This is a genomic window from Gilliamella sp. wkB292, assembly GCF_001690235.1.
Lineage (GTDB): Bacteria > Pseudomonadota > Gammaproteobacteria > Enterobacterales > Orbaceae > Gilliamella > Gilliamella apicola_F.
The window spans coordinates 1-56,604 of sequence record NZ_LZGO01000068.1 but is presented as its reverse complement, the minus strand read 5'-3'; the positions used below and the strand labels follow the sequence as shown (position 1 = coordinate 56,604).

Here is a 56,604-nt window from a genome sequence, read left to right as displayed (position 1 = left end):
CTGTAATATGTTTTAGTTTTACCAGCTCTTCAGCTATTAACATAGTTGTACTACCGCTATCTAAAATAATAGTATCACCTTCTTTAACATGTTTAACTGCTTCAATTGCAATACGTTTTTTTGCTTCTATAAATCGCTGATAGCGCTCTTCTAATTGTAACTCTTTAAACGATTTTATTTCTCCATTATCAACGATTTTAGTTGCTCCACCATGAAAACGAATTAGTACGCCTTGTTTTTCTAACAATCTGAGATCAGTTCGAATCGTGACTTCGGAAACCTCATATTGCTGAGATAAATCACTCACCAATAAAGTACCTTTCATATTAATAAGCTCTAATATCTGTTGACGTCTTTCACTTGCATTCATATTATTTCCTTTTTCGAAAATTTTTCAGCAGTGTATAACAAACAAAATCAAAAGATAAGCGCTCTTTTTCATGGTGGAATTAATTTAAAATTCTAACGACAATTTAATAAAATTTTGCCATTCATGGGTTGTCCATTCAAACTACTTACTTCATGAATAAAGGTGTCAAAATCACCAATCACAGCAATGAGATCATCAAGCTTAATTTTGCCGTCTACAAAAAATTGGCTCACCAGTTGCCACTCTTTACCAGGCCAAGGATCGGAATAGTTCATCCAACTACCTAAGATTGCAAGCTCCTTCCTTAAAATCAAACCAAATGTTTTTTCTGGCAAGGTAAGATCATTATGCAATGTGCCAATCAAACAGACCTTAGCTCTAGGACCGGCAATTTCGATAGCTAATTTAACCGTAATAGGCGATCCTGCGGTTTCTAAAACAATTTGCTCAAAACGGCATGATGACAGAGCTTGATGAATATCTTGCGCGGATAAATATTTAGAATTATAGACAGCATCAGCACCTAATTTTTGAGCTAGTTTTAAACGCTCGTCATTGATATCAACAACCGCAATTGATTTAGCCCCCATCGCTTTGGCACATAACAGGGAAAGTAACCCTATTGTGCCACCACCGACAATCACTAAATTTTTATCTTGGCATCCTTTCGCCAATAATAGTGCATGCATACCCACTGTCATTGGTTCAAAAAAAGCGCCTTCCAGTGCATTTACCCCTTTGGGCAACTTAAAAGCGTTTTTTTGATCTAATACTATATATTGAGCAAATCCACCCGCCATTCTTGATCCGACAAAGGTATAGTTTTTACACAGTGAATAATAATGTTTTTGGCATTCATCACATTTAAAACAAGGCAATAAAGGCACACAAGAGATCAAATCACCAATCGCAAAGCCTGTAACCGCCTCGCCTTTTTCAACCACGGTACCACTAAACTCATGACCCAGTGTAATTGGATAAAAATGTGCAGCATGATGAAAGATTCTTGGGATATCAGAACCACATAAACCACAATAAGCCACTTTTACTAAAATTTGATTTTGTGAAGTTATTTTAGGTACTTCAACATGTTGTACAGCTAAAGTTCCGTCTTCATTGACAATAACCGTTTTCATTTTAATTTCCTTACTTTAGTCATCACATTTTGTTAATGTATTGCTTTTACTTATCGCTCATAGTCAAAGCCAGTTAATTTGCTTTAAAGTACAATGTATAATCTATTGATTAATATGTTCTTTTGCTATTGCTTGCTGTTGCAATAGTTTATATTTTTGTGCGCGTTTCCAGGTTAAATACAGGCAGAACAAATAAAAGATACCAATAACTGCAAAACCAATAGGTTGTTTTAAATTAACTAACTGAACCATGATATAGGTAATAGGCGAACCACCTTGATCCATTGCGCCAACTGCAATACCATTACCTGCCACAATTGTGCCGGCGTTTATAGCTAATTGCGTTGTTAATGGCACCATCTGTGTGGCAATCCAAAGCGTAATAGCAATTATTATTGAACCTGAAATAATAATTCTGAATAAATTACCTTGATGTATTGCAACGCCCATCGCAATAAAAAAGCCAATTGTTGCTAAATCACCAAAAGGTAATACCTCATTACCGGGAAGAACGATGGCAATAAAAATACTTAATGGAATAAAAATTAAACTGGCAGATACGACTGTTGAGTGGCCGAGTAATAAGGCAGGATCTAAACCAATTAAAAAGTCTTGCCCGCCAAATTTTGACTGTAAATGTTTACGTGCTTGTTTAGAAATGGGGGTTAATCCATCCATGATGGGTTTAATCACTCTTGGCATTAATAACATGACTGCCGCAGTTTGAATCGCCAGTTGTAATGTTTGTTTGACGCCATAACCTGCAAGTAATCCTAACAATATCCCCATAAATAAACCAACTGTAACCGGTTCGCCAAATGCGCCAAACCGTTTTTGCATATCAACAGCATTAAAATTAATTTTGTTAATGAAAGGGATTTTTTCAATTACTGTATCAACAAACACAGCTATCGGACCACAATATGCTGAGGTACCATGAGGCACGGCAATTCCATCTAACTCAAAAAAATCTTTTGTATCGTTAGCAAACCAATCACCTAATTTATAAGCAATAATGGCATGCACAATAACACCTAGAATTCCTAACCAATAAGATCCAGTCGCGATATAAACAAGTGCGCCAGTAAATGTCATGTGCCAGATATTCCAAATATCAACATTCACCACACGCGTCAATTTTAAAATTAACATAACTATATTGACGACAATGGCGATAGGTATGGCTACTAAGGCAATTTGTGAGGCCCAAGTCATTGGCGCTGCACCTGGCCATCCAACATCAACAATACTAAGACTAATATCAAACCGTTCCGCCATTGCTTGCGCCGCAGGTCCGACAGAACTAGTTAATAAACCAACAACCAATCCAATACCGACAAAACCAATACCTATATGGATTCCAGCTTTTAATGAATCACCCAATTTCATTCTTAACGCTAACGAAAATAGGATAATGACAATAGGTAACATTACTGATGGACCTAGATCCAAAATGTACTGCATAATTTCAGTAAACATAGATTTATCCTTTTAAAATAGATAAGATTTTTTGTTTGAGTTGATCGATACCCACACCAGAAACAAAAGGCATGCCATGCACAATAGGAATATCACCAAACTGTTGATCCATCTTTGCTGTAGTACAAATTAAGTCGACATCATCAATAAACGTGTTTATTTCGTTTATACGACATTGAATAAGATCAAGTTGAATATTATTTTCATTGCATAGTTCTTTTATTTCTTCCGCGGCTAATGTCGAAGTTGCAACAGCACCACCACAGGCAACAATAATCTTTTTTTTCATAAAAACTCCTGTAACTCATTAATGAAATATTACATTTTCAAAATGCGTCGCAATTTGTTCTTGCGATGCATTTAGAAGAAACTGATAAAATTCTTCATTTTGCAAATTAGTAAATAAGGCTTTTAAAAGCGCTAATTGATCTGCTGGGGAGGTAACAACTAACGAAATAATTAGCGAGACATCAACTAAACTATCATCATCAGCCCGATTGAAAGCAACCGGTGAGCCTGTTCGCAAAATAAAAATAGCAGGGGTATTGGCATGTTCAGCTTCACAGTGAGGAATCGCAACAGCATAATTATCAAATGCAATGCCGGTTGGAAAGGCATTTTCTCTTGCGATAAGTGCTTGCAAATGACTTTTTTTAACAATTGCTTTTTGTTGTAATTGCTCACTGATATAGGTTAATGCTTCTAATTGATTTTTAAAAACAAGGTTGTCTTCGAAAAGAAGCCGGCATTTTTTCATAATTGATCTCCATACTTGATTTATATTATTTCGAAAACAAAAGCTATATCGAAAGATTATTTTCTTTCGAATATAAAAGCAAATAGCAATAATAAGTTTTGTGATCGAAATCTATTTTTTTCAAATAAAGAGAAATAAATCATCTCCATCTAATTGAGATAGCAAGAGATAAAATCTGATCACGATCACAAAAAAATGTTTTATCTATTGCAAAAAAAGATTAATGTGACAAAATGTTACCCGTAACAAAGGAATAATAAGGATAAACAATGACTAAAAAAAATAAACAAGTTTTTGTTTTTATGGGAGTATCTGGTTGCGGAAAATCAGCAGTCGCAAAGCAAGTGGCTTATGACCTTGATGCTGCTTTTCTTGATGGCGATTTTTTACATTCTAAAGAAAACATCATAAAAATGCGTAATGGTATCCCACTAAATGATGATGATCGTATGCCTTGGCTCCATTTAATCAGTAATGCAGCATTTGCAATGAGTAATGTTAATAATATTTCGATCATAATTTGTTCATCGTTAAAAAAACGCTATCGAGATATTATTCGGGGTGAGAATGAAAATGTTCACTTTATATACTTAAAAGGTAGCTTTGATGTTATTGCTGAACGGTTAGCAAAACGTGAAGGGCATTATCAAAAAGCCAATATGTTGCAATCACAATTTGATACCTTAGAAGAGCCGACGCCTGATGAAAAAGAGGTTTATACCATCAATATCGAACAGCCATTAGCAGGGGTTATCAACGATACTGAAAACGTCATCCGTTCAATTTGCCACTGCTTTTAACATAAAAAAATAAAAATAATATAACAATAAAAATTAAGAGGTTAATGTGAATCCAACAGTTCAAGCAGTTACACAGCGTATTATAGAGCGCTCAAAAGCTTCGCGTGAAGCTTATTTACAAAAAATAGAACATGCCATGTCCAAAAAAGTCAATCGAGCCAATCTGCCTTGCAGTAATTTAGCACATGGTTTTGCCGCTTGTTGTATTGATGATAAAAATGACTTAAAAAATATATTAAAAAGTAATATTGGCATTATTAGTGCTTATAACGATATGTTATCAGCGCACAAACCTTATGAATTTTATCCAGAACAGATACGAAAAGTGCTGCATAAACTAGGTGCTGTTGGTCAAATGGCTGGCGGCGTACCTGCTATGTGTGATGGCGTTACACAAGGTGAGCCGGGGATGGAACTTTCGTTAATGAGTCGAGATATCATTGCTATGTCAGTTGCTATTGGTTTGTCACACAATATGTTTGATGGCGCTTTATATCTTGGTATATGTGATAAAATTGTACCAGGATTATTTATCGGTGCGCTCACTTTTGGGCACTTACCGGCTATTTTTATACCAGCCGGTCCTATGCCTTCAGGTTTACCAAATAAAGAAAAAGTTCGTATACGTCAACTTTATTCAGAAGGAAAAGCCTCCCGCGAAGATTTATTAGAATCTGAATCAGCGTCATACCATACCAGCGGAACGTGTACTTTTTATGGCACAGCAAATAGTAACCAAATGGTCATTGAACTTATGGGATTACATTTACCGGGAGCCGCATTTGTCCATCCAGAAACAGCATTACGCTTCGAGTTAACTAATGCAGCCGCTCAACAAATTACTCGCCTCACAAATCAATCAGGTAATTATATGCCTGTTGGTAGAATGGTTGATGAAAAAGTAATTGTAAATGGTTTAGTGGCATTACTCGCGACAGGTGGCTCAACCAATCTAACTATGCATATTGTTGCTATGGCTAAGGCTGCTGGAATTATCGTTAATTGGGATGATATTTCGGATCTTTCAACAGTTGTTCCGCTCTTATGTCGAATTTATCCAAATGGCCCTGCGGATATTAATTATTTTCAGGCTGCTGGAGGAACATCACTACTTGTTAGAGAATTGCTTGAAGGTGGTCTATTACACGAAGATGTTGAAACTGTTGTTGGACGAGGTCTTAGCCACTATACCAAAGAGCCTATTTTAGAAAATGGTAAATTAATTTTCCGCGAAGGTCCAAAAAAATCACTCGACGAAAATGTTATCGCTTCAATTAAAAAACCATTTGATTCACATGGCGGCTTAAAAGTCATGTCTGGTAATTTAGGGCGAGCTATTATGAAAACCTCAGCTATCGCTAAAAAGCATCAAATAATTGAAGCACCAGCAGTAATATTTAATAGTCAATATGATTTAGATGCAGATTATAAAGCAGGTAAGTTAGATAAAGATTGTGTTGTTGTTGTTCGTTATCAAGGACCTAAAGCAATTGGTATGCCTGAATTACATAAACTGATTACACCACTCGGTGTTTTACAAGATCGTGGGTACAAAGTTGCGTTATTAACGGATGGTCGATTATCTGGTGCATCAGGCAAAGTACCAGCAGCAATTCATGTGACGCCAGAAGCTTACGAAGGAGGATTGTTAAGTAAAGTGCAAGAGGGAGATATTATTCGAGTTAATGGTCAAACGGGTGAAATCACTTTACTTGTAGATGAAGCTGAACTCGCTAAGCGTCAACCTTATGCATTTGATTTACATGATTCTCATTATGGCTATGGCCGTGAGCTTTTTTCGGTTATTCGGGAAAATTTAACTTCAGCAGAACAAGGGGCGGTGAGCTTTTAATTCAATTTTCTGCCGCATGTTGCGGCAGAAATCTCAATATATCATGTAATTAGCCTTTATCTTAAACTTCATGATACATCATTAGGCGACTTAGCATGAATTATTTTTTAATGAAATTATCCACTAACAAATCAACTACATCTCCCATTTTGCCGTGCAATGAGGCTTTTACACTATAAAGCGCCATGCCCATCACTTGTGACGCTTGGATTTCAGGTGGCATAACAAGCTCATTTGAGCTGGTTTTCACATCTAACAATGCAGGGCCTGGGTGTGATAAAAATGATTGCATTGCTGCTTCTAGCAGATCAGAGTCTTCTACACTTATTGCAAACAATCCCATAGATTCAGCAACTTTAGCAAAATTAGGGTTTTGTAGGTCGGTGTAATGATCAACTAATCCTTCTACTTTCTGCTCTAATTCAACAAAATTAAGTGAACCATTGTTAAGTACGATAATTTTTATTGGTAATTTTTCTTGGATGGTGGTTAATAAATCCCCCATTAACATACTAATACCGCCGTCACCAGATAAAGTTATGACTTGGCGATTAGGAAATGCCTTTTGTACACCTAACGCTTGAGGCATCGCATTTGCCATTGTGCCATGTTTTAAACTAATTACGGTGCGTCTTTTACCATTAGTATTAAAATGTCTACATGCCCAAACCATAGCAGATCCAACATCAGCACAAAGAACCGCATCATCTGTTGCATATTTATCCACTAATTCAGTTAAATATTGAGGATGAATGGTTGCTTTTGAAGGCATTGATTTTTTATTCAATTTATTCATTGATTTGGTGTATAGCTCACGACATTTGACTAAGAAAGCTGTCTCTTGCTTTTCGTTAATTAATGGCAGTAAAGCTGTAATTGTTGGTTTAGTACTACCAACAACGCCCACACTCACAGGATGACGTCGTCCAAGATGCGTAGCATCAATGTCAACTTGGATAATGATTGCTTTATTTGGGTAAAATTGTGACCAAGCAAAATCAGCACCTAACATAAGTAGTACGTCACAATCTTTGATTGCGGTCGAACCAGATTCAACCCCAAACATACCAGTCATACCCACATTATATGGGTTATCATATTCAACAAAATCTTTGGCTCTTGATGTATGCACAATTGGTGCTTTTAGTTTTTCTGCAAGACCAATTAATTCATCATGAGCCTCATGGGCGCCTTGTCCGGCAAAGATTGCTATCTTATGATTTTTATTTAATATATCGGCAATTTGATTAAGTTCTTCGTTAGAAGGATGAATAATTGGTTTAGGATGGTAAATTTTATGACCACTATTATCTTCTACTTTTTCTAAACTAATATTATAAGGAATGACTAAAACAGCTACGCCTCGTTGATTAATCGCAGCTTGAACTGCCGCTGTGGTTATTTGTCTTGCTTGTGTTGGATCATTTATTTCCTGACAAAATACCGAACAATTTTTATAAACAGAAGGAAAATCAACTTCTTGTGGAAAATCAGTTCCTCTTTGTGAAGTAACCAATTGGCTTGCTAATAAAATAACTGGTACTTTATTACGTTGCGCTTCGTAAATGCCATTAATAAAGTGTAAGCTTCCTGGTCCACATGAACCTGCACATGCGGTTATTTGATCAGTTAGATAAGCTTCAGCGCCTGCGGCAAAAGCCCCCACTTCCTCATGACGAACGTGCACCCACTCAATATCACTTTTTTTAATGGCAGATGTAATTTGGTTTAATGTATCGCCCACAATCCCATAACAATGTTTAACACCGGCTTCACCTAAAACATCGACTATAATTTGTGCTACTGATTTTTTTGATGACATAGTTTCTCCTAAAAACTTTTATTGTTTTATTCCACTTTTAGATGCATAAATTACACCTACTTTGCCATAATGCGAATAGGTTATAAAAAAAACAGCAGAAAATGTTAAAAATGTAATAATAAAGTGGTCAATTTTAAGATAACTTTACTCAGCAATATTCCCTATTACAATAAATCAATGTATTATGTTTAACATAGTATTTACTTCATAGAGTTGCTTTTGTGAAACAATTGTCATCTGAGCATGGGTTAATATCATCAATTTCTGCTCTGTTACCTGATTATTTATCCCAATATTTTCCATTATTAATTATTTGTATATTGTTATTGATCGCAATTTTACTATTTTCGTTTAGTAAATTGAGAATGGACATAATAGCGATACTGACAATTACCGCTATTACCATTACAGGTATATTAACACCATCTGAAGCATTAGCCGGATTTAGCGATCCCAATATCGTTCTTATTGCATTATTATTTATCATTGGTGAAAGCCTAGTTAGAACCGGTATATCGTTTAAAATGAGTGAATATATCCTAAAAATAGCGGGTAAGAACGATATTCGTATCATCATTTATATTATGCTGGGCTCTGCTCTACTCGGTTCAATAATGAGTTCTACTGGCGTAGTTGCAATTTTTATTCCGGTTGCTATCAGTATTGCCAATCATACGGGTATTCATGTCAAAAAATTGATGATGCCACTTTGTATTGCCGCTCTTATTAGCGGTATGATGACTTTAGTTGCAACTGCACCAAATTTAGTCGTAAATAGTGAACTTAGCCATTTTAAATTAACTGAGTTTGGTTTTTTCTCAATTACGCCAATAGGTTTAGGCGTATTGTTTGTTGGTCTTATATACTGTGTATTAACTCGTAACTGGTTACTTACCGCAGATCAGCTTGCGCCAACAACAATTCAACCGCAAAGACGACGAATTACGGATTTGATTCGTGACTATAAATTAATTGGTCGAGCACATCGTGCGCAAATTTTAGCGGGTTCACCTTTTGTTGGTCGAACCATCGATGGCCTACACTTGCGTAGTGAACATGGCGTAAATGTTATTGGTATTGAACGTTGGCGTAAATTCCAAAAGGTTCTTATTCCCGTCAATGGTTCAACTGAATTTAGAGAAAACGATATATTACTGCTTGATATGTCACACTCCGAAGCCGACTATCGTACTTTTCTAAATACCAATAATCTTGAACCTAAGGTATTGCGTGGTGAATATTTTTCAGAACAAGTTAAAGAGGTCGGTATGGCTGAAGTTGCCTTATTACCGGAATCAAGCTTATGTGGTAAAACACTTAATGAAATCGATTTTCGTAGTAAATATTTTTTGACCGTAATCGGTATTTGGCGTAATCATGCTCCTGTTGAAACTAATAACTTATTCCAAGAACGATTAGAAATGAGTGATACCCTGTTAGTCTGTGGAGATTGGGGATCAATTCAAAAACTACAAACCCGTACCAGTGATTTTGTAGTACTCGATTATCCTTCCGATATCGATGACATTGCTCCAGCAAGCTCACAAGCTTATGCTGCCTTAATTAATTTAGCTATCATGATTATATTGATGGTAACCGGTATTGTGCCAAATGTTGTTGCAGCACTTATTGCCTGTTTATTAATGGGCGCAACAAAGTGCATTGATATGACTAATGCCTACAAGTCGATACACTGGCCAACATTAATTTTAATTATAGGGATGATGCCTTTTGCATTAGCACTAAATAAAACTGGTGGTATATCACTCATTTCGGCTTGGCTTGAAGTCCATTTACGATCTTTTGGTCCATATATGGTACTTACCTTTGTTTTTTTATTATGTTCAATTGTCGGATTATTTATTTCTAATACAGCGACCGCCATATTAATCGCGCCAATTGCGATTGATTTGGCCTTAAAATTTGGTTATTCCCCTTATCCATTCGCTATGACTGTTGCCATCGCAACCTCTGCGTCGTTTATCACACCCGTTTCTTCGCCAGTTAAAACGATGGTAGTTGCGCCTGGGGGGTATAGTTTTAGTGATTTTGTTAAAGTTGGCGTACCATTAACCTTTTTAGTGATGGCGGTTGATATTGCTTTAGTGCCAATATTCTTCCCGTTTTAAAGCTTAACGGCTATAATGATTGACAAATGATAATATTAATACATACTTGACGAAATTAATGAATAGGAGAATTAAAAAATGATGAATTTTCTACAAACTATTTTAGCTCTAGCGGTTGCAGCCGCGATTATTATCGGTTTACTGACTTTTATCGGATTACTGGCTAAGTTTCAATGTTATAGAACTATAAAACAAGTTGAATCTGGCAAAATGAGTGATGCCACATTGATGCGCCGTTATAATATGACCAAAAAATATAAAGACAGTGTTTTTTGGACATTTTTTAATTATGGTATTTACTATAAATACGGTAAGAAATTAAATCAAAAAGTTTTTGAAGTTTTTAAAGAATGTATGATTAAACGAAATCTACCTTTATAAAATTTTTACTTATTCTCTTTCTTGAAGCAAAGGCGCTAATTATCAATTAAGCGCCTTTCCGTTTAAAGATTCTCAAGAAAATTTCAGTTATAATGCCACTCATTAATTTCTGATTATGGATAAAGATACATGCCACAAAATATCAAGCCATTAAACATTATTTTTGCAGGTACCCCTGATTTTGCAGCCAAACACCTACAAGCTTTAATCGAAGCGAAACATAATGTGATAGCTGTTTTTACTCAGCCCGATCGCCCAGCTGGACGTGGTAATAAATTAACTGCAAGTCCGGTTAAACAATTAGCCATCGAAAATCATCTTCCTGTTTATCAACCAGCTACACTTAAAACTGAAGAAAATCAAAAAATCATTGCTGAACTCAATGCCGACATTATGATTGTGGTGGCATATGGTCTTATTTTACCGCAAGCTGTGCTTGATATGCCTAAACTAGGTTGCTTAAATGTGCATGGTTCATTATTACCAAGATGGCGTGGCGCCGCCCCTATTCAACGCGCTTGTTGGGCGGGTGATACTTTAACTGGTATTACGATTATGCAAATGGATGCCGGGCTTGATACGGGTGATATGTTATATAAACTCACCTGCCCAATTGAACCTTCTGATACCAGTGCAACGTTATATAACAAGCTGGCACAATTAGGCCCACAAGGACTACTTGATACCTTAACACTAATTATCGAAGGAAAAATCCAACCCGAAAAACAAGATTCATCACAGGTTACTTACGCTGAAAAATTATCTAAACAAGAAGCTAAACTTGATTGGAATCTATCGGCACAACAACTTGAACGTTGCGTTCGCGCCTTTAATCCTTGGCCTGTGAGTTATTTTGACGTTAATGGCGAGCCCGTAAAGGTATGGCAAGCAGAAGTGATAAAAACATCCCACAACCAACCTGTTGGCACTATTTTACAAGCGGATAAAAAAGGAATATGTATTGCAACAAGTGATGGCGCATTAAATATGACACTTTTACAACCTGCTGGTAAAAAACCGATGTCTGCTCAAGATCTATTGAACTCTCGCAAAGCATGGTTTGAAGTAGGTAAGATACTGGGAAAATAGTTTAAAAAGATATTACAGGATAAGTTCCTGTAATATTATCGTTTTTTGGCAAACAGCGTGGCAAAGCGGAGCTTTATTCGGTTGCCATGGATATCCGTTTTATGCAGTTCGCCAACATCTTCATTGTATTTTAGAATATCCCAATTTTGATAATAATTAAGTAGCTCATTCTCTTTAAACGTAAACGAAAATCCTACAGTGCAAGGAAAATCATCAGTTGACATAGCGCAAACAATTAAATTATAACCGCCCGTTTTAGTTATAGTTTGCATATTATGAATAATATCGGGAATTCTATCTGGTTGTAAAAACATCATCACAACAGTTGATATAATTAAATCGTAATTGCCTTTTAAATTGGCTTGGTTAATATCATAAATAGATGCATTGATATGCGATAAATGATCGTTTGCAATAATTTCTTGTAAATTACTAATACTCATTTCTGACTTATCAACGGCATCAACATCAAAACCAAGTAGCTGTAGATAGAGTGAATTACGGCCTGAACCACAACCTAAATCTAACGCTTTTCCGGCCTGAATGATTTGACAAGCGTCCAAAACGTCAGAATGGGTTTTAGTCATTTGATATTTTTTTTGGGTATAATCCTCCGGTTGGCAATAAAAAGCCAACTGGCACTTCAGATCATCTGAAACTTGAGCTATTCGATGCCATTGCTGAGGCTCAATAAATGGAGGCTGATGCTCAACATCAAAAACATATTGAGATATGACATCGCCCTGCTCGGTTAACATATGAAAATTGACATTACCTTTTATAATGTTTAATTTTGCCCAAGTACCTAGTTGTGTATTATGTTTTTCACGAAACAAATCGGGTAAAGTTTTTGCATCCCAAATAGGTAACGTTTTATAGCAAACTAAATCTCTATCTTTCATCATAAAGTACCAACAATGCTGTATAATTGTTGATTATTATAGTCAAGTATTAACCTAATAAACAACTTACTTTTTAGAAATAAAATGACGTTTAAATAAGGAAAAATAAATTTATAGTAGCGAAGTTAACTATATCAACATATAATCATCAACATTCTAAAATATAGAGTAAAAAATATTAGAGGAACAATTTATGGGATTTTTAACAGGTAAACGCATACTGGTTACCGGCGTTGCAAGTAATCGTTCTATTGCTTACGGTATTGCAAAAGCGATGCACCGTGAAGGCGCAGAATTAGCTTTTACTTATCAAAACGAAAAATTAAAAGGCCGTGTTGAAGAGTTTGCTGCTGATTTTAATTCTAAAATCGTTTTACCTTGTGATGTCGCACATGATGAAAGCATCACAACATTATTTACAGAGCTAGCTAAAACTTGGGATAAATTCGATGGTTTTGTACATGCAATTGCCTTCGCTCCTGGTGATCAATTAGATGGTGATTATGTTAACGCCGTAACGCGTGAAGGTTTTGCCATTGCGCATGATATTAGCTCTTATAGCTTTGTTGCGATGGCTAAAGCATGTCGTTCTATGCTAAATCCAAATTCAGGATTAGTTACGCTTTCTTATCTTGGTGCTGAACGAGCAATCCCTAATTATAATGTTATGGGTCTTGCTAAAGCATCTTTAGAAGCAAATGTACGTTATATGGCAAATGCAATGGGACCTGAAGGTATACGCGTTAATGCCATTTCTGCTGGCCCTATTCGTACTTTAGCTGCATCAGGAATTAAAGATTTCAAAAAGATGTTATCACATTGTGAATCAGTAACCCCTATTCGTCGTACAGTAACCATTGAAGATGTAGGTAATTCTGCTGCATTCTTATGTTCAAATTTATCGTCAGGCATTACCGGTGAAGTCATCCATGTTGATGGTGGCTTTAGCATCGCAGCGATGAATGAGTTAGAACTTAAATAAGTTATCGATTCAGTTGTAAAAACGCTAAAATACTCCCACCTTATAGGTGGGAGTATCGTTTTAGGCATTAATTAACGTTTAATTATCTTAAAGCCATGATAAATTAAAATAGCTTTATTAATTTGCTAAATAACGACAAAGATAAGCTGTCGCCTCAACAACCTGAACATCAAATTTGCTTTCACCAGCAACATGAAAAACTTGTCCTGCTTGGAAAACTTGCCAATCATCGGCTGTAGGTAGTAACACCTTAAGCGAACCCGTTATAACTGTCATTTCTTCAGGATTGATAGTACTAAAAATATATTCGCCTGGTAACATTACACCAACAGAAGCAGAACCAGCTGAAGCATTTTCAAAACTAATTGATTTAACTTTACCATCAAAATATTCATTAACATTTAACATTGTGATACCTACCCGTTATTTTCTATATCATTAATTTAACTTATTGCAAACTTATGATTTAAGTCTACAAATTCTAATCATTATTCCCTAATACACTATAATTTACTGTCATATACAGTTAAGGTAAATAAAATTTTTACAAAGCCATATAAAATAACCAATTTAGCAATAACGTAAATTTTGATAAATTAATTTTTTTATAAAAACCTTATTTAGTTTCATCTTAATTAAACATGGTAATTTGTAATAAACTTAAGAAAATAGCATACAGATGGAGTTTTTTCCGTTAAAATCTATGCCAATTTGCGCAATACAAGTTTGTTGGAGAAAATATGAAAATAGCAAAAAATACGGTGGTTAGTTTAGCTTATCAAGTTAGAACAAAAGATGGGGTTTTAGTTGATGAAGCAACAGCGGCTGCACCACTTGAATATTTACAAGGTGCAGGAAACTTATTACAAGACCTTGAAAATGCTTTAGAAGGCCATCAAGTTGGTGATAAATTTGATGTTGAATTAGTTAACCCATATGGTGATTTTAACGATGCATTAGTACAAAACGTACCGCGTGACGTTTTTGTAGGCGTTGATGAATTAGAAGTTGGTATGCGTTTTTTTGCTGATACTGACCAAGGATCTTTACCTGTTGAAATTACTGCTATTGATGGCGATACCGTTACTATTGATGGTAATCATATGCTAGCAGGACAAGATCTAAAATTTAATGTTGAAGTCTTAGCTGTTCGTGAAGCAACAGAAGAAGAGATAGCTCATGGACACATTCACGGTGCACACGGGCACGACCATGGACATGGTGGTTGCGGTTGTGGTGGCCACGATGATGAAGATGAAGATACAGGTTGCTGTGGCGGTGGTCATGGTGGCTGTGGTTGTCATTAATTCACCGAACAAAATTCATTACAAAAGCGCCTATTGGCGCTTTTTTCTCGTAAAGTATTCATGTATTTTGTGATTAATTTCCCAATATTTTAAATTAGGTCTTTATGTTTCCTTATTTTTATCAATAATTTATTCTTATTTCGGAATAAATTATTAATTATGTCCTCATCCTCTGCAACATTAATGCCTCGTGAAAAACTATTACGTTTTGGGGTTGAAACATTAAGTGATGCTGAATTGCTCGCCTTATTTTTACGTACAGGTACGCGAAATATACCTGTTTTAGAATTATCACAAAAATTATTAAATGAATTTGGTTCTTTTTATAATTTAATTAATGCTAGTCACAGTGATTTTTGTAAAAAACATGGTTTAGGTACCGCTAAATACACACAACTAAAGGCAGTTGTCGAACTATCACATCGCTATCTCAAAGTTAAAATAATGAAAGAAAATTCCCTTACTTCACCTTCTTTAACCCATCATTATTTAGCAAGTCGATTAGCAAACAAAGATCGTGAAATTTTTATGGTGATTTTTTTAGATAACCAAAATCATGTAATTACAGCAGAAGAAATGTTTACTGGTACTTATAACTGTGTAGAAGTTCATCCACGCGAAATTGCTAGACAGGCATTACAGTATAATGCAGCTGCATTAATTTTAGCGCATAATCATCCTTCTGGTATTGCAGAGCCAAGTCAAGCCGATCGCATACTAACTAAAAAGATTGAACAAGTTTGTGAGTTGATTGATATTCGGATTCTTGATCATATTGTGATAGGAAAAGGAGAATATGTGTCATTTGCTGAGCGAGGATGGATTTAATAGCCATTTTTACTTACAATGTACATTTACCTACAGACTCTTATTAAAGATCTTATGAACCAACGATTAGAATTATTAGAAACCAAAGTAGCATTTCAAGATATGACCATTGAAGAACTCAATCAGATGGTCATGCATCTGCAAGCAGATATTAGCAAACTAAAAGAGCAATTAACACTTTTATCACAAAAAATACAGGCAAATCAATCATCTAATATTGCCAGTTTAGCAGAAGAAACACCACCCCCACATTATTAAACGGGCTTGAGATTAACCTATTTTTATTTAAGAACAATTAAAATTAATCAACAAAACAGACAGTAAACTTAATATATTTCAATTATGTGAAATTAATTGGAGTATCAACGGCTTTAGTATAGCTAAAAATATAACAACTATCTGTCAGACAAAATATCGAAAACAATAAACAATTCATTCCAATTATTTGTTTAAGAAAATTATCAAAGCAACCATTACGATAATGGTTGTCTAAACTCATCAAGTTTATTTATCAAAAATTAAGGTATAAGATCTAAATTCAGCTCAATAAAAAAACCGGCTTAATTGCCGGTTTTAGTTCTCAATGAGTTAAATTTTTTATTCAGCTGCTGCTTCTGCTTCTACTGCAGGGCGATCAACTAATTCAATATAAGCCATTGGTGCATTATCTCCATCGCGGAAACCACATTTTAAAATACGTACATAACCACCAGGACGGGTAGCAAAACGTGGACCTAAATCTGAAAATAATTTTTTCACTGTATCTTTATCACGGATACGAGCAAAAGCCAAACGGCGATTAGCTACGCTATCGCTTTTGGCTAGCGTAATTAACGGTTCAACAACACGACGCAACTCTTTTGCTTTAGGCAATGTAGTTTTGATGATTTCATGTTCAACAAGTGAACTAGTCATGTTACGAAACATTGCTTGACGATGGCTGCTATTTCGGTTCAGTTGACGACCACTTTTACGATGGCGCATAACTTTATCCTTCTTATATAAATTTTATCTTAGTCTTCAACAATACTTGCTGGTGGCCAATTCTCAAGACGCATGCCTAAAGATAAACCACGAGAAGCGAGCACATCCTTAATTTCAGTAAGTGATTTCTTACCAAGATTAGGGGTTTTAAGTAGCTCAACTTCGGTACGTTGTACTAAATCACCAATATAATGAACTGCTTCTGCTTTTAAGCAATTAGCAGACCGAACAGTTAATTCGAGATCATCTACTGGACGTAGAAGAATCGGATCAAATTCCGGTTTATCTTCTTTAACTTCAGGTTGACGTACATCACGTAAATCAACGAAAGCTTCAAGTTGTTCAGCCAAAATAGTTGATGCGCGACGAATAGATTCTTCTGGATCAATGGTACCATTGGTTTCCATATCGATAACTAATTTATCCAAATCAGTACGCTGTTCCACACGAGCAGCATCAACAGAATATGCAATGCGCTCAACTGGGCTATAACAAGCATCAACTAATAGACGACCAATTGGTCGCTCTTCATCTTCTGACTTAACGCGAGCAGAAGCAGGGACATAACCACGTCCTCGTTGTACACGAATACGCATACTAATTGAAGCATTGGCATCAGTAAGATGACAAATTACTAAATCAGGATTAACAATTTCAACATCACCATCATGAGTGATATCCGATGCAGTAACTGCACCAATACCTGATTTATTTAAAGTCAGCATAACATCATCTTTAGTATGTACACGTACTGCTAATTTTTTCAAATTAAGCAGAATATCAAGCACATCTTCTTGAACGCCTTCTTTAGTACTATACTCATGCAGAACACCGTCAATTTCAACTTCGGTCACTGCATATCCCGGCATAGATGATAATAAAATGCGGCGTAGTGCATTACCTAAAGTATGTCCAAAACCACGCTCAAGTGGCTCTAAAGTCACTTTTGCATGAGTTGGGCTGTATTGAACAACATCAACTAGGTGAGGTTTTAAAAACTCTGTTACAGAACCCTGCATTATGTCCTCTCTTAAGTGCTAAACTTTACTTAGAGTAAAGTTCGACGATCAAATGTTCGTTGATGTCAGCAGATAAATCTGAACGTTCTGGTAAGCGTTTGAACACACCTTCCATTTTGCTAGCATCAACTTCTAACCATGTTGGTTTTTCACGTTGTTCAGCTAACTCTAAAGCGGCTTTAATACGTGCTTGTTTTTTTGATTTTTCACGAACACTAATCACATCTTCAGGCGAAACTTGATAAGACGCAATGTTCACAACGTGACCATTAACAAGAACAGCTTTATGACTAACTAACTGACGAGCTTCAGCACGAGTTGCACCAAATCCCATACGATAAACAACGTTATCTAAACGACGTTCTAAAAGACCAAGTAGGTTTTCACCAGTATTGCCTTTAATACGCGCAGCATTTTTATAGTAATTACGGAATTGACGTTCTAAAATTCCATAAATACGTCTAACTTTTTGTTTTTCACGTAACTGAACACCATAATCGGATAAACGCGGTTTACGCGCACCATGTTGTCCAGGCGCTTGTTCTAACTTACATTTACTGTCAACCGCTCGGACACCAGATTTAAGGAATAAATCAGTACCTTCACGACGACTTAATTTGAGCTTTGGTCCCAAATATCTTGCCATTTTATTTCTCCAATAATCCTATAAACATTCGATGTTTAATAAATAATTAAACACGACGTTTCTTTGGTGGACGACAACCGTTATGAGGGATCGGAGTAACATCAGTAATGTTAGTGATACGATAACCCGCAGCATTTAATGCACGAATTGTTGACTCACGACCAGGACCAGGTCCTTTTACCATAACTTCTAGATTCTTAATTCCGTAGTCTTTTACGGCTTCTGCACAACGTTCTGCGGCCACTTGAGCTGCGAACGGAGTTGACTTACGAGAGCCACGGAAACCAGAACCACCAGCGGTTGCCCAACCCAACGCATTACCTTGACGATCGGTAATAGTTACGATTGTATTGTTAAATGATGCATGAATATGAGCTACACCATCAGAAACTTGTTTTTTAACACGTTTACGTGTACGAACAGGTGTCTTTGCCATTTATTATCACCTCAATTATTTCTTGATTGGCTTACGCGGGCCCTTACGGGTACGAGCGTTAGTCTTAGTGCGTTGACCACGAACAGGAAGTCCACGACGGTGACGCATGCCACGATAACAACCAAGGTCTAATAAACGCTTGATACTCATAGTTACTTCACGACGTAAATCACCTTCAACAGTAAATTTAGCGACTTGTTCACGTAACTTTTCAATCTGATCTTCAGATAGTTCTCTGATCTTTACATGTTCAGGAATACCGGCTTCAGCACAAATTGTCTTAGCGCGAGTATTACCGATTCCATAAATTGCTTGTAACGCAATTACGGCATGTTGTTGATCAGGAATGTTAATGCCTGCTATACGGGCCACTATGCACTCCTTTATTGTTAATGTTAGTAAACTTACTATACTGAAAAGCCCGTTTTCAGGATACTCAAACAGCAAGTTTACAAATAAATTTAGGCTGGCTATTCTAGCCAGCTTTACTATACTTTGGCAAGTAAAATATGCAAAAGTTCAACTTTACAGTTAAATAAAATTAACCTTGACGTTGTTTATGCTTACCTTCAATGCAAATAACACGAACGATGCCATTGCGTTTGATGATTTTACAATTTCTGCATAATTTCTTGACTGAAGCACGAACTTTCATTTTTTTCTCCGTAACTTCTGGCTAACTTATCGGCCATAGCCTTTAAGGTTCGCTTTCTTTAACACTGACTCATAACGATTTGGCATCATTAAAGTCTGTACTTGTGCCATAAAATCCATGATCACAACAACCACAATTAATAAAGAGGTCCCACCAAATTGGACAGGAACTTTCATTGCGCTTGTCATAAACATTGGTACCAAACATACAAAAGTAATGTAGATAGCGCCAATTAGCGTTAACCGTGTCATTACCTTGTCAATATACTTCGATGTTTGTTCACCTGGACGGATACCTGGAATAAATGCCCCAGATTTTTTTAACTGATCTGCTGTCTCTCTTGGGTTGAAAACCAACGCGGTATAGAAGAAACAGAAGAAAATAATCGCAGCTGCAAAAAAGATTATGTATAACGGTTGATCATGAGAAAAATATTGGCCTATAAGAACAATAATATATCTCCAACCTTCACCATCTCCTTGAAACCAAGAAGCCATCATAGATGGTAACATAACGATTGTTGAAGCAAATATTGCAGGAATTACACCTGCCATATTAATTTTTAATGGAAGGTGTGTACTTTGTGCGGCATACACACGACGACCTTGCTGACGCTGCGCATAGTTGACGACAATACGTCGTTGACCACGTTCAACAAACACAACAAAATAAGTCACACCAACTACTAATGCGGCGACTACTAGTAATAAAATTGGATGCAATGAACCAGAACGAGCTTGTTCAATTGTTTCATATATTGCATGGGGAAGACCTGCCACAATACCCGCAAAGATAATGATTGAAATACCATTACCTACACCGCGTTCCGTGATCTGTTCACCCAACCACATAAGAAACATAGTGCCAGTAACTAAGCTAACCGATGCAATAAAATAGAAAGAAAATCCTGGATTAATCACAACATGACCATAACCAGGAATATTCGGTAGACCAGTCGCAATACCAACTGCCTGTATAATCGCTAAAGCAAGTGTACCATAACGAGTGTATTGGCTAATTTTTTTACGACCTGATTCACCTTCTTTCTTCAATTCTGCGAGTTTAGGGCTAATAGCTGTTAATAACTGTACGATAATCGATGCAGAAATATACGGCATTATCCCTAATGCAAAAATTGAAGCACGGCTTAAAGCACCACCAGAGAACATATTGAACATACCGACAATACCATTAGATGATGCTTGTGCTAGTAAGTCCGATAACGCTTTAGTATCAATACCAGGAACCGGAATATAAGAACCAAGACGAAAAACAATAAGCGCTAAAAGCACAAATATTAAACGTCTTTTAAGCTCACCACTACCGCCTCGAGTACTTTGAAAATCTAATCCTGGTTGCTTTGCCATCTTTCTAATTATTCCTCAATTTTTCCGCCAGCAGCTTCAATTGCAGCTTTAGCACCTTTCGTTACTCGAATACCACGAACGGTAACTGGTTTAGTTACTTCACCAGATAACATGATTTTAGCATATTCGATTTGTGAATTAATCACATTTGCAACTTTTAAGCTATTTAAGTCAACAACATCACCTTCAACTTTCATTAAATCTGAAAGACGAACTTGCGCTGTTACCATAGCTTTACGTGAGGTAAAACCAAATTTTGGTAAACGACGATATAAAGGCATTTGACCACCTTCAAAGCCACGACGAACGCCGCCACCTGAACGAGATTTTTGACCTTTGATACCACGAGTACCCGTTTTACCTAATCCAGAACCGATTCCTCGACCTAGACGTTTTGGTGCATGCTTTGAACCTTCAGCAGGAGATAAAGTATTTAAACGCATTACTATTACTCCTCTACTTTAACCATGTAATAAACTTGGTTTACCATACCGCGAATCGCAGGAGTATCCTCACGCTCAACAGTATGACCAATACGACGTAATCCTAAACCTACTAACGTTGCTTTATGCTTCGGTAGACGACCAATAGAACTACGAGTTTGTGTAATTTTAATTGTCTTTGCCATGGCTAATTACCCCAAAATTTCTTCGACGGTTTTACCACGCTTAGCAGCAACCATTTCAGGTGATTTCATATTTTCTAAGCCATCAATCGTCGCACGAACCACGTTAATTGGGTTTGTAGAACCATATGCTTTAGCTAGAACGTTACGAACACCAGCAACTTCTAATACAGCACGCATTGCACCACCGGCGATAATACCAGTACCTTCTGATGCAGGTTGCATATAAACACGAGAACCTGTGTGAGCACCTTTAACCGGATGCTGTAAAGTATCGTTATTTAACGCAACATTAATCATATTACGACGTGCTTTTTCCATTGCTTTTTGGATTGCTGCTGGCACTTCACGTGCTTTACCATATCCAAAACCTACGCGGCCATTACCGTCACCAACAACAGTTAGTGCAGAAAAACTAAAAATACGACCACCTTTTACGGTTTTAGAAACTCGGTTAACTGCGATTAATTTTTCCTGCAGTTCACCAGCTTGTTTTTCGATGTTTGACATCTTTAACTCCTACCTTAGAACTGTAGGCCAGCTTCGCGAGCAGCATCTGCTAGCGCCTGAACTCGACCATGATATTGGAAACCTGAACGATCAAAAGAAACTTCTTTGATATCTTTCGCTAATGCACGCTCTGCAATTGCTTTACCAACTGCTGCTGCTGCATCTTTGTTTCCAGTGTATTTTAAACTTTCACTGATAGCTTTTTCTAATGTAGAAGCGGCTGCCAGTACTTCTGATCCGTTTGGTGCGATAATCTGCGCATAAATATGACGCGGAGTACGGTGAACCACTAAGCGAGTTGCAAGTAGTTCATGCATCTTACGACGCGCTTTAGTTGCACGACGGATACGAGCTGATTTCTTATCCATAGTGTTACCTTACTTTTTCTTAGCTTCTTTAGTACGCACAACTTCATCTGCGTAACGAACACCTTTACCTTTATAAGGTTCAGGACGACGATAAGCACGGATATCTGCTGCTACTTGTCCGATTAACTGTTTATCAGCACTTTTTAGTACGATTTCAGTTTGAGAAGGACATTCAGCCGTCACACCTGCAGGTAATTGATGTTCAATTGGATGTGAATATCCAAGAGATAGACCAATTGCATTACCTTTAACTTGTGCACGATAACCGACACCAACTAGCTGAAGTTTTTTAGTAAAACCTTCAGTAACACCAATAACCATTGAGTTAATCAATGCGCGCGCTGTACCTGCTTGAGCCCAAGCATTCGCAAAGCCGTCACGAGGGGCAAATTTAATTTGACCTTCTTCTTGATTAATAACAACAGCATTATTAATTGTACGAGATAACTCGCCATTTTTACCTTTAATCGTAATTACCTGACCATTGAGTTTTACCTCTACGCCAGCAGGAACAACGACAGGTGCTTTTGCAACACGAGACATTTTTTTCTCCCTTACGCTACGTAGCAGATAATTTCACCACCAAGACCTGCTTGGCGTGCTGCTCGATCAGTCATAACACCTTTAGAAGTAGAAACAACTGCGATACCTAGTCCTGCCATTACTTTTGGCAATTCGTCTTTACGTTTATAAATACGTAGACCTGGACGGCTAACACGTTTAATACTTTCTACAACAGCCTTACCTTGGAAATATTTTAAAGTGATTTCCAATTCTGGTTTAGTGTCACCAACTACTTTATAGTCCCCGATATAACCTTCTTCTTTTAGCACATTGGCAATTGCCACTTTTAGCTTAGAGGAAGGCATGGTGACTGCAACTTTATTCGCAGCTTGACCGTTACGAATGCGGGTCAACATATCTGCTATAGGATCTTGCATGCTCATCTATAACACTCCCCTGATTACCAACTTGCCTTTTTAAGACCTGGAATCTCACCACGCATGGCTGACTCACGGACCTTAATACGGCTTAAACCAAACTTACGAAGGACGCCATGAGGACGACCGGTTTGACGACAACGACGACGTTGACGTGATGGACTAGAATCACGAGGAAGCGTTTGCAATTTAAGCACTGCATTCCAACGATCTTCATCTGATGCATTAAGATCAGAGATAATCGCTTTTAATTCTTGACGCTTCGCAAAATATCTTTCTGCTAGCTTTACGCGTTTCTTATCGCGTTCAATCATTGATTGTTTAGCCATTATGCCCTACCTTACTTACGAAATGGGAAGTTAAAGGCAGATAATAAAGCTCGGCCTTCTTCATCTGATTGTGCACTTGTTGTGATAGTAATATCTAAACCACGAACACGATCAACTTTATCATAATCGATTTCAGGGAAAACGATTTGTTCTCGAATACCCATGCTATAATTGCCACGACCATCAAAAGATTTTGCGCTTAAACCACGAAAATCTCGAGTACGAGGAAGAGCAATATAAACTAGACGTTCAAAAAATTCCCACATACGTTCGCCACGTAAAGTGACTTTACAACCAATAGGATACCCTTGACGGATTTTAAAACCAGCAACTGATTTGCGTGCTTTAGTGACAAGTGGTTTTTGACCACTGATTGCTGCTAAGTCAGCAACCGCATTATCTAATAATTTCTTATCAGTAATTGCTTCACCCACACCCATATTCAAGGTGATCTTTTCGATCCGAGGGACTTGCATGACAGATTTGTAGCCAAACTGGTCTTGCAGTTTATTTACTACCTGTGCTTTGTAGTAATCATGCAGTTTCGCCATCGTACACTCCAAATTACTTAATTGATTAATTCATTAGTAGACTTATAAAAACGGACTTTTTTACCGTCTTCAAAACGAAAGCCTACGCGATCTGCTTTGCCTGTAGCTGGGTTAAAAATTGCTACGTTAGAAACATTAATAGCTGCTTCTTTCTCAACAATTCCACCATCTTGATTTAATGCAGGTACTGGTTTTTGGTGTTTTTTCACCAAATTGATACCTTCAACAATCACTTTGCCTGTAGACAAAACGCTTTTTACTTTACCGCGTTTACCTTTATCTTTACCGGTTAACACGATAACTTCATCTTCTCGACGGATTTTCGCTGCCATTACCCGCTCCTTACAGTACTTCTGGTGCTAATGAAATGATCTTCATAAACTTCTCAGAACGAAGTTCACGAGTGACCGGTCCAAAAATACGCGTACCAATCGGTTGCTCACTGTTATTATTTAAAATAACACACGCATTGCGATCGAAACGAATGACAGATCCATCAGGACGACGAACACCTTTTCTAGTGCGCACAACCACAGCTTTAAGTACATCACCTTTCTTTACTTTACCACGTGGAATTGCTTCTTTAATGGTAACTTTGATGATATCACCAACCGCTGCATAACGACGGTGCGATCCACCGAGAACCTTGATACACATTACACTACGTGCGCCAGAGTTATCGGCAACATCTAGCCTAGTCTGTTCTTGGATCATTTTAATGCTCCGTATAAATAAATTATTGTCTAATCTACCTTCATCCACCTCAACTACCATGGATAAGAATAGACAACCAAAAACCCACATATGTGAGGGCGCATAGTATAACACCACTCAAATAAAATGGATAGCATAAAATAAACGGCCGATGAGCCGTTTATTATATTATGTACAGTTTTTAATCGATTAGATTAACTAACTGCTTTTTCTACGATTCGAACAAGAGTCCAAGATTTGGTTTTTGATAATGGACGACACTCTTTAATTTCTACAGTATCACCAATACCACACTCATTGTTTTCATCATGTACATGCAATTTAGTCGTACGTTTAATGAACTTACCATATAACGGATGCTTCACTTTACGTTCAATAGCTACAGTAATAGATTTATCCATTTTGTCGCTAATAACACGACCTTGCTGAGTACGAATTTTTACTTCAGTAGTCATATTACGCACCCGCCTTCTCAGTTAATAATGTTTTAACTCGTGCAATATTACGACGCACTTGTTTTAACACATGAGTTTGTGTTAACTGACCCCCAGCTAATTGCATACGTAAGTTAAATTGCTCACGTAATAAATTAAGAAGTTCAGTATTTAACTCTTCAACGCTTTTTTCGCGTAGCTCTTTTGCTTTCATTTACATCACCGTCTTAATCACAAAGGTGGTTTTAATTGGCAGTTTTGCAGCTGCCAACGCAAATGCTTCACGAGCAACTTCTTCCGGTACTCCGTCCATTTCATAAAGGACTTTACCTGGTTGAATCTGTGCAACCCAGTATTCAACGTTACCCTTACCTTTACCCATACGCACTTCAAGTGGTTTTTCAGTAATTGGTTTATCAGGGAAAACTCGAATCCAGATTTTACCTTGACGCTTAACTGCACGAGTCATAGCACGACGTGCTGCTTCGATCTGGCGCGCAGTCAAACGACCACGACCCACAGCCTTAAGACCGAATGTACCGAAACTAACGTCAGTACTTACAGCAAGACCACGATTGCGGCCCTTGTGCACTTTACGGAATTTTGTACGCTTTGGTTGTAACATCAGCGACGCTCCTTATTGTTTTCGGCCTTTGCGCTGCTTTTTCGGTTGAGCAGCAGGTTGTTTTTCTGCTTGTTCAACGGCAGCCATACCACCAAGGATCTCACCTTTGAAGATCCACACTTTAACACCAATAATACCATAGGTAGTTAATGCTTCAGATGTACCATAATCGATATCAGCACGAAGAGTATGTAGAGGCACACGACCTTCACGATACCATTCACTACGTGCGATTTCAGCGCCGCCTAAACGACCACTTACTTCAACTTTGATACCCTTAGCACCCGCTTTCATTGCGTTTTGTACCGCACGTTTCATTGCACGACGGAACATAACACGGCGTTCTAACTGAGAAGTAATACTGTCAGCAACTAATTTAGCGTCAAGTTCAGGTTTACGAACTTCAGCTATATTAATTTGTACTGCAACATCACGTTTCTCTTTCTTGTCTTTATATTTATTGACAATAGAAGCTACGGCATTACGTAATTTTTCAACGTCCTCGCCTTTTTTACCAATCACAATACCCGGACGAGCAGTGTGAATAGTAATGCGAACGTTAGTTTCTGCTGAACGGTCGATTACAATCTTAGAGATTGATGCTTGTGCTAATTCTTTATTTAAGAATTCACGCACTCTAAAATCACTTTCTAAATTATCAGCGAATGTCTTTGTACCCGAATACCATGTAGATGTCCAAGGCTTGACGATGCCTAGTCGGATACCATTTGGATTTACTTTTTGACCCATTGCTATTCTCCAGCCTAGCGATCAGAGACGATCACGGTGATGTGACTCGTACGCTTCAAAATTCGATCTGCACGACCTTTTGCACGAGGCATAATACGCTTCATGGTTGGGCCTTCGTCTACGAAAATTTTCGCAACTTTCAGATCATCAATATCAGCACCATCGTTATGCTCTGCATTAGCAATAGCAGACTCTAATACTTTTTTAACCAGTACAGCCGCTTTTTTATTGGTGTACGTTAAAATATCCAGTGCCTGAGACACTTTCTTACCGCGAACAAGATCTGCAACTAAGCGAACTTTTTGTGCAGAAGAACGAGCGTGGCGGTACTTTGCAATTGTTTCCATCTCTTTCTCCTACTTATTTCTTCTTAGCTTTCTTATCAGCCGCGTGGCCGCGATAAGTACGAGTCGGCGCGAATTCACCCAATTTATGACCAACCATTTCGTCGGAAACATAAACTGGAACGTGCTGACGACCATTATGGACAGCGATGGTCAAACCGATCATGTTAGGAAAGATCGTTGAACGACGGGACCAAGTACGAATTGGTTTCTTGTCCCCGCTTTCCACCGCTTTCTCTACCTTCTTCAGCAAGTGTAGGTCAATAAAAGGACCCTTCTTGAGAGAACGTGGCATAGCTAATCCTCTATATTAATTATTTCTTATTGCGACGGCGAACAATATACTTATCAGTACGTTTGTTGCTACGCGTTTTCAATCCTTTGGCTTTTTGACCCCATGGAGACACAGGATGTTTACCAAAGTTACGACCTTCACCACCACCATGTGGATGGTCTACCGGGTTCATTGCTGTACCACGAACAGTAGGACGAACACCACGCCAACGCGAAGCACCCGCTTTACCTAGTACGCGAAGCATATGTTCTGAGTTACCCACTTCACCAATAGTGGCGCGGCAATCAGATAATACTTTACGCATTTCACCTGAACGTAGACGTAATGTTACATAAGCACCATCACGCGCAACGATTTGAACATAACTACCAGCAGAGCGAGCAAGTTGTCCGCCTTTGCCTGGTTTCATTTCAATATTATGCACGGTAGAACCGACTGGAATATTGCGCATTGGTAAACAGTTACCTGTTTTAATTGATGCATCAACACCAGATTGGATCTGATCACCTGCTTTTAAGCCTTTAGGCGCTAAAATATAACGACGTTCACCGTCTTTATATAGAACCAATGCAATATTTGCACTACGGTTCGGATCATATTCCAAACGTTCAACAACTGCTGGAATACCATCTTTATTACGCTTAAAGTCGACAATACGATAATGTTGTTTATGACCACCACCGATATGACGGGTAGTGATACGACCATTATTATTGCGACCACCAGTTTTGCTTTTTGAATCAAGCAACGGTGCATAAGGCTTACCTTTATGCAACTCTGGGTTAACCACTTTAACAACGTGGCGACGACCCGGAGATGTAGGTTTACACTTAACAACTGCCATTGTTCTTACTCCTCCGAATTACTCAGCGACGCCAGCAAGGTCTAAGTTTTGACCTTCTGCTAAAGTAACGTAAGCTTTTTTCCAGTCGCTACGGCGACCGATTTGTTGACCACGACGTTTTACTTTGCCTTTAACAACAAGCGTATTTACGTCATCTACTTTAACTTCAAATAGTTGTTCAACTGCGGCTTTAATCTCTCTCTTAGTAGCATCTTTAGCAACTTTCAATACTAATGTATTTGTTTTTTCCATTGAAATAGATGCTTTTTCAGAAACATGTGGTGCTCGCAGGACTTTAAGCAGACGCTCTTCACGAATCATGCTAACATCTCCTCTACTTGTTTAACGGCATCAACAGTGATAACCACTTTGTCAAATGCAATCAAACTAACTGGATCAATACCTGCCACATCACGCACATCAACTTTATGCAAGTTACGTGCTGCTAAGAAAAGATTTTCATCAACGTCAGAGGTAATGATTAGAACATCATTAAGATTCATATCATTTAATTTCTGAGTTAATAATTTAGTCTTAGGTGCTTCAACAGTAAATGTTTCAACCACAACTAAACGTTCTTGACGCACTAATTCAGAGAAAATACTCTTTAATGCACCACGATACATTTTACGGTTAACTTTTTGGCTATGATCTTGTGGTTTTGCTGCAAATGTTACACCACCACTACGCCAGATTGGGCTCTTAATAGAACCTGAACGAGCACGACCTGTGCCTTTTTGACGCCATGGTTTTTTGCCTGAACCAGCGATTTCTGCACGAGTTTTTTGTGCGCGAGAGCCTTGACGAGCAGCAGATGCATAAGCAACAACTACTTGATGAACTAACGCTTCATTAAACTCACGTCCGAAGGTAGTTTCGGAAACAGAAAGCGCTTGCGCGTCTTTTACTACTAATTCCATCTCTATCTCCTCGACGTTAAGCCTTGATTGCTGGTTTAACAATTACGTCACTATTGATTGCGCCAGGAACCGCACCTTTAATTAATAAAAGGTTACGCTCTGCATCAACACGTACAATATCTAAGTTTTGAACAGTTACACGTTCATTACCTAGGTGACCTGCCATTTTACGACCTTTGAACACTTTACCTGGAGTTTGGTTTTGACCAATTGAGCCATGACCACGGTGTGCCAAAGAGTTACCATGGGTTGCATCTTGAGTACGGAAATTCCAACGTTTAGTTACGCCAGCAAAACCTTTACCTTTAGATGTACCAGTAACATCAACTTTTTTAACGTCTGTGAAAATATCAACGTTAATACTTTGACCTACAGCAAATTCTCCTTCTTCAAAACGGAATTCCCATAGACCACGACCAGCTTCAACGCCAGCCTTAGCGAAATGACCTGCTTCAGGTTTGTTTACACGGCTTGCTTTTTTGCTGCCAGTAGTAACCTGAATAGCTTGATAACCATCATTTTCAAGCGTTTTTACTTGAGTAATGCGGTTACTTTGAACTTCAACTACGGTGACAGGAATAGAAACACCCTCTTCGGTGAAGATTCGTGTCATTCCTACTTTACGACCGATTAAACCAATCATTGTTTCGACCTCTCAATCATTCAGCCTAGGATTAACCTAAACTGATCTGCACATCAACACCGGCAGCAAGATCTAGACGCATTAAAGCATCAACTGTTTTTTCAGTTGGCTCAACAATATCAACTAGACGTTTGTGAGTGCGAATCTCATATTGATCACGCGCGTCTTTATTAACGTGCGGAGAAATCAATACGGTAAAACGCTCTTTGCGTGTCGGTAATGGAATAGGACCACGAACTTGTGCGCCTGTGCGCTTCGCAGTTTCTACAATTTCAGCAGTTGATTGATCTATCAAACGATGATCAAACGCTTTTAACCGGATACGGATTCTTTGGTTCGACATGAGACCAGAGCTCCACTATTTAAAAGTTATAACAAAAGACTACTCCTCTTACCCTGTTTCGATTGACAGGAGAGTGTAATCCGTTCTTTTTCGTAACCCCCAAATCGGGAGTATTGTTGATATAATTCAATATTATTAAATAAGGATTATATCTTCATACGCATTTGCTTATCAAAAATTCAACAAACAAAGTGCGTCAATTATACGTAAATAATTAACTAATGCAAGGAGTAATTAATAAAGAGTGAGGATAATGACTTTAACAAATCAAACAAATATTTTTAGCGCTACAGGTACTAAAGCGATAATACCTAAAGGAAGTGCATTAAATAAATATAGCAATCCTTCCCTTAGACTAAAAATTTAATAGTAATTATTTAATATGGCAATAATTTACTGCTATTTCTGATGCTAATTTAGCATTATTAAAGACGAGATTGATATTGGCTTCTAAACTATCACCGCCTGTTATTTCTACCACTTTGGCTAACAAGAATGGCGTAGTTTCTTTACCTTTAATCCCTTTCTCAACCGATTCTTGTAACGCTTTTTCAATCGCAACGGAAATAATTTGCTCATCCATTGCATATTGTTCAGGAATAGGATTTGCAACCACAACGCCACCCTTTAAACCTAAATCCCATTTAACTTTAATCATGTCGGCAATTTGTTTAGCGCTATCTAGTTTTACGCTAACATCAAACGGACTAGTTCGGCTAAAGAACGACGGCAGTTTTTCTGTTTGATAACCAACCACAGGTACCCCATATGTTTCAAGGTATTCCATTGTTAGACCTAAATCTAAAATTGATTTAGCACCAGCACAAACTACAGCGACACTGGTATTAGCGAGTTCTTGAAGATCGGCTGAAATATCAAAGGTATGCTCAGCACCGCGATGAACGCCACCAAGCCCGCCGGTTGCAAAAACTCGAATACCCGCTAATTCAGCAATAATCATTGTGGCCGCAACGGTTGTCGCACCATTTTGTTTATTGGCAACAACAACCGGTAAATCACGACGACTCACTTTTGTTACATTTAACCCTTCTTTACCAAGAATGGTGATCTCTTCTTTGGATAACCCAGCTTTTAAACGACCGTTAATTACCGCAATTGTTGCAGGAATTGCACCATTTTTTCTGACAATTTCTTCCACTTTTAATGCGGTTTCCACATTTTGCGGATAAGGCATACCATGTGAAATAATGGTCGATTCTAAAGCAACAACGGGTTGATTATTTTCAAGCGCTTGTTTAACTTCTGGCGAAATATCGAGATATTGATTATAGGTAGATACATTATTCATGAAACAGACTCCAATATATTTTTAACACAATTAATAGATAGATTTGGATTATTGGTAAATTCAGATGATAACGTTAAAGATGAGCACGCTTGAGCAAATCTCACACTTTGATAAAAACTCATATTATCCAAATAGCCATGAGCAAGACCAGCAATCATCGCATCACCTGCACCTGTAACGCTAATAATTGTTGTAGGAATAGAGGCAGACCAACCCTGCTCACCATTGATTTCGCTGTAATAAACACCTTCAGCACCCGTACTGATCGCTATACGCTGCACGCCTTGTTTATGGAACCAATCAATAACAGCTGGTATGTCTTTATCGCTATTAATTTTTATGCCACTTAACATTTCAGCTTCAAGGCGGTTAGGTTTTAAAGTATGAATATGTGATAACCAATCTTTTATTTTATGCGATTTAAAAGCCGAAACGGTATCAACAAAGATAGGAACTGAACCTGCGTTACTGAATAACCAAGCCAAAGCCTCTGATTGTAAATTACAGTCAATAATTAATAATTTTGCATGTTGAATCAATTGTTTTGACTCATTTAATAAACTTGGCGTTAACTTATCAATAATGTCCATGTCGTTGATAGCTAGAATCATTTCACCTGCTTCATCTAATAAGGAAAGATAAGTTGAAGTACTATCACCTTTTACAACGTGGCAATGATCCATATTAACGCCAGCTTTTCGCGTGTGCTCAATCAATTGCATACCATAAAAATCATCACCGATCATTGAGACCAGATGAGTATCTTGTCCCAATAATGCTAAATTTTCAGCAATATTACGACCGACACCACCAGGTGTACAAGCAATTTTGCCTGGATTTGAATCACCATAAACTAATTTCTTGTCTGAATATCCAGTCACATCCATATTGCTCGAACCAACCACCACAATATGATTATTTTCCGATAGAATATAACCTTTTCCTTTTATATAGCCTTTTTGAGTCAGCGTCATAATATAACCTGCAACACTCGAACGAGTGATACCTAACATGTCAGCTATTGTATGTTGTTGGATAAGCGGATTATTACGGATAATTGTTAAGATTTGCTTTTCTCTATGATTCATAAACACCTGTTTGTTTTTCAGCACATGTCTATAAATCAACTATATCAAAACGATAATCAAGTTAATAGTAAAGTATTATTATTGATAAGAAAAATGTGACAATAATCACAAAGATATCAAAATCAAAGGGAAATAGAAAAAATTAAAATCTCAAAAAATAAGTAAATAGGCGTCGCCATAAAGGCGACTGATTAATGATCTTCTTTAGCGTGGTTAAGACTATATCTTGGGATTTCAACCTCAAGATCTTCATCGGTCACTCGAGCTTGGCAACTTAAGCGACTATGCGGTTCAACACCCCAAGCTTTGTCTAACATATCGTCTTCTTGTTCATCGCTTTCTTCGAGTGAATCAAATCCTTTTCGAACAATACAGTGACAAGTCGAACAAGCACAAGACATCTCACAAGCATGCTCAATTTCTATATCATTACGTAAAGCAACTTCTAGAATAGATTCGCCTTCTTCTGCTTCGACAGTTAATCCATCAGGACAAAGATCGGCATTAGGTAAAAAAGTAATTTTTGGCATAATAATCTCGTTAGTTAAATATCATCAACTTTATGACCAGTTAAAGCATGACGAATTGATCTATCCATTCGCTTAGCAGCAAACTCCTGTGTTACTTTATCAACAACTTTTATTTGTTTTTCAATCGCATAACTGTCATCTAATTCAGTTACTGCTTGTAATTGATGCTTAGCTGCTAAAATCTGGTCCAGTTCATTTTCACTTAATAAATCGGCATCCTTATCTAATGCACTTTGCAAACTCTCAAGTACTCTTGCGGCTTCAACTTTTTGTTCAGCGAGCATCCTTGCTTGTTTATCTTGCTGTGCATAGCTAATAGAATCTTGAATCATGGACGCGATTTCTTTATCTGTTAGACCATAAGATGGCTTAACTTGAATCGCCGCTTCAACACCTGTTGATTTCTCTTTTGCAGTAACACTTAATAAACCATCTGCATCGACTTGAAAGGTAACTCGAATATGCGCTCCACCTGCTGGCATAGGAGGAATACCCCTTAACGTAAATCTTGCAAGTGATCGGCAATCAGCAACAGTTTCACGTTCACCTTGTAAAACATGAATCATCATCGCCGTTTGTCCGTCTTTAAAGGTTGTGAATTCTTGCGCCCTCGCACAAGGAATGGTGCTATTACGTGGAATAATTTTTTCAACCAATTCACCCATTGTTTCTATCCCTAAAGACAAGGGAATAACATCAAGCAATAACATGTCGGAATCTGACTTATTGCCAACGAGTATATCCGCCTGTATTGCTGCACCAATAGCAACAACTTTATCTGGGTCAATCGAAGTTAGTGGTTCAGTTTTAAAATAATCGCCGACAAGTTCACGAACTAACGGTACGCGAGTAGAACCACCGACCATCACAACGTCAACGATATCACTTACATCAGTCTGAGCATCTTTTAGTGCACGGCGACAAACCGCCAATGTGCGTTTGACTAACGGTTCAATTAACGTTTCAAATTGCTCACGCGTTATAGTTAAAGATTGACCTTCTATATTAGCTAAAACTGAATCTTGCTGGCTCAGTGCAATTTTGATTTTAACCGCTTCATCGATAATTTTTTGGTTGATATGGGGATCAGTGTTATTTTCTAGACCGACTTGTTTTTTTAAATAATCTGCAAGTAATCGGTCAAAATCATCACCACCAAGTGCGGAATCACCGCCCGTTGCTAATACTTCAAACACCCCTTTATGTAAGCGCAAGATAGAAATATCAAACGTACCACCACCTAAATCATAAACCGCAATCACACCTTCTTTACCTGAATCTAAACCATAAGCAATCGCGGCGGCGGTTGGTTCATTCAAAAGACGAAGTACATGCAATCCAGCTAACTTTGCAGCATCTTTGGTTGCTTGCCGCTGAGCATCATCAAAATAGGCCGGAACGGTAATCACAGCGCCATCAATTTCACTTTGTAATGTCTGTTTTGCTCTATTGGCTAAAGCAATTAAAATTTCGGCTGAAACTTGAATCGGATTAACTTGGCCATTGGGTAGATTTAATAAAGGTACGCCATTTTCAGTTTGTGAAAATGCGTAGGGAAAATGAGAAAATTGAATATCGGATAAACTTCTGCCCATTAATCTTTTAACAGAACTTACTGTATTTTTGGGATCACTGGCAGCATTATCTTTAGCATTCTTTCCAACGGTAATAATTGGATTATCATCATGATCGATGCCATAATGAACAACTGATGGCAATAAAGCATTACCGTCTAAATCAGGTAATACTTCGGATTGTCCACTACGAACTGTTGCGACGAGTGAATTTGTAGTACCAAGATCAATGCCTACCGCCACACGACGTTGATGGGGTTCTGGTGTTTGTCCTGGTTCGCTGATCTGTAATAATACCATTTAATCTATCTCTGTTGACGTGCGACTAATCTTAAAATTATAAAGCAAATTGCTTTTCTTGTAACTTCTCGATTTGTTCAATCAATCTAGTGAGATAACGGATTTTATAGAGTTGATTAACTGCAGTTTGCCAATCTTGTTTAGAAATGAGCGCTAATAATTGATTATAAACTGTTTTTTCACGTTCAATAATTTCTGCATGAAAATCATCTAACAAGGTAAAATTAGCTTGATTTTCAATGTCATCAAGCCTTTCACGCAAAGAAAATTGTTCCATTAAAAAATCGGCATCATGAATAATGCTCTGTTCTGCTGCAATATCAAAACCTTGTAACGATAAAAAATATTCAGCCGCTTTGATCGGATTTTTTAATATTTGATAACCATCATTAATTTTAGCCGATTTTTGTACAACAGCCGATTTTTCACTGTCATTTGCGGTCGCAAAATTATCTGGGTGATATTGTCTTTGCAACTGTTGATAATGAAGCGCTAACTGTTTTGAATCAACCGGCAACTGTACAGGTAACTGAAATAACTCAAAGTAATTATCCATAATGATAGCTCCAACTAGACATTAAAGCTTTCGCCACAACCGCATTCATTCTTAGAATTAGGATTATTGAATTTAAAGCCTTCGTTTAGACCCTCTTTGACAAAATCAAGCTCTGTCCCATCAATATAAACTAAACTTTTTTTATCTACGATCACTTTGACATTTTTATCTTCAAAAACGCTATCATCGTCATTAATCACATCAGCAAATTCCAAGACATAAGCCATACCTGAACAACCGGATGTTTTTACACCTAACCTAAGCCCAACACCTTTTCCGCGATTAGCCAAAAAGGATTGAACTCGATTTGCTGCACTTGTTGTTAATGTGATTGCCATTAACCTTGCCCTTTCTTAGTTTTATAGTCATCAATTGCGGCTTTAATTGCATCTTCGGCTAAAATTGAACAGTGAATTTTAACAGGTGGCAATGCAAGCTCTTTTGCGATATCAGTATTTTTAATCGCCTGCGCTTCATCTAACGATTTACCTTTAATCCATTCGGTGACTAAAGAGCTGGATGCTATTGCACTACCACAACCATAAGTTTTGAATTTAGCATCTTCAATAATACCAGCATCATTCACTTTGATTTGTAATCGCATTACATCGCCACACGCTGGCGCACCAACCATACCGCTACCAACATTAGGATCATTTTGATCGAAAGAGCCAACATTGCGTGGGTTTTCATAATGATCAACGACTTTTTCACTATATGCCATAATTTGCTCCTAATTTTAATGGGCTGACCACTTAATTTTTGTTAGATCAACGCCATCTTTAAACATTTCCCAAAGTGGCGATAAATCTCTCAATTTGCCAATAGAATTTTTGATTAGTTTAATTACATAATCCACTTCTTCTTCAGTGCTAAAACGGCCTAATGAAAAACGGATTGAACTATGAGCCAGTTCATCATTTAATCCTAATGCACGCAAAACATATGAAGGTTCTAAACTAGCTGAAGTACAAGCAGAGCCAGATGAAACAGCTAAATCTTTTAAAGCCATCATCAATGATTCGCCTTCAATATAAGCAAAGCTAACATTTAAGATATTGGGTGCACTGTGCTCTAACGAACCATTTAAGTAAACCTCTTCAATATCTTTTAAACCATTCCATAGGCGGTTTTTAAGTGCTAATAGTCGCGGCATTTCAGTAGCCATTTCTTCTTTGGCTATGCGATAGGCTTCGCCCATCCCAACAATTTGATGCACAGGTAACGTGCCTGAGCGCATACCACGTTCATGACCACCACCATGCATTTGTGCTTCGATACGAACACGAGGTTTACGTCTTACATAAAGCCCACCAATGCCTTTAGGACCATAAATTTTATGTCCAGAAAATGACATAAGATCCACTTTTAACTTTGTTAAATCAATCGGTAATTTACCGACACTTTGCGTTGCATCAACATGAAATACAATGCCTCTTTCACGGCACATTTCACCGATTTTTTCGATATCTTGAACCACGCCTGTTTCATTATTAACGTGCATAATTGATACAACAGTAGTATCACTACGCATTGCAGCTGCAAGCTTATCTAAATCCAATATTCCATTAGATTCAGGGGCCAAATAAGTTACTTCATAGCCTTCTCGTTCAAGTTGACGGCAGGTATCAAGTACGGCTTTATGTTCAGTTTTACAGGTAATGATATGTTTACCTTTGGCTTGATTAAAATGGGCAGCCCCTTTAATAGCTAAATTATCGGCTTCTGTAGCGCCAGAGGTAAACACAATTTCTCGTGAATCTGCACCAATTAGATCAGCAATCTGGTTTCTAGCAATATCTACCGCTTCTTCGGCCTGCCATCCAAATTTATGAGATCGAGATGCCGGATTACCAAATATACCGTCGAGTGTTAGATATTGCATCATTTTTTCAGCTACTCTAGGATCAACCGGCGTTGTCGCTGCATAATCCATATAAATAGGTAGTTTCATTTATTACTCCCAATTACAAATTCTGTATTATATATTTATTAGTTAATCCTAACTTGCTGTATGTGACTTTGACGGTCTGCTACCGCTTTAACTTCCTTATTATTCACTAATTCACTTAGTGTAATGCTTGTTAAAAAGTCATCAATGCGTTCACTTAAATCATTCCATAAACTATGAGTTAAACATCTAACACCACCTTGGCAGCCATTTTGGCCGTGGCATTTTGTGGCGTGAACTGTTTCATCTACAGCTTTAACAATCGAACTAATTGCAATTTGATCCATACTTCGACTTAGCACGTAACCACCACCTGGTCCTCTAACACTTAGTACTAAGCCATTTTTACGTAAACGCGCAAACAATTGTTCAAGATAAGATAATGAGATTTCCTGACGTTCTGAAATATCAGCAAGTGAAACCGGACCAGAGCTTGAATGTAGTGCTACATCCAACATTGCTGTTACCGCATATCGCCCCTTTGAAGTCAATTTCATTGATCATCTCCTCTTTATATTTTGGATGTATTGTATATATCCTTTTAGTTTAGTCAAGTATTTAGTTGACTATTTTACTAGGAATTAAATATACGTTGCTTATCGACGAATAACGCTAAAATATGCTAATCTAATAAGCTAATTTGCTACCGGAGTTAAAGGATGAGTTTAGTATTGCGTTCTTTTTTATTGATAACTTTACTAATAGCCAATAGCACTTTTGCAAGCAATGCTCAGACTAACTTGCGCGCTAGCTATCAAAAATGGACCAATTCTTATCAATCATTAAGTTTTGAAGAACAACAAGCTTTGCTAAACGAGTTAAAAACTTATCCCCTTTATCCTTATGCTGCTGTACAATTTTTGCAAAGTAATATTAAAGTTGTTTCACCAGAATTAGTCAGAAATTTCATCACGCAATATAATGATTTTCCGTTAACTTCTTCATTGATACAAGCTTACTTGGCAGAATTGACGAATCGTCAAGATTGGGACACGATTGTCAATTTTCCACAAGATGGGTCTCCTGCAGCAAATTGCCGAAATCTCTATGCCCAATTACAACAAAATAGTAATAATGAGTCGATTTACAATGAAGTTGAATCATTATGGATGACAGGCAAAGAACTGCCTTCAGCCTGTGACTCGCTAATTAATGCATGGTCACAAACCGGTAAACAGACCGGAAATATGATATTATTACGCATTGAACTCGCCCTTGAGTCCAACAACATAAAACTGGCACGATATTTAGCGAACACACTGGATAATAGTTATCAAACCACAAAAAGTCATTTACTTGCTCTATTTGATAATCCACAAAAATTAAGTGAATTTTCCAAAAATATCACAGCGAGTAAATTTACTAAAAAAATTGTTCTTGCTTCCTTTGCACGTTTAGCGAAAGCTGATATGAATTTGGCCGAAGCAATTTTACCAAAACTTATTGAGCAACAAGCATTAACTGAAGAAGAGCAAATTGTTCTACAAAAAAGCTTGGCTGATCGTTTCTTTAATGATTCAGCAACGCAGCAACAAATTGAGTGGCGTGATAATTTTATTGCCAAAACACATGACACGCCATTAGTTGAAAAACGTATCCGTGTCGCGATTGATAACAACGATTTTAAAGATATTGCTTATTGGTTAACACAGCTTGATCCAAAAGATCAATTGAAAGACGATTGGCAATATTGGCAAGCACGCGTGCTACTTAACAATAATCAACGTGAACAAGCCCATACCATTTTACAAACATTAAGCAATAATCGAGGCTTTTACGGTATGATTAGTGCACAAACACTTAATCAACCTTATATACTTGTCAATTTATCGCAAGACCTTTCAGCAGCTGAACGTAGCAAATTAAATACTCAATATGATAGTCAAGCATTTATTAAAAGAATTAATGAATTGCGTTTTTTAGGCATGATATCGGAATCAAATCGTGAATGGCGATATGTATTAAGGAATCAACCTAATAATGATTATTTACAGTTAGCCAGATACGCTTACCAAAAAGGATGGGGCGATCTCAGTATCCAAGCAACAATCTCAGGAAAACTATGGGATAATTGGACAGAAAGGCTCCCAATTATGTATCAAAACTTATATAACAATGCATTAAAAGACAAAGTTATACCGCTTTCTTACGCATTAGCTATCTCGCGCCAAGAAAGCGCACTTGATACCACAATACAATCTCCCGTCGGTGCAAGTGGTTTAATGCAACTTATGCCGGCAACAGCTAAAGATACAGCTAAAAAAATGGGTTATGTAACCTATAACTCCCCTGCTCAATTATTTGATCCCGAAATCAATATACAACTTGGAACTTACTATCTAAATAGCGTATATCTACAAAATAATAATAATCGTATTTTATCCTCTAGTGCTTATAATGCCGGCCCTAATCGTGTAAAAAAATGGCTTAATAAAAGTGGCGGCAAACTTGATGCTGTCTCATTTATTGATAGTATCCCTTTTACCGAAACCCGTAATTACGTGAAAAATGTATTAACTTATGATTACATTTACAAAACCATTTTAAAGCAAGAAAACGTAGGGATTTTAACTACAATTGAATTTAACCAACAATATTAATGACGAACAAGATGAAAAATAAAGAATGGCAACAAACCGTTGAAATATTACATCAAGCATTTAATGATGGCTATTCGCTTGATATATTAAAACTCCTATTAACCGCCGATGAACGAGATGCGTTAATTACCCGAGTAAAAATTGTCCATGCTTTGTTAGATGGTTCAATTAATCAGCGTCAATTAAAAGAACAGCTTGGCATTGGTATTGCCACTGTCACTCGTGGTTCAAATAGTCTAAAAGAAGCTTCACCTGAATTTAAATATTGGTTAGAACAAAACTTATTAAATGACTAGTAAAAAAGGGAATGAAACAATTTTATCCACCATTTTTTTGGCGAATTTCATTTTCTGTAATGACAGGCACACAATAATCACATTCAATACGTTGAAGATTTTTGACTGATTTAACCGAATCATCATGCAAATTATGATGAATTTCAATTAAACACCCTGAACGTAAACGAACTTTTAATGCTGGCATAGCAGCCAAGTGGACTTGCGAAATAAAATCTTTAAAATTTTCTGGCGGTCCGAAATATTTAAAACAAAGATACAATCCACCTTCACTTACAAATTGTTCAATATGTTCAAGGTTATTATTGTGTTCTAATGCAATAGTATAAAAAAGTTCTTGCTCATTGGCATTATCTTTACTTTTTAGTATTCGATTAAATGCATAAATTCTTTCTGGCAACGCTTCATTTTTATTAGCATAACGCGTTAAATAATTATGAAAAAATTGCACTCTTAATTTAATCTCTTCATCTAATAATTTACTTAAATTACAGTTATTTTTATAAGTAATTCCCCAAAAAGTCTGTTTAGGCATAGTGACAAATGTTGGTTCAGGCAGTGACAATCGCGTCTTATTGAGTTCAATAGCTGGCGTTAATCCTGTTGGATCCCAATACTCACTACGCCTATAACTTGCCGGAGTTTCATTAAATTGTTTCTTAAATGAACGGGTAAAGGTTTGTTGGGAATCAAACCGATATTGCATTGCAATATCTAATATAGGTTTACTGGTCATTCGTAAAGAAAGTGCAGCATAAGTTAACCTTCGATGACGAATATAAGTACCAAGCACTTGACCAGTTACTTCTTTAAACATTCGTTGTAAATGCCACTTAGAATAACCTGATTTTTGCGATACATTATCAATAGATAATGGCTGCTCCAGATTTTTCTCAATCCAAACGATAAGATCTGAAATAATACTAACTTGATTCATAAAACCCCATCATAAAGTGAACTGGCAAATAGCATTTGATTATGACTTAATCTTAGCAATAAGCAAGATTAAATTAGAAATTATTTTAACAATAAGAGTGGCTTCCGGCTTGATGTTCAGTAATATCTTTCACCCCCGCTAATTCTGGGAATTCGGCAAGTAGCTGCTTCTCGATTCCTTCTTTTAAGGTATAATCTACCATCGAACAACCATTACAACCTCCACCAAATTGTAATATGGCATAATTATCTTCTGTCAACTCAACCAAGCTCACATGACCACCATGGCTAGCAAGTTGCGGATTAACTTGAGCTTGAATCAGATAATTAACACGCTCGATTAACGGTGCATCATCTGCCACTTTTTTCATTTTTGAGTTTGGTGCTTTTAATGTTAATTGTGAGCCAAGTTCGTCGGTTACATAATCAATCACTGTCTCTTCCAAAAATGGAGCACTGATCTCATCAATATAAACTGAAAAACCATCTTGCTTTTCTTCAATGTCACTCTCTTCAACAGTATCAGCGGGACAATATGACACGCCACATTCCGCTGTTGCGGTACCAGGATTGATAACAAACACCCGAATTTGTGTTCCATCCGCTTGATTAGCAAGCAATTTTTTAAAATGCTGTTGAGCTGCTTCAGAAATGGTAATAATAGACATAAACCCCTCACTTTGATGCCGGTTATTCAATGAATAATTATGAGCATCACTGATTATAATAGTTGACTAACTCTGTTGGTTATTATAGGGATTGTTTATGATTTTACAATACTGTGCGACACAAACAAATGACTTGAACACTTATTGCACCGCAGTTTTTTAATTGTTGACTAATAACATTAATAGTATTGGCGGTAGTGACTATATCATCTATCAGCATAACAGATTGATTAGTGAGATCTTCGCGACAAAAATAGAGGGTATCAACATTATCAATTCGTTGTTGCAATGAAAGTGTTTTTTGATCTAAAGCTCGCTGTTTACGACATAATAAATGCGGATAAAAATCACGACCTAACCACTTAGCAATGGGGTTGGCCAATAATTCGGCTTGATTATAACCACGAGACCAATATCGTAAATGATGTAATGGAACACATGTTACTAAATCGGGTTTCATTAACCCCTGTGCTTCTCGTTGTTGATACCATGCTAAAAACATCAATCTAGCTAATGCTAAAGCAAATTCAGTTCTATGATAAAACTTTAACTGGTGAATGAGTTTTTTTAATGGATTAATATAATCACTCACTGCTATAAGCTTATCATACTTTGGTTTATTGTCTCGACAACGGTAACAGATCTCAGTAAATAAAGAGTGTGGTAAGTAGCATTGCTGACACACTTTATTTAACTTAGGTAAATTGTTCACACATTGACAACAAATGCCATGATGGCTTAAAGCTAATGGCATATCACATAAAATACAACGCATAAGTTCTCATTCTATTTCGAAATAAAATTCAACAAAATAAATGTGGCATTTAAATGTTTCTATTTAATTATCCTTATTTGGGTAATGCTAATAGTTCATTAAAGATAACAACTTCAAATAAGATATGAGATATAGAAAAGTATCATTGTGAGCTAAAACTCAAATTTTTATCTTATTTTACATATTTGTCATTTAAAATAGTTTAATATTCGGTATAATCTGCCAACTAAATTGGATAAGGAATTTAATATATGAATAAAATCAAAATGTTATTTGTTTCATTATTGTTAACAATAGCCTCTACTTTTGCTTATGCTGATACAAAAGTACTATTACAAACCAGTATGGGTGATATCGAAATTGAATTAGACAGCGAACATGCGCCTATTTCTAGCAAAAATTTTATTGATTATGTCAAAAGCGGATTTTATGAAAATCTAACTTTCCACCGTGTTATCCCTGGCTTTATGATCCAAGGTGGGGGCGCAGATGATCAATTAAAATTCAAAGATAATACTACTCCAATTCAAAATGAAGCAAATAATGGTCTAAAAAATGATCGTGGCACTATTGCAATGGCAAGAACCAGTGAAATCAACAGTGCAACCAGCCAATTTTTTATTAACCTAGTAAATAACGATTTTCTTAATTATCAATCACCAGAAAAATATGGTTATGCGGTATTTGGTAAAGTAATTAAAGGAATGGATGTGGTTGATAAAATTGCCGCGGTACCAACTAAACGTATGGGACCTCACCAAAATGTTCCTGTTGAACCCATTTATATTAAAAAAGCAATTGTGATTGAAGACAAGTAATTTATCCACGTTAGATATCTAAAATATAAAAAAACCACTTCTACAGTGGTTTTTTTCAATCCTAGTTAAGTTGACTTAATAAATGCGCTATAGCGCGAACACCCACTCCGGTTGCCCCTGTTGCCCATAAGGATGTTGCACTTTTACGAAATGTGGCTGAGCAGTCAATATGTAACCAATTTTGTTTATAATTTTTTATAAAATGCGATAAAAATGCCGCTGCAGTGCTAGCACCTGCGGTATTAGGTAAGCCAGAGTTAGCCATATCCGCAAAGGATGATGGAAATTGTGAACGATGAAACTCAGCTAACGGTAATCGCCAAAATGCTTCGTGCTCAGTAGTCGCACTGTCAATTAGCCGATTAGCAAATGAATCATCGAATGACAACAATGACTGATAATCATTACCTACCGCAATTTTTGCAGCGCCGGTTAGTGTGGCACAATCAATAATATAGTGTGGTTTATCATTATCTGCGCAAATTAATCCATCAGCTAACACTAAGCGTCCTTCCGCATCTGTGTTATCAACCTCAACTGTTTTGCCATTACGATAATGAATAATATCGCCTAATTTAAACGCATTACCACTGACTAAATTATCTGCACAACATAAATAAAGCTTAATACGGTGTTGCACCCCACGAGCTATAGCTAATGCTAACGCGCCACTCACCAGTGCAGCTCCGCCCATATCAGCACGCATTGACTCCATAAAACTGCTTGGTTTTAAACTATAACCACCAGAATCAAAGGTAATACCTTTACCGACTAAACAAGCAATAATCGGTGCTTTAGGATCTTTGCTCGGATTATAATCAAGTTCAAGCAATGCGGCTGGTCTATCTGAACCTTTGCCAACAGTATAAATTCCCATATAATCTTGTTCTTTTAAGGCTTCACCTGAAATAATTTTATAAGTCACATCAGATGAATATGCACTAATTAATTTTGCACTTTGTGTTGCTAATTCAAAAGGGCTTAAGGTTTCGGCTTGTTGATTAACAATATCACGGCACCAATCAATAATATCCAAACGATATTTAAGTTCTGCTTTTTCTTTGCTATTGAGTTTTGCCCACGTCACTTTATTGTTTTTTTTGGCATTACGGTAACCTAACCAAAAATGCCAAGACGCTTCTAAATCCCAACCTTCACCACTCAGTTTCACCGCTTTAATGCCTTGGTTATCCAATTTGCGACCGGCTCGCTGAATTGCGCCTAAGCGATGTTCCGACTTATAGTGTATTGTTATAGCATCATCAGAAAAACTGAGTAAGGCATCTTTGCCCCACTGCGCTTTAGCAGGTTCATTTGAAAGAAAAATAGATAACATCGACATATTAAAAACCTCATTGATTATCAAACGACAAAACATTGACTTAATTCTAATCAGAAACATGTTAATATAGCAAGCGAAGTTAAGAATAAATAAGGAGCGGCAATGACATCAGTTATCCCTATCAAAAACAGTATCAATTTTCGTGATTTAGGTGGAATCAAGACAATCGACGGACGTCAAATTCGATCGGGGTTGTTATACCGTGCTGGTGACTTTTCTCGCTTAACTGAAGATGAAAAAGACATTTTATCTAACCAATTAAAGCTTCATCATATTTTAGATTATCGTGATCAGCATGAAATCGATCGCTGTCCCGATAATTTATGGGCTAATACTCAATATATTAATGTCCCAGCTAATCCATTAAGTAACGAAATTACTGCAAGTTTAACTAGTGATTATGATGATATCTTTATTTTAAAAAAATATTCACCATTTGATTTTATGATAAAACTTTATCAGTTACTTCCGTTTAATAATAAGGCTTATCAACAATTAATCTCACTTTTACTTAACGCTAATGGTAAACCATTAGTTCAGCACTGTGCAGTTGGTAAAGATAGAACCGGCATTGGTGTCGCGCTAACACTTTTTGCGTTAGGCGTGAGTGAAGAAGATGTCATGCAAGACTATCTATTTACGGAACAATGCTTACAAACTTTTCGTGAAGAAACACTTAATCAATATAAAAATAAATTTACGCAGGAAGAATTAGACAAGTACAAAATCATATTTTCTGCCAAAAAAGAGTTCTTAACTGCCGCGATAAATGAAATTAAACAGCGTTATCAAACCATCGACAATTGGTTAGCCAAAGAGTACCAATTAGACGAAAAGAACAAAAAAAACCTACAACAAATTTATTTAGTTTAATCAATTTAAACCAACTAGCTAATTCGCTAAGGTTTATATAATAACCACGTTTAAAAAACGTGGAATAATAAAATAGCAATGAGAGGAAAGTCAGATGTTAACAACACAAATGGTCAAAAAACTTAATGACCAACTGAATCTAGAATTTTATTCTTCAAATCTTTATTTACAAATGAGTGCTTGGTGTGATGACCAAAATTTTCCCTCTTTTGGAAAATTTTTACGAGATCATGCCGGTGAAGAGCGCAAACATATGGAACGTTTGTTTGATTATGTTTTAGATTGTGGTTCACTTGCATTAATTGGAAAAATTGATGCACCAGAAGCAAAATATAAATCGTTACTCGATGTATTTAAAGCAGCCTATCAGCATGAATTAACCATTACCAAAGCAATCAACTCACTGGTCGATTATGCCCTTACTCAAAAAGATTTTTCAACTTTCAATTTTTTACAATGGTATGTATCAGAACAGCATGAAGAAGAAAAGCTATTTAAAACCATTGTTGATAAACTTGAATTAGTAGGCGAAAATAAACGTGACTTATTCTTTATGGATAAAGACTTTAATAAAACCTTAAGTGAGTCAGGATTACTCACCACAAACGAATAATAAAATATTTGTAATAACTGTTACCCTAAAAGGGTAACAGATTATGATAATTAGGATTTTACAACAATATTGGTAATAGGATTATCACAATTAACCGCAAGATGAATACCTGACAGCTGTTGATAATGAAAATAGAAATGCTGTCCAAAAGGGGCACAAATAGAGTGATTTTCTACATTAATATTGACTGATTTTATTTGCCAAACGCCTTTAGCATAAAGTTTCAATGCCGATTCTTTCAACGTCCAAAGCTGCCAAAAGGCCAATAATGTATCCTTTTGGTTAATCATCCATTGGTACTCATCATCAGTAAAAAAATGTTTAGCGACATTGAGGTAATTTTTTCGCGGCCTGTCTACCTCAATATCAACACCCACCTTTCCTGATAATGCAACCGCTACAGCAACCCAGTCCCCACTATGACTAATATTAAAATCAGGAAACGAGCAATCTAAAAAGCGAGGCCGACTATTATCGCCAATGATCATTTCGGGTAAAATATCGACACTATAATGCTGTTTGAGTAACTGCGCTAAGATTGAACGACAAACTAAAAATTGCCTTTTGCGTTGGCCATGCAATTTATTTGCGTAATCAACAATTTGCTCAGGTAATAACGAAAAATCGATTATTGCATGATTTAGGTTAGCCAGTTGAGTTATTAGCATTATCAGAAAACAACTATTCATAAAAATTATTTTTTACTATTTTAACAGCATGCTATGCTAACTGTTATTAAAATTTATCCCTAACCTAGGATTGATTATGTCATTACCAACAAAATTAGTTCATGCAGGACGAAAACAACGCTATACCCAAGGTGCAGTGAATTCCGTTATTCAACGAGCCTCTTCATTGGTTTTTGATACTCTTGCAGCCAAAAAAGAAGCAGCAGAAAATCGTACAAATGGCGCGCTATTTTATGGACGACGTGGCACATTAACCCACTTTGCTCTGCAAGATGCCATGATCGAAATTGAAGGTGGAGCTGGTTGCTATCTTTACCCTTGCGGCGCTGCTGCCATTGCTAATTCGATTCTAGCTTTTGTCAAAACTGGGGATCATATCTTAGTATCCGAAGCAAGTTATGAGCCAACCCAAGAATTTTGTGAACATATTCTAAAAGATATGGGGGTTGAAACTGATTACTTTTCACCTTTAATTGGCCGTTATATTACCAACCATATCAAACCTAATACCAAAGTGGTATTTTTAGAGTCACCAAGTTCAATCACTATGGAAGTTCAAGACATACCGGCAATTGTTAAGGCCATTCGAAGTGTTAATCCTGAAATCATCATTATGATCGATAATACATGGGGTGCTGGGATATTATTTAAAGCATTAGAACATGGTATTGATATCTCAATTCAATCAGGTACCAAATATCTTATTGGACACTCAGATGGTATGTTAGGAACTGCTGTTGCCAATGAGAGATGTTGGGATAGATTACGAGAACGTTCTTATTTAATGGGACAAATGTGCGATGCCGATACGGCCTATATGGCGGCGCGTGGATTACGTACCTTAGCAGTTAGACTCAAACAACATCATGAAAACGGCTTAAAAGTTGCTAAATGGCTTGATGGTCACCCAAAAGTGGCAACTGTTAATCACCCTGCACTTGAAAGTTGTAAAGGACATGAATTTTTTAAACGGGATTTTAGTGGTGCAAGTGGTTTATTTTCGTTTGTTCTTAAAGACCACTTAACCGACATACAATTAGCTGATTTTTTGGATAATTTAAACCATTTTACCATGGCGTATTCATGGGGAGGATTTGAATCATTAATTTTAGCAAACCAACCTGAAGAATTAGCAAAAATTAGACCGGTATCAGGTGTCGACTTTACTGGAACATTAATTCGTCTGCATATTGGTCTTGAAGATCCTGATGATTTAATTGCCGATTTAGCTGCCGGTTTAGATAGAATAAAACTTGATAAAATCAAAACTACTGCGCTAACAAGCTTAATATAATTAACTGTAATATGAATAATGCACACAACCCAATGCTTGATGACGTAATAAAACAAACCGTTTTACATCATTTAAAAGGCAGCAACGCACTACTCGTGGCTTTCAGTGGTGGCGTCGATTCGACGGTGTTACTGCATGTATTGGTAATGTTGAAAAAACAGCTTTTACCCAATTTACAAATTAGGGCTATTTATGTTCATCATGGTTTAAGTCGTCATGCAGATAACTGGGCAAACCACTGTGCACAACAATGCCAAACATGGCAAGTACCTATAATCATTGAAAAAGTTAAGCTTGATAATATGAACAGTAATATCGAAGAACAAGCTAGAGAGGCACGTTATCAAGCAATTTATCAGAATTTAAAAACTAATGAAAAACTCTGCACTGCCCAACATCTTGATGATCAGTGCGAAACTTTTTTATTAGCCTTAAAGCGAGGTAGTGGGCCTGCTGGACTCTCTGCTATGCCCATCGAAAATGGACAACATCTTCGTCCATTATTATCGATATCACGTAAACAGATAGAAACTTATGCGAATCAAAATCAGCTAACTTGGATAGAAGATGAAAGTAATCAAGATGACCATTACGATCGCAATTTTTTACGTTTAAATGTTTTACCAATCATCAATCAACGTTGGCCACATTTTCCGCAAATGGTCGCTCGAAGTGCCGAATTATGTCAACAACAAGAAGCCTTAATTAACGAGCTATTACTGTCCGATTATCAACAAGTGAGCACCGTTCAAGGTCAGCTACGCTTAAAACCCCTGTTTGATTATAGCGAATATAAACGCAATGCTATTTTAAGAATGTGGCTTCGGCACCAACAAGTCATCATGCCAAGCCAAAAACAGCTCACATTAATTTGGCAAACTATTGCGCAAGCGAAAGACGATGCCAATCCACAATTTATTTTGCATAATAAACAAATCCGCCGTTACCAAAATCAACTCTACCTATTGCCACTATATCAAAATATTGAACAACACGTGCTTAAATGGGATTTATCGTCATCGTTAGTCTTACCTGATCATATTGGTGAATTACACGTTAATAATAAGCACAACTTAAATTGCCGCTTACCTCGTGCCGACGAAGATGTAACTGTACGCTTTCATGCACAAGGACAGCTAAAAATTGTCAATCGTCAGGGTTCAAGGGCAATCAAGAAATTATGGCAAGAGCACCATATTCCACCTTGGATGCGTACCCGCATTCCTTTAGTTTATTATAATGAACAAATAATTTGCGCTGTCGGCGTATTTATTACTGAACAAGGACAAGGATCGCAAATCCATTTTAGTTTGACCTAAATGATAATTCCTTAACGAATAAACCTATTGCAATAAGACCCAATAAGGCGGCATAAACGGCCGCCTTAATTCAACGACCGTTATTGGTTATCGGCTCTCGCTTTCCAACGTTTAAGCAATAATGCATTTGTTACCACACTAACGCTACTTAAAGCCATGGCAGCACCTGCAATCATAGGATTTAAAAATCCTAAAGCAGCTAAGGGAATGCCAATTAAATTATAGAAAAACGCCCAAAAAAGGTTTTGTTTAATCTTATTATATGTTCGACGCGAAATATCAATGGCATCAGCAATAAGATATAAATTACCACGCATTAATGTAATACTTGCTGTATGCATAGCAATATCGGTACCGGTTCCCATAGCAATACCAATATCTGCGGCTGCCAATGCAGGGGCATCATTAATACCATCGCCGACCATGGCAACTAAATTATTATGCTCACTATGGCTCTCTTTCTGTAATTGATAAATATAGTTTGCTTTATCTTGCGGTAAAACTTCAGCAATCACTTTATCTAAACTTAATTGCTGCCCGACATAATTAGCCGCCTGCTGATTATCGCCAGTTAACATAACACTGGTAACATGCAATTGATGTAATGCTTCAATTGCATTTTTGGCTTCAGGTTTAATGACATCAGAAAAACCAAATAAAGCCAAAATCACGACCTGATTTTCTGATTGTTGTTTAGCCAAAAATGAAATAGTGTAACCTTTACCGGTAAGCTCATTGATTTTATCATCCATATTCACAAAATAGGCATTTAATGATTTCATCCAGCGTAAACTACCTAAATAGTATTCGGTATTGTCAATCGTTGCCATAATCCCTGAACCGGCTACTGAGGTAATATTTTGTGCATAATTATCGTGTTTAGCTTTAGATAACATCGCTTTAGCTAAAGGATGCTCGCTTCCGGCTTGCATTGATGCCGCAATTGATAAAATTTGCTCAGGTGTTTCAGTACCGACAACATCAATTTCCACTAATTCAGGTTTACCTACTGTTAACGTACCGGTTTTATCAAATGCGATCGTATTAATATTGTGCAGCGTTTCTAACGCTTCGGCATCTTTAATTAAAATCCCCTGACGAGCTGCCGTTCCCGTTCCTACCATAATCGCAGTAGGTGTTGCCAATCCTAAAGCACATGGACACGCAATAACCAATACTGCAACAGCGTGAAGCAAGGCTTGTTGCCAATCATGATAAACTATTCCCCAAAACAGCAAGGTTACCAATGCAATAACCAAAATCACCGGTACAAAAATCGCACTGATACGATCTACAATTCGCTGAATTGGTGCTTTTTTAGCTTGGGCTGATTCAACCATATTTATAATTTTTGAAAGCATTGAGTCAGCTTGAATTGCGGTGGTTTTCACTATCAGCAACCCTTCACCATTGATTGTCCCCCCAGTAACAACATCATTAACGGATTTAGTTACAGGAAAGCTTTCCCCTGTTAACATCGACTCATCACTACTTGATGAACCTTCAATGACAATACCATCAACAGCAATACGTTCACCGGGTTTAATCACCACAATATCATTTACTTTTACCTGGCCGATCGGTACATTCACTTCTTGGTTACCTTGCCTGACTAATGCCATCTCTGGTCGTAAAGCTGAAAGTGCTTCAATTGCTTGGGTTGTTTGATGCTTAGCTCTCTGCTCTAACCACTTACCGATCAAAATTAAGGTAATAATTACCACTGATGATTCAAAATATAGGTGATCATAATGACCACTAATAAGCTGATATAACGACAAGCCATAAGCGGCACTGGTACCAATCGCGACTAATAAATCCATATTACCGGTCAATGCTTTTAACGCATTAAACCCACTGCGATAAAACTTACCACCTAGTCCAAATTGCACAATCGAAGCAAGAATAAATTGCAACCAAGCAGGTAGCATCAAATTAATGTCAAACGGTTCAAGTAACATAGGGATAACAAAAGGTACAGACAAGATAATAGACAAAACAATAGGCCAAAGTGAAGCTTGCTTATCAACATCTTTATGGTGCATTTGTTGATCAGTAATTTTTACCGCATGATAACCGGCATTGTCCACAGCTGACATCAACGTGTCTAATTTAACATTCGAATTTGCATTAACAGTTGCTTTTTCAGTCGCAAGATTAACACTAACATCAATGACACCATCAATCTTTCTCAGTGCCTTTTCAACTCGACTAACGCATGATGCACAGCTCATATCCTCAACAAAAAAATGGTATTCGACAGTTTTCATTTAACACATCCCTTAATTTTTGGTGTGGTACATATTGTAGTATTAATTATCCTTTTAACAAGAATGCACTTTTTTGATATATACTACCTAAAAAGATACTATCAAGATAATTAAGTGAAAAATAAATCCATCAATAAAAGCTACTGTGAAAACAAACAACAAACAATAACCTATTGCCCTGTTGATGCCACCATCAATATGATTGGTGGTAAATATAAATCGCTCATATTATGGAAACTTATGGCCAAAACTACCTTAAGATTTTCTGAGTTACGTAAAGAAATCCCTACAGCTACAGCTAAAATGCTAACCCAACAACTACGCGAACTTGAATCTAATGGCTTAATTCATCGACAAGTTTTTCCAGTGGTACCACCTAAAGTTGAATATTCTTTAACAAACTTTGGTAAAAGCATTAAACCAGTACTTGAATCAATGTATATATGGGGTAGTGACTATTTAAACAATCAAGGTTTACACGTTAATTGTTCAATGACGTCATTAGATGACGCAAAATAACGAAAATGACTTTTTGTAGTTGATGACTAATATAAAAAAAATGCAAGGATTCAACCCTGCATTTCAAATAAAGAAAGTATAATTAATTACGCAAATTTTCTGGCCAATCGTTTTGAGTCGAAACTAACAAATCTTTGACCACACGAGGATTACCCGCCACAATATTGCCCGAAACCATATAATTATTGCTACCAGCAAAATCGGTGATAACGCCACCTGCTTCACGTAAAATTAACTCGCCTGCGGCGATATCCCAAGGTTTTAAGCCAATTTCAAAAAAGCCATCTAAACGACCCGCTGCTACATAAGCTAAATCTAACGCGGCAGACCCACTACGACGAAAATCACCACATCTTACAAATAATTTTTGCAATACCGCAAAATAACTATCGCTATATTGTTTAACTTTAAATGGGAATGCCGTTGCGAGCACACTACCCTCAAGGTCTTTAGCATTGCTAACACGAATACGATAACCATTAAGCTGTGCACCTTTACCTCGCGCTGCGGTAAAAAGCTCGTTACTCATAGGATTGTATACAACGGCAATTTCTGTTTTACCTTTAACTCGAGCTGCAATAGAAACCGCAAAATGTGGGATATTTTTAATAAAATTGGTCGTACCATCAATTGGGTCAATTATCCACTGCGTATCGGCATCACTACCTTTAGCTAAACCACTTTCTTCAGCGATAATGGTATGATCAGGATACGCTTTTTTGATTGTTTCAATAATAAGTGATTCAGCAGCACGATCTGCATTAGTGGCAAAATCGTTAGCACCTTTAGTATCAATTTCGATTGAACTTGGGTTTTCATAAGCCTTAATGGCAACATTACCTGCTTTACGAGCAGCACGAATAGCAATATTAAGCATCGGATGCATAAATTTTTTTCCAATTGATGATGTTAAAGAACGGAGTATTTTAGTAAAACTCTATAGAGTGATACCAATAGTGACGGCATAGTATAAAGGTTTTGCCGCTTTATTGCCAGAATATGTTAGGTTTGATAAATAAAATATTAAAAATCACAAATTTTAATGCTAGCAGAAAATGTGAGGAGGGATGTGATATAAAATCCAAAAGTTCACAACGAAAAGCATTTTTATTTCGATTAACAATCCCATTTTCAACGCCAATAACAAACGCAGTATTTAACTTTTTATTTATTGGTTTGATTTAAATTCAGGACGTTATATCTCAATCAACTTATTAATATTTACATAAAACTTACAGTAAAATCACAAACATTTACACCGAATTTACAACCTGTGTATACATATCGGTTATTACTCATTAGTATGACCGACATGGTTTTATGTGTCTATTTTGTAGCGTTGTGATTATGTCTTTCTCCGTAAAAAATTTTGTATTAACGGCTGTCATTACTATTTCGCCGTCTTGTTTATTACTCGCCGAGCCGCCACCGATAAAAGTTATTAGTGATGGGCAGCTTATTCATCAACAAGAGCGCGACAAGGCTTTACAAGAAACATTGACGCCCGCCACTCCCGATATCCGTTTATTACCGCCATCAACCCACACCGGCGAACTTAATTTTCCTACTGAATCATTATGTTTTGTTATCAATCAAGTGCAGTTACTTGAGCGGGATAAATTACCCTGGTTTATTCCCTTAAATAAATTGGCTAAACAAGCTGAGCACCACTGCTTAGGCTCGCAAGGTGTTAATTTATTGATGAAAGCAATACAAGACAGACTGATTAGCTATGGTTATATCACCACGCGAGTGGTGGCGCCAGAACAAGATTTGGCAAGTGGTAAGTTGCAACTATTATTGGTTGAAGGTAAAACCCGGCATATTTATTACAGTGATGATAGTGATAACTATGCCCAGCTTTATACAGCCATGCCAGCACGGGAAAATCATCTTCTGAATTTACGGGATATAGAGCAAGGACTTGAAAATTTACAACGATTACCGACAGTGAGTGCTCAAATGAAGTTAGTGCCGGGTGATAAACCGGGCGAAAGCGATATTGTTATTAGCCGCAACCAAAGCAAGATGTGGCGACTGGGGTTGTCAGTTGATGATTCAGGGACCAAAACAACAGGGCGAGACCAAGGCGGAGTGACATTTTACTTAGATAATCCCTTATCGCTAAGTGATTCCTTTTATGCCTCAGGTGGGCATGATATTAATGGAAAAGGTAAATATGGCTCACGCAACTATTTACTGTCTTATTCAGTCCCGTTTGGTTACTGGTCGTTAAGTGCATCTTTGTCGGGCAATAAATATCATCAAAATGTGGCAGGTCAAAATCAGGATTACCAGTACAGTGGTCGCAGCCGCAATGCGAATATACAACTGAGTTATGTGCTGCATCGAAATGAGTCACAAAAAACCACATTAAGTTATGGTCTAATGTTACGTCAGTCACATAACTATGTCGATGATACCGAGATTGAAATCCAACAACGAAAAACCACAAGCTGGCAATTGGGCGTTGCTCACCGGCATTACATTGACAATATTACTATCGATGCCGGCGTCACTTACCAAAAAGGGGTTCGCTGGTTTAATGCAAAAAAAGCGCCAGAGGAGTACAACCCGGAAGACAATGGCAGCGCCTTGTCAGATATTTTCTTAGTTAACTTTTCTACTAATGTCCCTTTCACCTTAGGTGAACAGCACTTTCGTTATCGTTTAGATTATCAGGGACAATATACGCGTGGCTCACACTTAACTTCACCGGACCAGTTTTCTATTGGTGGACGCTGGAGTGTTCGGGGCTTTGATGGTGAGCTCACATTAAGAGCAGACCGCGGCTGGTATCTTCGTAATGAATTGGCCTGGCAAGCTCCCTTTAATCATGAAACCTATTTAGGTCTTGATACCGGTGAAGTATCGGGTGGTAAAAGTGAGTATCTGCTAGGGCGACATTTAACCGGTGGCGTATTGGGATTACGGGGAAACAATTATGGTTTTTACTATGACCTGTTTGCTGGCATGCCAATTCGCAAACCGAAAGGTTTTCAAACCAATCCGCTGGCATTAGGTTTTAGTGTCATGTGGAATTATTAGGTTGAATAACAAGATGTATGTTGTGTTATGTGTATAACTAGCAGCGAATAAATAAAAAACATAAAAAATAAAAATAAAGCTAAAGATAAGGGATAGGAATAAGGAATAGATTATGAATAAGCGCTTATACCGAGTAATTTTTAACAAAAAACGTAATATGCAAATGGTGGTTGCTGACATTTCGAAAACAGCAAATGGTCAGGCAAAAACCACCACAGATACGCAACAAACAGCGATTGAATCTATTTTTGCAACGCTCAAACCGATAAGCTTATTCGTATCTATTTCGCTGGGTTTTGTCACGCTGACTTCGCCGGTTTATGGCAGTCAAATAGTGGCGGATAACCAAGCTGGCCGCAACCAACAACCGATAGTGATATCAACGGCGAATGGCGTGACACAAGTCAACATTCAAACCCCGAACAATAAAGGGGTATCGCATAACAAATACAAACAATTTGATGTATCACAGCAAGGTGCGATATTAAATAACAGCAGTAAAATCAGCCAAACACAAATTGCGGGTTATGTACAAGGTAATGAACTATTAAATAAAACCGGGCCGGCAAAAATCATATTAAACGAAGTCAATTCACGTAATCCCAGCCAATTAAACGGGGTGGTTGAAGTTGCCGGTCAAAAAGCGGAGGTTATTATTGCTAACCCTTCCGGCATCACCTGTAATGGTTGTGGTTTTATTAATGCCAGTCGAGGGACCCTCACTACCGGTAAACCGATTATCAATAATGGTGAAATAAATGGTTACCAGGTTGAACAAGGACACATTACCGTAACCGGTAAAGGGCTTGACAGCTCCGGGCAAAACTATACTGATTTGATAGCACGTACGGTATCGATTAACTCGGCAATATGGGCCAATGAAGCGAATGTAATCACCGGTCGTAATCAGGTCAGTTACGATACACAAACTATCACCCCACTAGATAACGCTACTGACAATAAACCGGAAGTTTCGATTGATGTTTCACAGCTTGGTGGAATGTATGCTAATAGTATTCGTATGATTGGTACCGAAAAAGGGGTGGGTGTGCATAATGC

71 protein-coding genes (1 of these 71 only partly in view) are annotated in these 56,604 nt (G+C 37.2%); 19 read left to right on the top strand and 52 right to left on the bottom strand.

Going from position 1 to position 56,604, the window contains the following annotated elements; all coding sequences use genetic code 11:
- From A9G09_RS08905 to gatA, 5 genes are all read right to left on the bottom strand, one after another.
- Positions 1-370, bottom strand: partial view of a DeoR/GlpR family DNA-binding transcription regulator gene (locus tag A9G09_RS08905; RefSeq protein WP_065634479.1) — the 5' portion only. It extends 404 nt beyond the left edge of the window; only the first 370 of its 774 coding nucleotides appear in the window; it begins with the start codon at positions 368-370; its stop codon lies beyond the left edge, outside the window.
- Between the two features lie 92 nt (positions 371-462).
- Positions 463-1,506 carry an alcohol dehydrogenase catalytic domain-containing protein gene (locus A9G09_RS08900; protein WP_065634478.1) on the bottom strand — a complete coding sequence of 348 codons (1,044 nt, stop codon included), beginning with the start codon at positions 1,504-1,506 and terminating at the stop codon, positions 463-465.
- A 102-nt stretch (positions 1,507-1,608) separates the two neighbouring features.
- Positions 1,609-2,985 carry a PTS galactitol transporter subunit IIC gene (locus A9G09_RS08895; protein ID WP_065634477.1) on the bottom strand — a complete coding sequence of 459 codons (1,377 nt, stop codon included), beginning with the start codon at positions 2,983-2,985 and terminating at the stop codon, positions 1,609-1,611.
- A 4-nt stretch (positions 2,986-2,989) separates the two neighbouring features.
- Positions 2,990-3,274 (bottom strand): PTS galactitol transporter subunit IIB, encoded by a 285-nt coding sequence (gene gatB / locus A9G09_RS08890; protein WP_065634476.1) that lies wholly within the window; start codon positions 3,272-3,274, stop codon positions 2,990-2,992.
- 18 nt (positions 3,275-3,292) lie between these two features.
- Positions 3,293-3,742, bottom strand: coding sequence for a PTS galactitol transporter subunit IIA (gene gatA / locus A9G09_RS08885; RefSeq protein ID WP_065634475.1), 450 nt, complete (start codon positions 3,740-3,742; stop codon positions 3,293-3,295).
- Between the two features lie 269 nt (positions 3,743-4,011).
- Here gatA and A9G09_RS08880 point away from each other — a divergent pair, with 269 nt between their 5' ends.
- Entirely contained in the window at positions 4,012-4,542 is a 531-nt protein-coding gene (locus tag A9G09_RS08880) for a gluconokinase, GntK/IdnK-type (RefSeq protein ID WP_065634474.1), read from the top strand.
- A 46-nt stretch (positions 4,543-4,588) separates the two neighbouring features.
- The gene (edd, locus tag A9G09_RS08875) at positions 4,589-6,394 is read left to right on the top strand and encodes a phosphogluconate dehydratase (RefSeq protein WP_065634473.1); all 1,806 of its coding nucleotides are present in this window, start codon (positions 4,589-4,591) and stop codon (positions 6,392-6,394) included.
- Between the two features lie 100 nt (positions 6,395-6,494).
- On the opposite strand, the gene A9G09_RS08870 is transcribed toward edd, so the two are convergent.
- Positions 6,495-8,216, bottom strand: a complete 1,722-nt coding sequence (locus tag A9G09_RS08870; protein ID WP_065634472.1) for a thiamine pyrophosphate-dependent enzyme — start codon at positions 8,214-8,216, stop codon at positions 6,495-6,497.
- Between the two features lie 311 nt (positions 8,217-8,527).
- Between A9G09_RS08870 and A9G09_RS08865 the strand changes: the two genes are divergently transcribed.
- The 3 genes from A9G09_RS08865 (at position 8,528) to fmt (ending at position 11,815) form a co-directional block, all read left to right on the top strand.
- The gene (locus A9G09_RS08865; RefSeq protein ID WP_369126357.1) at positions 8,528-10,345 is read left to right on the top strand and encodes an SLC13 family permease; all 1,818 of its coding nucleotides are present in this window, start codon (positions 8,528-8,530) and stop codon (positions 10,343-10,345) included.
- Positions 10,346-10,423: 78 nt separating this feature from the next.
- Entirely contained in the window at positions 10,424-10,726 is a 303-nt protein-coding gene (locus A9G09_RS08860) for a hypothetical protein (protein WP_065634471.1), read from the top strand.
- Between the two features lie 129 nt (positions 10,727-10,855).
- Complete coding sequence (gene fmt, locus A9G09_RS08855) at positions 10,856-11,815, top strand: methionyl-tRNA formyltransferase (RefSeq protein ID WP_065634470.1); 960 nt, start codon at positions 10,856-10,858, stop codon at positions 11,813-11,815.
- 35 nt (positions 11,816-11,850) lie between these two features.
- Here the strand turns inward: fmt and tehB are convergent, their stop codons facing one another.
- Positions 11,851-12,717: an SAM-dependent methyltransferase TehB gene (gene tehB / locus A9G09_RS08850; RefSeq protein ID WP_065634469.1), complete on the bottom strand. Its 867-nt coding sequence runs from the start codon at positions 12,715-12,717 to the stop codon at positions 11,851-11,853.
- Between the two features lie 193 nt (positions 12,718-12,910).
- On the opposite strand from tehB, the gene fabI reads away from it, so the two are divergent.
- Positions 12,911-13,699, top strand: a complete 789-nt coding sequence (gene fabI, locus A9G09_RS08845; protein ID WP_065634468.1) for an enoyl-ACP reductase FabI — start codon at positions 12,911-12,913, stop codon at positions 13,697-13,699.
- A 117-nt stretch (positions 13,700-13,816) separates the two neighbouring features.
- Here fabI and ppnP read toward each other — a convergent pair whose 3' ends face one another.
- Positions 13,817-14,107 carry a pyrimidine/purine nucleoside phosphorylase gene (gene ppnP / locus A9G09_RS08840; protein WP_065634467.1) on the bottom strand — a complete coding sequence of 97 codons (291 nt, stop codon included), beginning with the start codon at positions 14,105-14,107 and terminating at the stop codon, positions 13,817-13,819.
- Positions 14,108-14,439: 332 nt separating this feature from the next.
- Between ppnP and slyD the strand changes: the two genes are divergently transcribed.
- From slyD to A9G09_RS08825, 3 genes are all read left to right on the top strand, one after another.
- Entirely contained in the window at positions 14,440-15,006 is a 567-nt protein-coding gene (gene slyD, locus A9G09_RS08835; protein WP_065634466.1) for a peptidylprolyl isomerase, read from the top strand.
- A gap of 159 nt (positions 15,007-15,165) precedes the next feature.
- Entirely contained in the window at positions 15,166-15,834 is a 669-nt protein-coding gene (gene radC, locus A9G09_RS08830) for a DNA repair protein RadC (protein WP_065634465.1), read from the top strand.
- A gap of 54 nt (positions 15,835-15,888) precedes the next feature.
- A complete protein-coding gene (locus A9G09_RS08825; protein ID WP_218056878.1) occupies positions 15,889-16,092 on the top strand; it encodes a SlyX family protein in 204 nt (67 codons plus the stop codon).
- A 339-nt stretch (positions 16,093-16,431) separates the two neighbouring features.
- Here the strand turns inward: A9G09_RS08825 and rplQ are convergent, their stop codons facing one another.
- The 37 genes from rplQ to iscR form a co-directional block, all read right to left on the bottom strand.
- Entirely contained in the window at positions 16,432-16,818 is a 387-nt protein-coding gene (rplQ, locus tag A9G09_RS08820; RefSeq protein WP_034884211.1) for a 50S ribosomal protein L17, read from the bottom strand.
- A gap of 29 nt (positions 16,819-16,847) precedes the next feature.
- On the bottom strand, positions 16,848-17,837 hold the full coding sequence (rpoA, locus tag A9G09_RS08815) for a DNA-directed RNA polymerase subunit alpha (RefSeq protein ID WP_065634463.1): 990 nt from the start codon (positions 17,835-17,837) through the stop codon (positions 16,848-16,850).
- Positions 17,838-17,862: 25 nt separating this feature from the next.
- Positions 17,863-18,483 (bottom strand): 30S ribosomal protein S4, encoded by a 621-nt coding sequence (gene rpsD / locus A9G09_RS08810; RefSeq protein WP_065558591.1) that lies wholly within the window; start codon positions 18,481-18,483, stop codon positions 17,863-17,865.
- A gap of 46 nt (positions 18,484-18,529) precedes the next feature.
- A complete protein-coding gene (gene rpsK, locus A9G09_RS08805; protein WP_034948028.1) occupies positions 18,530-18,919 on the bottom strand; it encodes a 30S ribosomal protein S11 in 390 nt (129 codons plus the stop codon).
- Between the two features lie 15 nt (positions 18,920-18,934).
- On the bottom strand, positions 18,935-19,291 hold the full coding sequence (gene rpsM, locus A9G09_RS08800; protein ID WP_025314404.1) for a 30S ribosomal protein S13: 357 nt from the start codon (positions 19,289-19,291) through the stop codon (positions 18,935-18,937).
- A 169-nt stretch (positions 19,292-19,460) separates the two neighbouring features.
- Positions 19,461-19,574 carry a 50S ribosomal protein L36 gene (gene rpmJ, locus A9G09_RS08795; protein WP_034884218.1) on the bottom strand — a complete coding sequence of 38 codons (114 nt, stop codon included), beginning with the start codon at positions 19,572-19,574 and terminating at the stop codon, positions 19,461-19,463.
- A gap of 26 nt (positions 19,575-19,600) precedes the next feature.
- Positions 19,601-20,941, bottom strand: a complete 1,341-nt coding sequence (gene secY, locus A9G09_RS08790; RefSeq protein ID WP_065634462.1) for a preprotein translocase subunit SecY — start codon at positions 20,939-20,941, stop codon at positions 19,601-19,603.
- Between the two features lie 8 nt (positions 20,942-20,949).
- Entirely contained in the window at positions 20,950-21,384 is a 435-nt protein-coding gene (rplO, locus tag A9G09_RS08785) for a 50S ribosomal protein L15 (protein ID WP_065634461.1), read from the bottom strand.
- A gap of 5 nt (positions 21,385-21,389) precedes the next feature.
- Positions 21,390-21,569 carry a 50S ribosomal protein L30 gene (gene rpmD / locus A9G09_RS08780; protein WP_025314400.1) on the bottom strand — a complete coding sequence of 60 codons (180 nt, stop codon included), beginning with the start codon at positions 21,567-21,569 and terminating at the stop codon, positions 21,390-21,392.
- Positions 21,570-21,575: 6 nt separating this feature from the next.
- On the bottom strand, positions 21,576-22,076 hold the full coding sequence (gene rpsE / locus A9G09_RS08775; RefSeq protein WP_025314399.1) for a 30S ribosomal protein S5: 501 nt from the start codon (positions 22,074-22,076) through the stop codon (positions 21,576-21,578).
- A 14-nt stretch (positions 22,077-22,090) separates the two neighbouring features.
- Entirely contained in the window at positions 22,091-22,444 is a 354-nt protein-coding gene (gene rplR, locus A9G09_RS08770; protein WP_025314398.1) for a 50S ribosomal protein L18, read from the bottom strand.
- Positions 22,445-22,453: 9 nt separating this feature from the next.
- Complete coding sequence (gene rplF, locus A9G09_RS08765; protein ID WP_065634460.1) at positions 22,454-22,987, bottom strand: 50S ribosomal protein L6; 534 nt, start codon at positions 22,985-22,987, stop codon at positions 22,454-22,456.
- 11 nt (positions 22,988-22,998) lie between these two features.
- Complete coding sequence (gene rpsH / locus A9G09_RS08760; protein WP_034902370.1) at positions 22,999-23,391, bottom strand: 30S ribosomal protein S8; 393 nt, start codon at positions 23,389-23,391, stop codon at positions 22,999-23,001.
- 17 nt (positions 23,392-23,408) lie between these two features.
- Positions 23,409-23,714 (bottom strand): 30S ribosomal protein S14, encoded by a 306-nt coding sequence (gene rpsN, locus A9G09_RS08755; RefSeq protein ID WP_065634459.1) that lies wholly within the window; start codon positions 23,712-23,714, stop codon positions 23,409-23,411.
- 11 nt (positions 23,715-23,725) lie between these two features.
- On the bottom strand, positions 23,726-24,265 hold the full coding sequence (gene rplE / locus A9G09_RS08750) for a 50S ribosomal protein L5 (RefSeq protein ID WP_065634458.1): 540 nt from the start codon (positions 24,263-24,265) through the stop codon (positions 23,726-23,728).
- A gap of 17 nt (positions 24,266-24,282) precedes the next feature.
- Entirely contained in the window at positions 24,283-24,597 is a 315-nt protein-coding gene (gene rplX / locus A9G09_RS08745; RefSeq protein WP_065634457.1) for a 50S ribosomal protein L24, read from the bottom strand.
- Between the two features lie 10 nt (positions 24,598-24,607).
- The gene (gene rplN / locus A9G09_RS08740) at positions 24,608-24,979 is read right to left on the bottom strand and encodes a 50S ribosomal protein L14 (protein WP_025314392.1); all 372 of its coding nucleotides are present in this window, start codon (positions 24,977-24,979) and stop codon (positions 24,608-24,610) included.
- A gap of 194 nt (positions 24,980-25,173) precedes the next feature.
- A complete protein-coding gene (rpsQ, locus tag A9G09_RS08735; RefSeq protein WP_025314391.1) occupies positions 25,174-25,434 on the bottom strand; it encodes a 30S ribosomal protein S17 in 261 nt (86 codons plus the stop codon).
- Between the two features lies 1 nt (position 25,435).
- On the bottom strand, positions 25,436-25,627 hold the full coding sequence (gene rpmC / locus A9G09_RS08730) for a 50S ribosomal protein L29 (protein WP_065634456.1): 192 nt from the start codon (positions 25,625-25,627) through the stop codon (positions 25,436-25,438).
- Positions 25,628-26,038 (bottom strand): 50S ribosomal protein L16, encoded by a 411-nt coding sequence (gene rplP, locus A9G09_RS08725; RefSeq protein ID WP_025314389.1) that lies wholly within the window; start codon positions 26,036-26,038, stop codon positions 25,628-25,630. It lies immediately after the preceding gene.
- Positions 26,039-26,050: 12 nt separating this feature from the next.
- Entirely contained in the window at positions 26,051-26,788 is a 738-nt protein-coding gene (gene rpsC / locus A9G09_RS08720) for a 30S ribosomal protein S3 (RefSeq protein WP_065634455.1), read from the bottom strand.
- 14 nt (positions 26,789-26,802) lie between these two features.
- Entirely contained in the window at positions 26,803-27,135 is a 333-nt protein-coding gene (gene rplV / locus A9G09_RS08715) for a 50S ribosomal protein L22 (RefSeq protein WP_034884235.1), read from the bottom strand.
- Positions 27,136-27,148: 13 nt separating this feature from the next.
- Entirely contained in the window at positions 27,149-27,427 is a 279-nt protein-coding gene (rpsS, locus tag A9G09_RS08710; protein ID WP_024496505.1) for a 30S ribosomal protein S19, read from the bottom strand.
- A 19-nt stretch (positions 27,428-27,446) separates the two neighbouring features.
- The gene (gene rplB, locus A9G09_RS08705; protein ID WP_065562943.1) at positions 27,447-28,271 is read right to left on the bottom strand and encodes a 50S ribosomal protein L2; all 825 of its coding nucleotides are present in this window, start codon (positions 28,269-28,271) and stop codon (positions 27,447-27,449) included.
- A gap of 18 nt (positions 28,272-28,289) precedes the next feature.
- Positions 28,290-28,592, bottom strand: coding sequence for a 50S ribosomal protein L23 (gene rplW, locus A9G09_RS08700; protein ID WP_034885052.1), 303 nt, complete (start codon positions 28,590-28,592; stop codon positions 28,290-28,292).
- Entirely contained in the window at positions 28,589-29,191 is a 603-nt protein-coding gene (rplD, locus tag A9G09_RS08695; RefSeq protein ID WP_025314384.1) for a 50S ribosomal protein L4, read from the bottom strand. Before rplD ends, rplW begins: the two co-directional genes overlap by 4 nt.
- Positions 29,192-29,207: 16 nt before the next feature.
- The gene (gene rplC / locus A9G09_RS08690; protein WP_065634454.1) at positions 29,208-29,834 is read right to left on the bottom strand and encodes a 50S ribosomal protein L3; all 627 of its coding nucleotides are present in this window, start codon (positions 29,832-29,834) and stop codon (positions 29,208-29,210) included.
- Between the two features lie 31 nt (positions 29,835-29,865).
- Positions 29,866-30,177, bottom strand: coding sequence for a 30S ribosomal protein S10 (gene rpsJ, locus A9G09_RS08685; protein WP_006120582.1), 312 nt, complete (start codon positions 30,175-30,177; stop codon positions 29,866-29,868).
- A 373-nt stretch (positions 30,178-30,550) separates the two neighbouring features.
- On the bottom strand, positions 30,551-31,486 hold the full coding sequence (locus tag A9G09_RS08680) for a pseudouridine-5'-phosphate glycosidase (RefSeq protein ID WP_065634453.1): 936 nt from the start codon (positions 31,484-31,486) through the stop codon (positions 30,551-30,553).
- The gene (locus tag A9G09_RS08675; RefSeq protein ID WP_065634452.1) at positions 31,483-32,574 is read right to left on the bottom strand and encodes a PfkB family carbohydrate kinase; all 1,092 of its coding nucleotides are present in this window, start codon (positions 32,572-32,574) and stop codon (positions 31,483-31,485) included. Before A9G09_RS08675 ends, A9G09_RS08680 begins: the two co-directional genes overlap by 4 nt.
- Before the next feature lie 191 nt (positions 32,575-32,765).
- On the bottom strand, positions 32,766-33,104 hold the full coding sequence (gene fdx, locus A9G09_RS08670; RefSeq protein ID WP_065634451.1) for an ISC system 2Fe-2S type ferredoxin: 339 nt from the start codon (positions 33,102-33,104) through the stop codon (positions 32,766-32,768).
- A 14-nt stretch (positions 33,105-33,118) separates the two neighbouring features.
- Positions 33,119-34,978, bottom strand: a complete 1,860-nt coding sequence (gene hscA, locus A9G09_RS08665; RefSeq protein ID WP_065634450.1) for a Fe-S protein assembly chaperone HscA — start codon at positions 34,976-34,978, stop codon at positions 33,119-33,121.
- Positions 34,979-35,015: 37 nt separating this feature from the next.
- Complete coding sequence (gene hscB, locus A9G09_RS08660; protein WP_065634449.1) at positions 35,016-35,534, bottom strand: Fe-S protein assembly co-chaperone HscB; 519 nt, start codon at positions 35,532-35,534, stop codon at positions 35,016-35,018.
- A 14-nt stretch (positions 35,535-35,548) separates the two neighbouring features.
- Positions 35,549-35,872: an iron-sulfur cluster assembly protein IscA gene (gene iscA / locus A9G09_RS08655; RefSeq protein ID WP_065634448.1), complete on the bottom strand. Its 324-nt coding sequence runs from the start codon at positions 35,870-35,872 to the stop codon at positions 35,549-35,551.
- Positions 35,872-36,258, bottom strand: coding sequence for a Fe-S cluster assembly scaffold IscU (gene iscU, locus A9G09_RS08650; protein WP_065634447.1), 387 nt, complete (start codon positions 36,256-36,258; stop codon positions 35,872-35,874). Before iscU ends, iscA begins: the two co-directional genes overlap by 1 nt.
- Before the next feature lie 15 nt (positions 36,259-36,273).
- On the bottom strand, positions 36,274-37,488 hold the full coding sequence (locus tag A9G09_RS08645; RefSeq protein ID WP_065634446.1) for an IscS subfamily cysteine desulfurase: 1,215 nt from the start codon (positions 37,486-37,488) through the stop codon (positions 36,274-36,276).
- A 38-nt stretch (positions 37,489-37,526) separates the two neighbouring features.
- Positions 37,527-37,982: a Fe-S cluster assembly transcriptional regulator IscR gene (gene iscR / locus A9G09_RS08640; protein WP_065634445.1), complete on the bottom strand. Its 456-nt coding sequence runs from the start codon at positions 37,980-37,982 to the stop codon at positions 37,527-37,529.
- Between the two features lie 162 nt (positions 37,983-38,144).
- Between iscR and sltY the strand changes: the two genes are divergently transcribed.
- Positions 38,145-40,085, top strand: a complete 1,941-nt coding sequence (sltY, locus tag A9G09_RS08635; RefSeq protein WP_065634444.1) for a murein transglycosylase — start codon at positions 38,145-38,147, stop codon at positions 40,083-40,085.
- Between the two features lie 11 nt (positions 40,086-40,096).
- Positions 40,097-40,381, top strand: coding sequence for a trp operon repressor (gene trpR / locus A9G09_RS08630; protein ID WP_218056877.1), 285 nt, complete (start codon positions 40,097-40,099; stop codon positions 40,379-40,381).
- 22 nt (positions 40,382-40,403) lie between these two features.
- Here the strand turns inward: trpR and robA are convergent, their stop codons facing one another.
- The 3 genes from robA to A9G09_RS08615 all read right to left on the bottom strand — a co-directional run bounded on the left by robA (position 40,404) and on the right by A9G09_RS08615 (position 42,760).
- Complete coding sequence (gene robA / locus A9G09_RS08625) at positions 40,404-41,318, bottom strand: MDR efflux pump AcrAB transcriptional activator RobA (protein ID WP_065634442.1); 915 nt, start codon at positions 41,316-41,318, stop codon at positions 40,404-40,406.
- Positions 41,319-41,403: 85 nt separating this feature from the next.
- Complete coding sequence (gene nfuA, locus A9G09_RS08620) at positions 41,404-41,979, bottom strand: Fe-S biogenesis protein NfuA (protein ID WP_065634541.1); 576 nt, start codon at positions 41,977-41,979, stop codon at positions 41,404-41,406.
- A gap of 109 nt (positions 41,980-42,088) precedes the next feature.
- Positions 42,089-42,760 (bottom strand): phosphoribosyltransferase family protein, encoded by a 672-nt coding sequence (locus A9G09_RS08615; RefSeq protein ID WP_065634441.1) that lies wholly within the window; start codon positions 42,758-42,760, stop codon positions 42,089-42,091.
- 266 nt (positions 42,761-43,026) lie between these two features.
- Here A9G09_RS08615 and A9G09_RS08610 point away from each other — a divergent pair, with 266 nt between their 5' ends.
- Entirely contained in the window at positions 43,027-43,578 is a 552-nt protein-coding gene (locus tag A9G09_RS08610) for a peptidylprolyl isomerase (RefSeq protein ID WP_255307719.1), read from the top strand.
- A 61-nt stretch (positions 43,579-43,639) separates the two neighbouring features.
- Here A9G09_RS08610 and pepB read toward each other — a convergent pair whose 3' ends face one another.
- Entirely contained in the window at positions 43,640-44,920 is a 1,281-nt protein-coding gene (gene pepB / locus A9G09_RS08605; protein WP_065634439.1) for an aminopeptidase PepB, read from the bottom strand.
- Positions 44,921-45,022: 102 nt separating this feature from the next.
- On the opposite strand from pepB, the gene A9G09_RS08600 reads away from it, so the two are divergent.
- Both A9G09_RS08600 and ftnA read left to right on the top strand, forming a co-directional pair.
- Positions 45,023-45,793, top strand: coding sequence for a tyrosine-protein phosphatase (locus A9G09_RS08600; protein ID WP_065634438.1), 771 nt, complete (start codon positions 45,023-45,025; stop codon positions 45,791-45,793).
- 94 nt (positions 45,794-45,887) lie between these two features.
- Positions 45,888-46,406, top strand: coding sequence for a non-heme ferritin (gene ftnA / locus A9G09_RS08595; RefSeq protein ID WP_065634437.1), 519 nt, complete (start codon positions 45,888-45,890; stop codon positions 46,404-46,406).
- 50 nt (positions 46,407-46,456) lie between these two features.
- Here the strand turns inward: ftnA and A9G09_RS08590 are convergent, their stop codons facing one another.
- Entirely contained in the window at positions 46,457-47,095 is a 639-nt protein-coding gene (locus A9G09_RS08590) for a 4'-phosphopantetheinyl transferase superfamily protein (protein WP_081297527.1), read from the bottom strand.
- Between the two features lie 76 nt (positions 47,096-47,171).
- Between A9G09_RS08590 and metC the strand changes: the two genes are divergently transcribed.
- Both metC and tilS read left to right on the top strand, forming a co-directional pair.
- On the top strand, positions 47,172-48,389 hold the full coding sequence (metC, locus tag A9G09_RS08585; RefSeq protein WP_065634435.1) for a cystathionine beta-lyase: 1,218 nt from the start codon (positions 47,172-47,174) through the stop codon (positions 48,387-48,389).
- 32 nt (positions 48,390-48,421) lie between these two features.
- Positions 48,422-49,708: a tRNA lysidine(34) synthetase TilS gene (tilS, locus tag A9G09_RS08580; RefSeq protein ID WP_065634540.1), complete on the top strand. Its 1,287-nt coding sequence runs from the start codon at positions 48,422-48,424 to the stop codon at positions 49,706-49,708.
- 80 nt (positions 49,709-49,788) lie between these two features.
- Here tilS and A9G09_RS08575 read toward each other — a convergent pair whose 3' ends face one another.
- Positions 49,789-51,978: a cation-translocating P-type ATPase gene (locus tag A9G09_RS08575; RefSeq protein ID WP_065634434.1), complete on the bottom strand. Its 2,190-nt coding sequence runs from the start codon at positions 51,976-51,978 to the stop codon at positions 49,789-49,791.
- A 198-nt stretch (positions 51,979-52,176) separates the two neighbouring features.
- On the opposite strand from A9G09_RS08575, the gene A9G09_RS08570 reads away from it, so the two are divergent.
- Positions 52,177-52,497, top strand: a complete 321-nt coding sequence (locus tag A9G09_RS08570; protein WP_081297534.1) for a winged helix-turn-helix transcriptional regulator — start codon at positions 52,177-52,179, stop codon at positions 52,495-52,497.
- Positions 52,498-52,579: 82 nt separating this feature from the next.
- Here the strand turns inward: A9G09_RS08570 and suhB are convergent, their stop codons facing one another.
- Positions 52,580-53,383, bottom strand: coding sequence for an inositol-1-monophosphatase (gene suhB / locus A9G09_RS08565; RefSeq protein ID WP_065634433.1), 804 nt, complete (start codon positions 53,381-53,383; stop codon positions 52,580-52,582).
- 461 nt (positions 53,384-53,844) lie between these two features.
- Here suhB and A9G09_RS08560 point away from each other — a divergent pair, with 461 nt between their 5' ends.
- Positions 53,845-55,545 carry a ShlB/FhaC/HecB family hemolysin secretion/activation protein gene (locus A9G09_RS08560; protein WP_176700968.1) on the top strand — a complete coding sequence of 567 codons (1,701 nt, stop codon included), beginning with the start codon at positions 53,845-53,847 and terminating at the stop codon, positions 55,543-55,545.
- Positions 55,546-55,657: 112 nt separating this feature from the next.
- A partial coding sequence (locus A9G09_RS08555; RefSeq protein ID WP_141671559.1) for a filamentous hemagglutinin N-terminal domain-containing protein occupies positions 55,658-56,604 on the top strand: 947 nt, incomplete at its 3' end.

Bases quoted from the DNA above. Each gene is read 5' to 3' on its own strand.
- A9G09_RS08560 (WP_176700968.1), top strand. From the start codon at position 53,845: ATGTCTTTCTCCGTAAAAAATTTTGTATTAACGGCTGTCATTACTATT.
- A9G09_RS08825 (WP_218056878.1), top strand. From the start codon at position 15,889: ATGAACCAACGATTAGAATTATTAGAAACCAAAGTAGCATTTCAAGAT.
- A9G09_RS08590 (WP_081297527.1), bottom strand. From the start codon at position 47,095: ATGAATAGTTGTTTTCTGATAATGCTAATAACTCAACTGGCTAACCTA.
- rplR (WP_025314398.1), bottom strand. From the start codon at position 22,444: ATGGATAAGAAATCAGCTCGTATCCGTCGTGCAACTAAAGCGCGTCGT.
- trpR (WP_218056877.1), top strand. From the start codon at position 40,097: ATGAAAAATAAAGAATGGCAACAAACCGTTGAAATATTACATCAAGCA.
- rpmJ (WP_034884218.1), bottom strand. From the start codon at position 19,574: ATGAAAGTTCGTGCTTCAGTCAAGAAATTATGCAGAAATTGTAAAATC.
- suhB (WP_065634433.1), bottom strand. From the start codon at position 53,383: ATGCATCCGATGCTTAATATTGCTATTCGTGCTGCTCGTAAAGCAGGT.
- A9G09_RS08895 (WP_065634477.1), bottom strand. From the start codon at position 2,985: ATGTTTACTGAAATTATGCAGTACATTTTGGATCTAGGTCCATCAGTA.
- pepB (WP_065634439.1), bottom strand. From the start codon at position 44,920: ATGTCGATGTTATCTATTTTTCTTTCAAATGAACCTGCTAAAGCGCAG.
- rpsN (WP_065634459.1), bottom strand. From the start codon at position 23,714: ATGGCTAAACAATCAATGATTGAACGCGATAAGAAACGCGTAAAGCTA.
- A9G09_RS08680 (WP_065634453.1), bottom strand. From the start codon at position 31,486: ATGAATAATGTATCTACCTATAATCAATATCTCGATATTTCGCCAGAA.
- rpsJ (WP_006120582.1), bottom strand. From the start codon at position 30,177: ATGTCGAACCAAAGAATCCGTATCCGGTTAAAAGCGTTTGATCATCGT.
- A9G09_RS08570 (WP_081297534.1), top strand. From the start codon at position 52,177: ATGATTGGTGGTAAATATAAATCGCTCATATTATGGAAACTTATGGCC.
- metC (WP_065634435.1), top strand. From the start codon at position 47,172: ATGTCATTACCAACAAAATTAGTTCATGCAGGACGAAAACAACGCTAT.
- iscR (WP_065634445.1), bottom strand. From the start codon at position 37,982: ATGAAATTGACTTCAAAGGGGCGATATGCGGTAACAGCAATGTTGGAT.
- gatB (WP_065634476.1), bottom strand. From the start codon at position 3,274: ATGAAAAAAAAGATTATTGTTGCCTGTGGTGGTGCTGTTGCAACTTCG.
- A9G09_RS08600 (WP_065634438.1), top strand. From the start codon at position 45,023: ATGACATCAGTTATCCCTATCAAAAACAGTATCAATTTTCGTGATTTA.
- rplV (WP_034884235.1), bottom strand. From the start codon at position 27,135: ATGGAAACAATTGCAAAGTACCGCCACGCTCGTTCTTCTGCACAAAAA.
- rpsH (WP_034902370.1), bottom strand. From the start codon at position 23,391: ATGAGCATGCAAGATCCTATAGCAGATATGTTGACCCGCATTCGTAAC.
- A9G09_RS08860 (WP_065634471.1), top strand. From the start codon at position 10,424: ATGATGAATTTTCTACAAACTATTTTAGCTCTAGCGGTTGCAGCCGCG.
- ftnA (WP_065634437.1), top strand. From the start codon at position 45,888: ATGTTAACAACACAAATGGTCAAAAAACTTAATGACCAACTGAATCTA.
- A9G09_RS08675 (WP_065634452.1), bottom strand. From the start codon at position 32,574: ATGAATCATAGAGAAAAGCAAATCTTAACAATTATCCGTAATAATCCG.
- rplO (WP_065634461.1), bottom strand. From the start codon at position 21,384: ATGCGTTTAAATACTTTATCTCCTGCTGAAGGTTCAAAGCATGCACCA.
- rplC (WP_065634454.1), bottom strand. From the start codon at position 29,834: ATGATTGGTTTAATCGGTCGTAAAGTAGGAATGACACGAATCTTCACC.
- rpsC (WP_065634455.1), bottom strand. From the start codon at position 26,788: ATGGGTCAAAAAGTAAATCCAAATGGTATCCGACTAGGCATCGTCAAG.
- rplE (WP_065634458.1), bottom strand. From the start codon at position 24,265: ATGGCGAAACTGCATGATTACTACAAAGCACAGGTAGTAAATAAACTG.
- rpoA (WP_065634463.1), bottom strand. From the start codon at position 17,837: ATGCAGGGTTCTGTAACAGAGTTTTTAAAACCTCACCTAGTTGATGTT.
- rplB (WP_065562943.1), bottom strand. From the start codon at position 28,271: ATGGCAGTTGTTAAGTGTAAACCTACATCTCCGGGTCGTCGCCACGTT.
- A9G09_RS08575 (WP_065634434.1), bottom strand. From the start codon at position 51,978: ATGAAAACTGTCGAATACCATTTTTTTGTTGAGGATATGAGCTGTGCA.
- secY (WP_065634462.1), bottom strand. From the start codon at position 20,941: ATGGCAAAGCAACCAGGATTAGATTTTCAAAGTACTCGAGGCGGTAGT.
- A9G09_RS08615 (WP_065634441.1), bottom strand. From the start codon at position 42,760: ATGCGTTGTATTTTATGTGATATGCCATTAGCTTTAAGCCATCATGGC.
- ppnP (WP_065634467.1), bottom strand. From the start codon at position 14,107: ATGTTAAATGTTAATGAATATTTTGATGGTAAAGTTAAATCAATTAGT.
- rplW (WP_034885052.1), bottom strand. From the start codon at position 28,592: ATGATTCGTGAAGAGCGTCTGCTTAAAGTCCTGCGAGCACCACATGTT.
- iscA (WP_065634448.1), bottom strand. From the start codon at position 35,872: ATGGCAATCACATTAACAACAAGTGCAGCAAATCGAGTTCAATCCTTT.
- tehB (WP_065634469.1), bottom strand. From the start codon at position 12,717: ATGAAAGATAGAGATTTAGTTTGCTATAAAACGTTACCTATTTGGGAT.
- rplP (WP_025314389.1), bottom strand. From the start codon at position 26,038: ATGTTACAACCAAAGCGTACAAAATTCCGTAAAGTGCACAAGGGCCGC.
- robA (WP_065634442.1), bottom strand. From the start codon at position 41,318: ATGAATCAAGTTAGTATTATTTCAGATCTTATCGTTTGGATTGAGAAA.
- radC (WP_065634465.1), top strand. From the start codon at position 15,166: ATGTCCTCATCCTCTGCAACATTAATGCCTCGTGAAAAACTATTACGT.
- rpsD (WP_065558591.1), bottom strand. From the start codon at position 18,483: ATGGCAAGATATTTGGGACCAAAGCTCAAATTAAGTCGTCGTGAAGGT.
- gatA (WP_065634475.1), bottom strand. From the start codon at position 3,742: ATGAAAAAATGCCGGCTTCTTTTCGAAGACAACCTTGTTTTTAAAAAT.
- rplQ (WP_034884211.1), bottom strand. From the start codon at position 16,818: ATGCGCCATCGTAAAAGTGGTCGTCAACTGAACCGAAATAGCAGCCAT.
- tilS (WP_065634540.1), top strand. From the start codon at position 48,422: ATGCTTGATGACGTAATAAAACAAACCGTTTTACATCATTTAAAAGGC.
- rplF (WP_065634460.1), bottom strand. From the start codon at position 22,987: ATGTCTCGTGTTGCAAAAGCACCTGTCGTTGTTCCTGCTGGCGTAGAG.
- fdx (WP_065634451.1), bottom strand. From the start codon at position 33,104: ATGCCAAAAATTACTTTTTTACCTAATGCCGATCTTTGTCCTGATGGA.
- rpsS (WP_024496505.1), bottom strand. From the start codon at position 27,427: ATGCCACGTTCTCTCAAGAAGGGTCCTTTTATTGACCTACACTTGCTG.
- rpmC (WP_065634456.1), bottom strand. From the start codon at position 25,627: ATGAAAGCAAAAGAGCTACGCGAAAAAAGCGTTGAAGAGTTAAATACT.
- A9G09_RS08880 (WP_065634474.1), top strand. From the start codon at position 4,012: ATGACTAAAAAAAATAAACAAGTTTTTGTTTTTATGGGAGTATCTGGT.
- A9G09_RS08645 (WP_065634446.1), bottom strand. From the start codon at position 37,488: ATGAAACTACCTATTTATATGGATTATGCAGCGACAACGCCGGTTGAT.
- rplX (WP_065634457.1), bottom strand. From the start codon at position 24,597: ATGGCAGCGAAAATCCGTCGAGAAGATGAAGTTATCGTGTTAACCGGT.
- fmt (WP_065634470.1), top strand. From the start codon at position 10,856: ATGCCACAAAATATCAAGCCATTAAACATTATTTTTGCAGGTACCCCT.
- rpsQ (WP_025314391.1), bottom strand. From the start codon at position 25,434: ATGACTACTGAAGTAAAAATTCGTACTCAGCAAGGTCGTGTTATTAGC.
- fabI (WP_065634468.1), top strand. From the start codon at position 12,911: ATGGGATTTTTAACAGGTAAACGCATACTGGTTACCGGCGTTGCAAGT.
- A9G09_RS08870 (WP_065634472.1), bottom strand. From the start codon at position 8,216: ATGTCATCAAAAAAATCAGTAGCACAAATTATAGTCGATGTTTTAGGT.
- A9G09_RS08610 (WP_255307719.1), top strand. From the start codon at position 43,027: ATGTTATTTGTTTCATTATTGTTAACAATAGCCTCTACTTTTGCTTAT.
- sltY (WP_065634444.1), top strand. From the start codon at position 38,145: ATGAGTTTAGTATTGCGTTCTTTTTTATTGATAACTTTACTAATAGCC.
- hscA (WP_065634450.1), bottom strand. From the start codon at position 34,978: ATGGTATTATTACAGATCAGCGAACCAGGACAAACACCAGAACCCCAT.
- rplD (WP_025314384.1), bottom strand. From the start codon at position 29,191: ATGGAATTAGTAGTAAAAGACGCGCAAGCGCTTTCTGTTTCCGAAACT.
- rpsE (WP_025314399.1), bottom strand. From the start codon at position 22,076: ATGTCAAACATCGAAAAACAAGCTGGTGAACTGCAGGAAAAATTAATC.
- A9G09_RS08900 (WP_065634478.1), bottom strand. From the start codon at position 1,506: ATGAAAACGGTTATTGTCAATGAAGACGGAACTTTAGCTGTACAACAT.
- rplN (WP_025314392.1), bottom strand. From the start codon at position 24,979: ATGATCCAAGAACAGACTAGGCTAGATGTTGCCGATAACTCTGGCGCA.
- hscB (WP_065634449.1), bottom strand. From the start codon at position 35,534: ATGGATAATTACTTTGAGTTATTTCAGTTACCTGTACAGTTGCCGGTT.
- rpmD (WP_025314400.1), bottom strand. From the start codon at position 21,569: ATGGCAAAGACAATTAAAATTACACAAACTCGTAGTTCTATTGGTCGT.
- iscU (WP_065634447.1), bottom strand. From the start codon at position 36,258: ATGGCATATAGTGAAAAAGTCGTTGATCATTATGAAAACCCACGCAAT.
- rpsK (WP_034948028.1), bottom strand. From the start codon at position 18,919: ATGGCAAAGACACCTGTTCGTACACGTAAACGTGTTAAAAAACAAGTT.
- slyD (WP_065634466.1), top strand. From the start codon at position 14,440: ATGAAAATAGCAAAAAATACGGTGGTTAGTTTAGCTTATCAAGTTAGA.